Raw genomic sequence first — 54,489 nt, 5'->3', positions numbered from 1 at the left:
TGCGCTGCCCGGGCAAGGTGCGCGTGCCTTCGGGATAGATGATCAGCTGGCCCAGCCCCTCGCCCGACATGCGCTGGTTGATGGTGGCGCTGATCGCGGCCATCGCGTCGCGCCCGCGCGCGCGGTCGATGGGGATGCAGCCGGTCTTCCACGCATACCAGCCCATGATCGGCACGCGCATGACCTCGCGCTTCATGATGAAGGCGCGGCGGGGCACGGCATGGGCGATGACCATGATGTCCCAGAACGATTGGTGTTTCGCCGCGACGATGCAGTCGTCGGTGGGCGGCGTGCCGCGGATCTCGCAGGTCAGTCGCAGATGGATGCGCGCGGCCCAGACCATGTAGGCGATCCAGCGTGTGGCAATGCGGTTCGCGCCCGCGCGCCCGTGGCGCAGCGCGGGCAGGCCCAGCAGGCCGATGACCAGCGTGGCCAGCCCCACATGCAGATAGAACAGGATGTTCTGAAGGTATTGCCAGCGGGTCAGGGCACCCGGACGCGGGTCGTTCATCGCACGGCCTCCAGCATGTTCAGCGCGGCCCACCGCGTCGCGGCAAAGCCCACCACCGCCGCGATCAGCGGAATGGTCAGCGGCAGCAGCCAGTCCCAGCCCTGAAAGCCCAAGCCCGTCATGAAGCCACCCGCCGCGCTGGTATCGGGCAGGATGGCGATGCCCGCCATGCCCGCCAGCGTCCCCACCGCAGACCCCATCGCCGCGCGCCGGGTGAACCGGCGCACGAAGGCCGTGGCAATGGTCAGGTCGCGCGCCCCGATCAGGCGCAGCACGCGGATCACCTGGACATTCGCGGCCAGCGCCGCCTTGGCCGCCAGCGTGATCATCGCGGCCGAGGCCGCCCCGATCAGCAGCAGCGACACGATCCCCAGCATCCGCAGCCGGTTCGCGGCGGTGACCAGCGGGCGGCGCCATTCGGTATGATCGTCCAGCACTGCGCCGGGCACCTCGGCCTCCAGGCGCAGGCGCAGGCCCTCGGTGTCGAAACCCGCATCGACGGGCAGGTCGATCAGCGCGGGCACCGGCAGTGCATCGACCGGCATGTCGGGGCCGAACCACGGCTCCAGCAGGGTGGCGACATCCTCGGGGGGCAAAAGGCGCGGCGTGCCGGTGCCCGGTGTCGTCTGCAGGATGGTCATCGCGGCCTGGGCCAGCGCGTCCTGATCGGCGGCGGGCGCGCTGACGCGCACCGTCACGCTGCCGGCCAGTTCGGACGACCAGCGGTCGGCCAGCCGCCCCGTGGCCAGCGCCAGCGCCAGCGCAAAGACCGCCAGGAACGCCATCGCGCCCGCCGAGAACAGCGTCAGCTGCGCGGTGAACCCGGTCGGCGGCACGATCCGGTCGCCCGCGCCCCCCTTGTCGCCCATCAGGCCCTGCCACAGCGATCCGATGTTCATGCGCGCGCTCATAGATCCGCCCCCGCCAGATGCAGGCTGCCGCCGGTGATCCGCAGGACGCGCGCCGTGACCTGCGCCTTGGTCGCGCGGATCAGGTTCAGGTCATGGGTGGCCACCAGCACGGTCTTGCCCGACTTGTTCAGCTCGATCAGCAGTTGCATCAGCCGCATGGACATCTCCCAGTCCAGGTTGCCCGTCGGCTCATCCGCCAGCACCAGGTCGGGCGACAGGATCACCGCGCGGGCCAGCGCCGCCCGCTGGCGTTCGCCGCCCGACAGAGACGGCGGCAGGGCGCGGGCGTGGTGGGTCAGCTGGACCCAGCCCAGCAGATCGCGCAGCGCCTCCATGTCCACGGCCTCTCCGGCGATGGTCAGGGGCAGGGCCACGTTCTCGGCCACGGGCAGGTGGTCCAGGAATTGCGGGTCCTGATGAACCACGCCCACGCGGCGGCGCAGATCGGCGATATCGTCGCGCGACAGGGCGCGCATGTCCTGGCCGAATGCGGTCATCTGGCCCGAACTGGGCAGCAGATCCGCAAAGCACAGGCGCAAGAGCGTCGTCTTGCCCGAACCCGACGGCCCGGTCAGGAAATGGAACATGCCCGGCTGCAGGGTCAGCGTCATGCCCGACAACAGCTCGTCCTGGCCGTGATAGCCAAAGCCGACATCCCGCATCTCGATCAAGCGCCACCTCTTTTCCGCTCTGGCCCGTCTGATGCGGGCCCTGCCTGCCGGCGCGTCTTGGAAGCCGGACCTGCGCTTGATAGAACAGCGCCACGACGAATGCGAGGGTGGCATGGCTGAATTCACGTTGATCTGTCCGGGTTGCGGTGCGGAATACGCCCTGCCCCGCGATGCCATCCCCCCCGTGGGCCGCGAGGTCGAATGCAGCGATTGCGGCCATGTCTGGCAGGCCCGCCCCCCAGCCCCGGAGGGCCGCCTGGATCTGGGCAGCTTCACCCGCCCGCGCGCGTCCGACGCCCTGCGGTTCGACGAGGACGACCCGCGCCCCGCCCCGCCCCTGCCCCCGGCCAGCAAGCGCCTGTCCCCCGATGTCCTGGACATCCTGCGCGACGAGGTCGAGCACGAACGCCGCCTGCGCGAGGCCGAGGCGCAGCCCGCCCCCGGGCACCCCTCCGATGAGATCGAGTGGCCCGCCACCACCGTCGTGCTGCCCGATCCGGGCAGGCCTGCGCCCGGCCCGGGCAGTCCGACCGTGATCCGCCATCCGGCCACCCGGCCCGCACTCGAACCCCGCCCCGCGCCATCGCCCAGCCCCGTGGCACAGCCGACGCCCAAGGCGGAACCCCAACCCGCATCCCGGGCCGCCACCGACGGGAATCCGGCGCCCCGGCCCGTGCCGAGCGCCCCGCAGCGCGACACCGCGTCCGAGCCGCAACGCGGCGGCTTTGCCTTTGGGTTCGGGCTGATGCTGGCGGTCGCGGGGGCGGTGGTCGCGGTCTATCTGCTGGCCCCGGCCCTGGCCGGGCGCGAGGACGCGCTGTCGCGCCAGCTGCTGTCCTGGCGCGCCGATCTGGATGCGTTGCGCCTGTGGCTGGCGCAGATGGTGGGGCGATAGGCCCTCAGAACCGGTCCAGCAGGCGGCCCAGATAGTCACGCTCGTCCTGGGGGCGGTCGGGCTGACCGCTGCGGCGGCGAATCTCGTCCAGCAGATCGCGAGCGCGGCGCGCAGGGTCGGCGCCTTCGGCCAGCGGATCGCCATTCGTGATCACATTCCCCCCGCCCGAGCTTTCGCGCCCCAGAGGGTCCAGCATCGGCTGCCCCTGATAGGGCTGCTGCCCCGGCCCGCCTTGGGCGGTCTGGCCGGGCTGCTGTCCCGGCTGCTGGCCGTCCTGACCCTGTTCGCTCTGCTGACCCTCCTGCCCCTGCTGGGCCAGCATGTCGCCCAGGGCGCGCATCCCCTCGCGCATGGACTGGATCGCGTCGGCCTGCCGCTGCAGGGCCTGCCCCGGATCGCCGTCGCGCAGCGCCTGTTCGGCCTCCTCCATGGCGCGGCCCGCCTCATCCAGCTGGCGGCGCGCCGCATCCCCTTCGGGAGAGCCCTGCCCCGGCATCAGCCCCTGCTGCTGGCCCAGATCCTCGCGCAAGCTCCGCTGGCGGTCGGCCAGACTGTCGCCGCCCTCGCCGGGCTGTTCGCCCTGACCGAACTGGCGCTGCATGTCGCGAAACGCCTCGTCCGACAGCTGCTGCTGCTCGCGCAGGGTGTCGGCCAGGCGGTTCATCGGCTGGCTACCCTGCTGGCCCTCTCCCTGGCCCTGGCCCTGGCTCTGCTGGACCTGCAGGTTCTCCATCATGCGGTTGAACTGCTCCAGCAGGGCCTCGGCCTCGGCCATGCGGCCCTCGTTCATCAGGCGCTGGATCTCGTCCATCATCTGCTGGATCTGGTCGCCGGTGATCGTCTGGCCCTGCTGGCCGCCCCGGTCGGGGCTGTCGGTCTGATCCTGTTGCTGGCTCTGCTGGGCCAGCATGTCGGTATAGGCCTCGGTCGCCTCGCGCAGTTCGTCCATCAGGCGCTGGATCTCATCGGGGCTGGCGCCGTTGCGGATCGCCTCGGACAGGCGCTCCTGCGCGGCACGCATGCGCTGCAGCGCATCGGCCAGCCCGCCATCCTCCAGCTGCACGGCCGCCTCCCACAGGGCCTCGGCCAGGCGGTCGCGATCGTCGGGGGCCAGCGCGCCGCCCTCCAGCAGGCCGACCGCGCCGCGCAGTTCGGCGTAAAGGTCGTCCGCGACGAACCCGTCGGGCTGCCAGGTGACGGCGCGCAGGATCTCGGCAGTGCGGCCCGCATTGTCGCGCGACCACAGCAGATCGCGGCGCATCTCGATCAGCGTCGCGGCAAAGGGGTTGAAGAACCGCCGCCCCGGCAGGGCCAGCGCCATCGGATCGGACTGGCCCACCTGCTCGATCCCGTCCACGGCGCGCAGCGTGATGCGCACGGGCAGGTTCGCCCAGGGGTGGCGCGACAGATCCTCGGCCAGCTGGCCCTGCACGGCCCGCCGGTCGCCGCGCGGCAGGGGCAGGTCCAGCGCCACCGCCTCGCGCGGTTCCGGCGCGATGGCCAGGCCGAACCGGCGATCCACGGCCTCCAGGTCCAGCGCGATCTGCGCCTGCGCCAGGACGATACCGTGATCGTCCTCGGCCTCGAAATCCTGGATCATGCGGCCATCGGCGCGGCGCGTGGGGGCGGCGCCCGCGCGGATCACCGGCACCGCGTCGGGCAGGACGGTCACGTCCAGCCGCCAGCCCGCGACCGTGATGCTGCCCGATTGTTCGGCGCGAAAGGCGGGCGCAGTCGGGTCGTCGCCCACAGGGGGTCCGATATCCTGCACGACCTCGGCCCCGCCGCCATAGAGGCGAAAGCTGACCGCGCTGCCCTTGGGCAGGTCCAGCGGCTGGCCCTCGGCCCATGCGTTCAGATAGATCGTCGGGCGGCGGGTATAGGCGGGCGGCTCGGCCCAGCCCTCCCACAGGGGGCCGGTCGGCAGGGCGGTCCCGGCCACGGGCGGGTTCACCGTCGCGGCAATCGCGCGCAGCCCCTGCCCCACCTGGCCGCCGCCGCCAAAGATCAGCGCCATGACCAGCGCGACCATCCCCGCCAGCCGCAGCGCATAGGGGTCGCGCGGGGCCAGATCGGCATCGGGCCGCACCGCGCGGGCGGCCATCGCGGCATCGCGCATCTGCGCCAGATGCGCCTGCCACAGCGGCCCGTCGCCGCCGATCGCGGGGCGATCCGTCAGCGCGGTCAGCGGTCGTCCGGGCAAGGTCCCGTCCAGCCGGGCCACGGCCTCGGCCCGGCGCACGCGGCGAAACAGCCACCCCCCGCGCCCCGCCGCCGCGATCACCGCCAGCAGCCACAGACCGACCAGCCAAGGCAGCACCGCATCCGGCAGCGCCGCCACCGCCCCAAGCGCCAGCGCCGCGACCCCAAAGGCCATCAGCGTGGCCAGCGGCCAGAAGGCGCGCGCGCCCCGTTCCCAGACCATGCCATAGCGTGTCAGGCGCAGGGCGCGGGCCACCGGGCCCTGCGCCATGGCCGGGATGTCGTGGGGGCTCCGGGGGCTGTCCGCCCCCGGGCTTTCGGTTCCGCGATGTCGCCGGATCAAAGCCATGCCGGGATGCTATCGCGCCCCAGCATCTCGTCATATGTCGGTCGCGCCCGGATGACGGCGAAGTGATCGCCCTGCACCAGAACCTCGGGGACCAGCGGGCGCGAATTGTATTCCGACGCCATCACCGCGCCATAGGCCCCGGCAGACCGGAACGCGATCAGCGCCCCTGCCGTCAGCGCGGGCAGATCGGCGCCCTTCTGGAAGGTGTCGCCCGATTCGCAGACCGGACCCACCACGTCATAGGGGCGCACCGGCGCGCCGACCGCGGCCTCCATCACCGGGACGATGTCGTGATGCGCGCCATACATGGCCGGGCGCAGCAGGTCGTTCATCGCCGCATCGACGATCAGGAAATCGCGATCCTCGCCGTTCTTCACATAGATCACGCGCGACAGCAGGATGCCCGCATTGCCGACGATATTGCGGCCCGGCTCGATCTCGATCTCGCAGCCCAGATCGCCCACAGTCTCACGGATCACCTGGCCGTATTCAATGGGCAGGGGCGGCGCGGAATTGTCGCGGCGATAGGGGATGCCCAGGCCGCCGCCCAGATCCAGCCGGGTGATGGCATGGCCTTCGGCACGCAGCGCGCGGGTCAGTTCCGCCACCTTCTGATAGGCGGCGCGGAACGGGGCCAGATCGGTCAGCTGGCTGCCGATATGGACGTCCACGCCCACGACGCGCAGCCCCGGCAGGGACGCGGCCTCGGCATAGACGGCCATCGCGCGGCTGATCGGGATGCCGAACTTGTTGTCGGACTTGCCGGTGGCGATCTTCTCATGCGTCTTGGCATCGACGTCGGGGTTCACGCGGATGGCGACGGGCACTGTCGCGCCCATGCTGGCGGCCAGGGCAGACAGGGCGTGCATCTCGGGCTCGGACTCGATGTTGAACTGGCGGATGCCGCCATCGATCGCCATGCGCATCTCGGGGATGGTCTTGCCCACGCCCGAAAAGACGATCCGCTCGCCCGGCACGCCGGCGGCCTTGGCGCGGGCATATTCCCCGCCCGAGACCACGTCCATGCCCGCGCCCAGATCGCCCATCAGCTTCAGCACGGCCAGGTTGCTGTTCGACTTGACCGCAAAGCAGACCAGATGGTCGGTCCAGTCCAGCGCCTGCCGGAACAGGCCAAAATGCCGCGTCAGCGTCGCCGCGGAATAGACATAGACCGGCGTGCCGACCTGGCTTGCGATGCAGGACAGGGGCACGTCCTCGGCGTGCAACTCTCCGTTGCGATAGAGGAAATGGTCCATCTACAGATTGGCCGACACGCCGAACCGCGCGTCACCGCTGACCGAGACGCCCATCTGCTGCTGCAGGGGCTTTTCGACCGGGCGCTGCGGGGCGCCGTCCACGCCGCAGCCCGACAGGACCACAGCCGCGACAACCAGCACGACGACGATGATGACAATGTTTCTCATGCCAGTTTCTCCTTCCAGCGGGCGATCTGCGCGCGCACCTGCGCGGGCGCCGTGCCGCCATAGCTTTGGCGCGAGGCGACCGAATTGTGCACGCCCAGCACATTGAACACATCCTGCGTGATCTGACCATGCACCGATTGCATCTGCGCCAGCGACAGATCGGGCAGATCGACGCCGCCCTGTTCGGCCAGCGCCACCAGCGATCCGGTCACGTGATGGGCGTCGCGGAAGGGCAGGCCCAGCTCGCGCACCAGCCAGTCGGCCAGGTCGGTCGCGGTCGAGAACCCCGCCCCCGCCGCAGCCTCCAGCCGGTCGCGGTTGGCAGTCAGGTCCGACAGCATCCCGGTCATCGCAGCCAGCGCCAGCATCAGCGTGTCGGCGGCGTCAAAGACCTGTTCCTTGTCCTCCTGCATGTCCTTGGAATAGGCCAAGGGCAGGCCCTTCATCACCGTGAACAGCGCGACCGTGGCGCCCAGGATGCGGCCGATCTTGGCGCGGATCAGTTCCGCCGCGTCGGGGTTGCGCTTTTGCGGCATGATCGACGACCCGGTCGACCACTTGTCCGACATCGACACAAAGCGGAACTGCGCCGACGACCAGATCACCAGCTCCTCGGCCAATCGCGACATGTGGACGGCGCAGATGCTGCTGGCCGCCAGGAATTCCAGCGCAAAGTCCCGGTCGCTGACCGCATCCAGCGAATTGGCCATCGGGCGGTCGAAATCCAGCGCCGCGGCGGTCATGTCGCGGTCGATGGGATAGCCCGTGCCCGCCAGTGCCGCGGCCCCCAAGGGCGATTCGTTCATGCGCCGGCGCGCGTCCTGGAACCGCGACAGATCGCGGCCGAACATTTCGACATAGGCCATCATGTGATGGCCCCAGGTCACGGGCTGCGCGGTCTGCAGGTGGGTGAAACCGGGCATGACCCAATCGGCGCCCGCCTCGGCCTGCGACAAAGCCGCGCGGATCAGCGCGGTGAGGCCATCAATCGCCGCGTCGCATTGATCGCGCACCCACAGCCGGAAATCGGTCGCCACCTGGTCGTTGCGCGACCGGCCCGTGTGCAGGCGGCCTGCGGGCTCGCCGATGATCTCCTTCAGGCGGGCCTCCACGTTCATGTGGATGTCCTCCAGGTCGGTGCGGAAGGCGAACTGGCCCGCCTCGATCTCTGACAAGACGGTGAGCAGGCCTTTCCCGATGGCCTCGGCATCGCTACCCTCGATGATGCCCGTGGCCGCCAGCATGGCGGCATGGGCGCGGCTGCCCCGGATGTCCTGTGCATAAAGCCGCCGGTCGAACCCGATCGAGGCGTTGATCGCCTCCATGATCGCGTCCGGCCCGGCGGCAAAGCGCCCGCCCCACATGCTGTTGGCGGAGGTCTGGGGCCGGTCGGTCATGAATTCGTCCTTCGGAGGTCACATGCTGCGTTCCGCCCTGCTTTATACGGCCCTTGTTTTCGGTGCAAACACCGCCTTCGCGGCAGAGCCCGACTGGCAGGCCGCCCGCGACGGGGGCTTGGACAAGCTGGTCGTGGCGGAAACCCCGGCCCCTGTGGCCCAGACCGAATTCTCCGACCGCGACGGGGGCACGCATACGCTGGCCGACTGGCAAGGCAAGGTGGTGATGCTGAACTTCTGGGCCACCTGGTGCGCGCCCTGCCGCGAGGAGATGCCCGCCCTGGACCGCCTGCAGGCCGAGCTGGGCGGCGATGATTTCGAGGTGGTGACCATCGCCACGGGTCGCAACGCCGTGGACCGCATCGACGCCTTCTTCGAGGAGGTCGGCGTCGAGAACCTGCCCGTGCTGCTGGACCCGCGCCAGCAGGTCGCGCGCGAGATGGGCGTGGTCGGCCTGCCCGTCACCGTGCTGATCGACCGCGAGGGCCGCGAGGTGGCCCGCTATCTGGGCGATGCGGAATGGGATTCGGACGCCGCCAAGACGCTGGTCACCCAGCTGACAGCGCCCTGACGGGCGCATGCCTGTGGCAGGTCACGACATGGTCGTTCACCATGCCCGTGGCCTGCATGAAGGCATAGGTGATCACCGGCCCGCAGAACCCGAAGCCGCGCGATTTCAGCGCCTTGGACATGGCACGCGATTCGGGGGTGTCGGTGGGGACGTGGCTCAGGTCCGGCCAGTCGTTCTGGATCGGGGCACCGCCGACGAAGGACCACAACCAGGGGGCGAACCCCTCCTGCGCCTCGATGTCCAGAAAGGCGCGGGCGCCGCGGACGGTGGCCTCGATCTTGCCGCGATGGCGGATGATGCCGGGGTTGCTCAGCGCGCGGTCGATGCGCGCCGCGTCCCAGCCCGCCACGCGCTCGGGGTCGAACCCGTCGAATTCCGCACGAAAGGCGTCGCGTTTCCTCAGGATGGTGATCCAGGACAGCCCGGCCTGGAACCCGTCCAGCACCAGTTTCTCCCACAGGGCGCGGGGATCACGCTCGGGCACGCCCCATTCGGTGTCGTGATAGGCGACATAGACCGGCTGGTCCCCGCACCACCCACAGCGGTCCATCATCTGTTAACCCAAAAGTGAATTACCCGTCACATTTCACGCCAGCTTAAGCCAATATGGGCAGACTGCAAGCAGACCCGACTCGGTAAGAGGCCGCCCGTGAGCGACAGAATAATGGATAACAGCTCGCCCCTTGAGGACGCGATCCGCCATCAGGACCGCATCACCCTGGCGGCCGTCTCGGCGGCCGTCGAAAAGGGCAGCGCGACCCTGGCGTTTCAACCCATCGTGCAGGCGCAGAGAACCAAGACCCCCGCCTTCTACGAAGGGCTGATCCGCATCATCGACGACAGTGGCCGCCTGGTGCCCCTGCGCGATTTCATGCCCCAGGCCGAGGTGACCGAGCTGGGGCGCAAGATCGACTGCCTGTCGCTGTCCCTGGGCCTGCAGACCCTGGCCGAGGACCCTGGCCTGCGCCTGTCGATCAACATGTCGGCCCGGTCGATCCTGTATCCCGAATGGATCAACACGCTGCGGCGCGGCGTCTCTGACGATGTCACGTTGGGCGAGCGTCTGATCCTGGAGATCACCGAAAGCTCGGCCATGGGGATGCCGAACGAGGTTCAGGCCTTCATGGCCGAGGTGCAGGCCTATGGCATCAGCCTGGCGCTGGACGATTTCGGGGCGGGCTATACCTCGTTCCGCTATCTGCGCGACTTCTGCTTTGACATGATCAAGATCGACGGCCAGTTCATCCGCGAGATCGCGGCCAAGCCCGACAACCAGGTGCTGACCCGCGCGCTGCAATCCATCGCGCATCATTTCGACATGTTCACCGTGGCGGAATCGGTCGAGACCGCGGATGAGGCGGCATTCCTGATCGATATCGGCATTGATTGCCTTCAGGGCTACTACTTCGGCGCGCCGACCATCGCGCCGCCCTGGAAAAAGCCGCCCTCCCTCGCAAGCCGCTGATCGGGCCTCTCCGTCGAAAGTCTCAGGCTTGTGCTTGACCTTGGGTGACGAAACAGCATCCTGACCGCAGGCCGGTTCGTCCGGCAATGATGGGAAGGAGTCTGTCGTGACCAAAGCCGTAATCGTTTCCGCCGCCCGTACCCCGGTCGGGAGTTTTCTGGGGGCCTTTGCTAATGTTCCTGCGCACGATCTGGGCGCGGCCGTCCTGGCCGAGGTCGTCCGGCGCGCCGGCATCGACCCCGCCGAGGTCGACGAGACGATCCTGGGCCAGGTCCTGACCGCAGCCCAAGGGCAGAACCCCGCCCGTCAGGCCCATATCAAGGCCGGCCTTCCGCAGGAATCCTCGGCCTGGGGCATCAACCAGGTCTGCGGCTCGGGTCTGCGCGCCGTGGCGCTGGCCGCCCAGCAGGTGATCCTGGGCGATGCCCGCGTCGTGCTGGCCGGTGGCCAGGAAAGCATGTCGCTGTCCGCACATGCCGCCTATCTCCGTGCCGGTCAGAAGATGGGCGACATGCAGTTCATCGACACGATGATCCGCGATGGGCTGTGGGACGCGTTCAACAACTATCACATGGGCCAGACGGCCGAGAACGTCGCGAACAAGTGGCAGATCAGCCGCGACCAGCAGGACGAATTCGCGCTGGCCTCACAGAACAAGGCCGAGGCCGCCCAGAAGGAAGGCCGTTTCGACGACGAGATCGTCGGCTATACCGTCAAGACCCGCAAGGGCGACACGGTCGTGGACAAGGACGAATACATTCGCCACGGCGCGACCATCGAGGCGATGCAGAAGCTGCGCCCCGCCTTTGCCAAGGACGGATCGGTCACCGCGGCCAATGCATCGGGCCTGAACGATGGCGCGGCCGCGGTCATGGTGATGACCGAGGACGAGGCCGCGCGCCGCGGCCTGACGCCCCTTGCCCGCATCGCCAGCTATGCGACCGCCGGTCTGGACCCCGCGATCATGGGCACCGGCCCGATCCCGGCCAGCCGCAAGGCGCTGGAGAAGGCCGGCTGGTCGGTCGGCGACCTGGATCTGGTCGAGGCGAACGAGGCCTTTGCCGCCCAGGCTTGCGCGGTGAACAATGACATGGGGTGGGACCCGTCCATCGTGAACGTGAACGGTGGCGCCATCGCCATCGGTCACCCGATCGGCGCTTCGGGCGCGCGGGTGCTGAACACGCTGCTGTTCGAGATGCGCCGCCGCGACGCGAAGAAGGGCCTCGCCACATTGTGCATCGGCGGCGGCATGGGCGTTGCCATGTGCCTGGAGCGCTGACGCCACTTCCCGCGCGCAATGATCTTGCGCGCGGGAACGCCATTGATTAGCAATATTTCAAGTACCAAAGTAGGAGGGGGAAACATGTCCAAAGTCGCACTTGTCACCGGGGGATCACGGGGAATCGGCGCCGCCATCTCGAAGGCGCTGAAGGATGCGGGCTATACCGTCGCGACCAATTACGCCGGCAATGACGACGCCGCGCGCGCCTTTACCGAGGAAACCGGCATCAAGACCTACAAATGGTCGGTCGCCGATTACGACGCCTGCGCCGAAGGCATCAAGCAGGTGGAGGCCGAGCTGGGCCCCGTCGCCGTGCTGGTCAACAACGCGGGCATCACCCGCGACGCGATGTTCCACAAGATGACCCCGCAGCAGTGGAAAGAGGTCATCGACACCAACCTGACCGGGGTCTTCAACATGACCCACGGCGTCTGGAACAGCATGCGCAACGCCAAGTTCGGCCGCGTGGTCAACATCAGCTCGATCAACGGGCAGAAGGGTCAGGCCGGTCAGGCCAACTATTCCGCCGCCAAGGCAGGCGATCTGGGATTCACCAAGGCGCTGGCCCAGGAGGGGGCACGCGCGGGCATCACCGTCAACGCGATCTGCCCCGGCTATATCGGAACCGAGATGGTGCGCGCCATCGACGAAAAGGTGCTGAACGAGCGCATCATCCCGCAGATCCCCGTCGGCCGCCTTGGCGAACCCGAGGAGATCGCGCGCGCCGTGGTGTTCTTGGCCGCGGACGATGCCGGTTTCATCACCGGGTCGACGATCAGCGCGAATGGCGGCCAGTACTTCGTCTGACGCTTGCGAAACAGGCAAGGCCCGCGCGATCCGCGCGGGCCTTTTTGGTGGAGTCGCCGTTCATCGACGGGTCAGTGGCCAAGGCGGCTGATCTGCTCCTTGAGGCGAAGTTTCTTGCGCTTCATCTCGGTGATTTCGAGGTCGCTGGCACCGGGGCTCCTCTGCGCCCTCTCCACAGCAACCGACAGGTTCTGATGCTTCTTGCGAAGCTCCTCGACATGGGAAGCAACCGTCATCGCGTACTCCTCTGTAGTTGTCTCGAACAACTCCAATGCACCACGGTTTTTCGATTCTGTCACGAGACTTTCGCAATTCCCATGTCGATCGGCGCGCCCCCGCGCAACACGCGGGCAGCCAGCGGGGTCAGATCCTCGGCGTCGCGGTCGTGGCGGGGCGCGGCATGGGTGATCAGCGGCGCCAGAAGGCGCAGCGGGCTGCGCGCGCCCTTGCGTGCCGCGACCAGCACGCGCCCGGCAGGCACCCCCGCGCGGGCGGCCACGGGCAGCACCGTCACGGCCCCCGCCCTGCCCCACAGTGCGGCCATGACCCCGTCCAGCCGGTCGGCACGCTGGATCACCGTCAGCCACCCCCCCGGCGCCAAGCGCCTGAGGCCCGCGTCGATCCAGGCGGCCAGCGGGGTCTGCTCCGACCGGGCGGTCGCGCGGCCCGCGTCGGGCGCGGGCGTGCCGCCCAGGAAATAGGGCGGGTTCATCATCACCAAGTCGAACATCGCGCCCCGCAGCGCCTCGGGCGGGGCCGCCAGATCGCCGGTCAGCACATTCAGGGCCACGCCGTTCGCCGCCGCGTTGGCCCGCGCCAGGTCGGCGTAATCGGCCTGCCGCTCCAGCCCGGTGATCGCAAGGCCCGGCACCCGCCAGCCCAGGCACAGGCTGGCCACCCCCGCCCCGCAGCCCAGCTCCAGCACCGCCTGCCCCGGCCGCGCAGGACAGGCGGCGGCCAGCATCACCGCATCCGCGCCCGCGCGATAGCCGCGCGCGGGCTGACTGATCCGCAGCCGCCCGTCCAGAAATCCGTCGATGCGGGTGTCAGTCATCCAGCCCGTTGTCGCGCAGGATGGCGCGGGCCATGAATTCGTCGCGATCCGCGACCATCAGCCGCGCGGGCAGGATGCCGATGGACCCCTCCAGCACGCTCATGTGCTGATCCATGGGGAATGTCATGATCCCCTCCGATTCCAGCAGGCTGGTGGCGGCGGACATGCGGACGGGATCGTTGCTGCGGAAAAGCTCTTTCATGGCCGGGACGTTAAGCGGCGGTTGCGCATTTGTCGATGCCGTGGCAATGCGTGGGGCGCAGACACGGGGTATGCTATGACTGTGCAGGACAACGTCCGCAAACCGCTGGACCGGCTGACCGAGGCCCTGACCGACGACATGGCGGCGGTCAACGCGCTGATCCGCGACCGCATGGCCAGCCGTCATGCCCCCCGCATCCCCGAGGTGACCGCCCATCTGATCGAGGCCGGCGGTAAGCGCCTGCGCCCGATGCTGACCTTGGCGGCCGCGCGGCTGCTGGGCTATGCGGGGCCGTGGCACATCCATCTGGCCGCGACGGTCGAGTTCATCCACACCGCCACGCTGCTGCATGACGATGTCGTGGACGAAAGCCGCCAACGGCGCGGCAGGCCCACGGCCAATCTGCTGTGGGACAACAAGTCCAGCGTGCTGGTCGGCGACTATCTGTTCGCCCGCAGCTTTCAGCTGATGGTCGAACCCGGCAACCTGCGCACGCTGGAAATTCTCGCCAATGCCAGCGCCACCATCGCCGAGGGCGAGGTGCTGCAGCTGACCGCCGCGCAGGATCTGGCGACGGATGAAAGCGTCTATCTTCAGGTGGTTCGTGGCAAGACGGCGGCGCTGTTTTCCGCCGCGACCGAAGTGGGCGGCGTCATCGCCGGTGCCCCTGACGATCAGGTGCAGGCGCTGTTCGATTACGGCGACGCCCTGGGCATCAGCTTTCAGATCGTCGACGACCTGCTGGATTACGGCGGCGCGACCGAGACCATCGGCAAGAACGTCGGCGACGACTTCCGCGAGCGCAAGCTGACCCTGCCTGTGATCAAGGCCATCGCCAAGGCCACCCCGGAGGAGCGCGTCTTCTGGACGCGCACCATCGAGGCGGGCGACCAGCGCGAGGGCGATCTGGACCAGGCGCTGGCCCTGCTGGCGCGTCACGGCGCGATGGAGGCCGCCCGCGCCGATGCGCTGGCCCATGCCGCCCGCGCGCGGACCGCGCTGCAGGTGCTGCCCGCCCATCCGATCCGCGACATGCTGTCGGACCTGGCCGATTTCGTGGTCAGCCGCGTCGCCTGAAACACCCCCTTATTGACCGGTCATGGCGCGTGCACAGGATGTGCACAGCCTGTGCACAGGCTTGACCGCAAACGGCTTTCCCGAACGCGGAAGGGGCGAGCCGCTTGCGCGACCCGCCCCCTCTCCGGGAAGAGACCGGTGTTACTTGGCCTGCACGAAGTCGGGATAGGCCTCCATGCCCATCTCGCTGATGTCCAGACCGCTGATCTCGGCTTCCTTGCTGACGCGGATGCCCATGGTGACCTTGAGGATGGTCCAGACCGCCAAGCTGAGCAGGAAGACGAAGGCGCCGATGGACAGCACGCCGATGGCCTGCGTGACATAGCTGGTATCGGGGTTGGTGGCCGGGACGATCATCGTGCCCCAGATGCCCGCGACCAGGTGCACCGGGATGGCGCCGACCACGTCGTCGATCTTCAGCCGGTCCAGCAGCGGGACCACAAAGACCGCGATCGCGCCGCCCGTGCCGCCGATCAGGATCGAAGCGAAGATGGTGGGCGTCAGCGGCTCTGCCGTGATCGACACCAGGCCGGCCAGCGCGCCGTTCAGCACCATGGTCAGGTCGATCTTGCCGTACAGAAGCTGCGTCACGATGATCGCCGCGACCGCGCCGCCCGAGGCCGCCATGTTGGTGTTCACGAAGATCCGGCTGACATCGGCCGCGTCATTGATGGAGCCGATGGCCAGTTGCGAGGCGCCGTTGAACCCGAACCAGCCCAGCCACAGGATGAACGTGCCTAGGGTGGCCAGCGCCAGGTTCGAACCCGGCATGGGCTGCTGGCGGCCGTCGGCGCGGTACTTGCCGGTCCGTGCGCCCAGCACGATGGCACCGGCCAGCGCCGCGAAACCACCCGCCGCATGGACCAGGGTCGAGCCTGCGAAGTCCGAGAAGCCGATTTCCGACAGCCAGCCGCCGCCCCACTGCCAGCTGGCTTCGATGGGATAGATCAGGCCGGTCAGAACGACGGTGAAGATCAGGAAGGGCCACAGCTTGACCCGCTCGGCGAGGGTGCCCGACACGATGGACGCGGTGGTCGCGCAGAACATCAGCTGGAAGAAGAAGTCCGATCCGGCGGAATAGTCGTCGCCCGCGACGGCGCCCGCGACGGGATCGATGGATTTCGGGCTGAAGATCTCTCCGATCCAGCCGGCGACGGTCCAGTCGCCCGGATACATCAGGTTATAGCCGATCAGCCAGTACATGATGCCCGCAATGGCAAAGAGCGAGATGTTCTTGAACAGCTGCGTGGTCACGTTCTTGGAGCGGACCAGGCCCGCCTCCAGCATGGCAAAGCCCGCGGCCATCCACATGACCAGGAAACCGCCGATCAGGAACAGCAGCGTGTTGAAGATGTAAGCGACATCCGCGCTGACGGCGACCGCCGCCTCCACGGGCGCCGCGGCCTCCTGGGCTGTGGCGGGGAAGGCCGCCAGCGCGCCAAGGCTCGCGATGAGCGGGAGGGTCTTGTTCATGTCCTGTAACCTCGCTTGGTGCCGCAGCCGCCGGTCCGGCTGCCTGTCGACACTTTCATCTGCAATTCCGTCCCGTCGGCAAAGGTGCGCCGCCCCGACCGGGTGCCGGAATCCTGAACTGCCCATGGAACAGGCGGAAATGGGCGGCACCGCCTTCTGTTTACGCAGCACCTGTTCGGGCATCGGGCAGGATGCCCCTTCGTTGGGCACCCTGCCCGATGCCGGATCAGCGCCGCATCGCTCTGCGCCCATCACGGATTGGTCAGCCCAATTCCCCTTGCGGCCATCTTGCTGTAGGCTGCCCGTCAATCGGGCCGGACCAACCGGCATCGCAGTCACGCAGGCATCCGACGCATGAAACGACCCTCCGGCACCCCGCCCCGCTCGGGCAAGAGCCCTATTGCCGACAAGCGCAAGGCCCCCGAGCCGACCCCGCGCGCGACCCGCAAGGTCAAGCGGCATCGCAGACCGCGGCGCGGCGGCATCCTGGGCTGGATCGCGGGTTTCGTCACGCTGATCTGGCGAATCGTCTGGGGATCGGTCTGGCGGCTTGGCATGGTGGTCGCGCTGATCATCGGTGCGGCCAGCGCCTATTTCTATGTCGGCCTGCCCGAGGCAGAGGATCTGTTCGACGGCCGCGCGCGCGGCAGCGTCACCATGCTGGACCGCGACGGGCGCGTCTTTGCCTGGCGCGGAGAGACCTATGGCGCGGTCGACAGCAGCCAGATCGCCCCGGTCCTGCGCGAGGCGGTGATCTCGGCCGAGGACCGGCGGTTCTATCGCCACCTGGGCGTCAGCCCGCGCGGCATCGCCAGCGCCATCCGCATCAACCTGGCCGCGGGCCGCGGCCCGCTGGAGGGGAATGGCGGGTCCACCATCACGCAGCAGGTCGCCAAGCTCTTGTGCCTGGGCGACACCTTTGATCCGACGCAATTCGCCAACGAGGCCGAGTTCGAGGCCGAATGCCGCTCGGGCGGGGTGTGGCGCAAGATCAAGGAGATCCCCTTCGCCTTTGCCATGGAGGCCAAGTATTCCAAGGACGAGATCCTCAGCATTTACATGAACCGCTCCTATCTGGGCGGCGGCGCGCGGGGTTTCGAGGCCGCATCCCAGGTCTATTTCAACAAGCCGGCTAGCCAGGTCAGCACCCCCGAGGCCGCCATGCTGGCGGGCCTGCTGCCCGCGCCAAGCCGATTCGCCCCCACCGCCAGCCTGGAGCGGGCGCAGAACCGCGCCAGCGTCGTGCTGGGCCTGATGCATGAGGAAGGCTATCTGACCGATCAGGAACTGACCCAGGCCCGCGCCAACCCCGCCACCCTGTCGCAGGCCGCGACCGCGCGGGCGGGCGGCTATTTCGCGGATTGGCTGATGGAATCGGGCCCCGGCTTCCTGACCAGCGAGACCACCGAGGACGTGACCATCACCACGACCTTTGACCAGCGCATTCAGCGCGCCGCCGAACGCGCATTGCAGCGGGTGTTCGACGAAAAGGTCCGCGACGGCTCTGCCTCCGAGGCGGCGGTGGTGGTGATGTCGGCGGATGGCGCGGTGCGCGCCATGATCGGCGGGCGCGACACGCGCGTGAACGGCGTGTTCAACCGCGCGACCCAAGCCAAGCGGCAGACCGGCTCCAGCTTCAAACCCTTCGTCTATGGCGCGGCACTGGAGGCGGGCTATTCGCCGGGCGACCGGGTCGAGGACGGGCCACTGACCATCCGCATTCCCGGCGGGCGCAACTGGTCGCCCCAGAACTATACCCGCAACTATCGCGGCATGGTCACGCTGACGCAGTCGCTGGCGCAGTCGCTGAACACCTCGACCATCCGCCTGCAGGAGGTCGTGGGCCGCGACCAGGTGATCCGCGTCGCGCGCGATTTCGGCATCGTCAGCAACCTGACCACCAGCCCGTCCTTGGGCCTGGGCGCGTCCGAGGCCACGCTGCTGGAGCTGACCGGCGCCTATGCGGGCATCCGCAACGGCGGCACCTCGGTCGCGCCCTATGGCGTGGTCGAGGTCACGATGCAGGGCGACGACCGCCCGCTGATGGGCCAGACCGGCGGTTTCGGCGAACGCGTCATCAGCCAGCGCGCGGCGGGCCAGCTGATCTACATGATGCAGCAGGTCATCAGTTCGGGGACCGGCACGCGAGCCCAGTTGGGCTCGCGCCCGGTCGCGGGCAAGACCGGCACCACCAGCAGCTATCGCGACGCCTGGTTCGTGGGCTTTACCGAGCAATACGTGACCGGCGTCTGGATGGGCTATGACGACAACACGCCGCTGTCCGGCGTCACCGGCGGCGGCCTGCCCGCCGAGATCTGGCAGGCCGTGATGTCCGAGATCCATGACGGCCTACCGGAACTGCCACTGTCGACCGTGTCGCCGGATGGCAGCGGGATCATCATGTCCTCGGGGGGATCGACGCCGCAGGTGGTGACCAGCGGATCGGCGGACGACCCGCTGGCGGCGGCGCTTGCCGGGGTGATGAACAGCGTCGAGGCGCAGAGCAGCGGCCGCGTCATCGGTGGCCCCGGCGATGGGGCGGGCGGCCCGCCCGTGACGCCGGGCAGCAGCGTGGGCGCCGATTCGGACGATGCGCTGTCCCGCGCGCTGCAGGGAATCCTGGGCGGGAACTGACCGTCCCTCAGCGCCAGCAAGGAAAAGCCCCGCCACGATCGCTCGTGGCGGGGCTTTTTATGGCCTGGGGGTGACGGTCGCGGCCCGCTCAGCCCGCCTGCTGCAAGGCGGCGGTCAGGGCGGGCATGCTACCGCGTTCGCGCGCCAGCATGGCGCCGATCTCGGCACGTTCGCTGGCCAGCATGTTCACGCCCTCGATGATGATGTTGAAATACAGATCCTGCCCCGAGCGGTTCGAGACATGCCACTCCACCTCCATCGGCGCGCGCCCGTTCAGATGCGCGACCGAGGTCACTGCGAAAAAGCTCTTCAGCGGCCGCGCGCCCGTTACCTCGATGCGCGAGCCGATGAACTCGCGGAACCGCGCCCCGTACTTGCGCCCGACATAGCCCTGGAACGCCTGGCGATAGGCGGCGAACTCGGCCGCATCGGCCTGACGCGCCGCAGGCCCCAGGGCCGAGCGCGCGATCACGTCCACATCGGCATAGCGGGCAAAGATCGCCTCGAACTGCTGATACATCTGGGCAGCGGGCTGGCCCGAGTTGATGACCTGATACACCTCCTCCAGCGACCGGTCGATCAGGGCATGCGCGCCATTGGCGTCCAGCGCATAAGCCGGGCGCCAGGGCAGCACCGCCGCCACGCCCACGCAGGCGATCAGGCCCAGAAAGCCGCGCCGGTCAGTCCTCATAGGGGTCCAGGACGTGCGCATCGTCATAGGGGTCATAGTCGTCACCGGATTCTCCCAGGTCGTGGCGTCGGTTCATCAGCCAGATCAGCCGTGTCTGCGCATAGCTATCCGCACTGCCCCGCAGAATGCCATCCACGGTATCGCCGAAGCGCGCCCGATCACCGGCTTTTGACGCCACCCGCAGCGCGAAGACCGCCCCCGCCTCGCGCCCGTCCAGCAGATGATACAGCGGATCGATCAGCAGATCGACCACCTGCCCCACCGCGTCGCGCTGTGTCGAGGGGCCCAGGACCGGCAGCTCCAGATAGGGGCCCTCGGGGACGCCCCAGACCGCCAGGGTCTCTCCGAAATCGGTATCGCGTTCGGACAGGCCAAAGCTGTCGGTGGCCGGGTCGAAGATACCGCCCAGACCCACCGTGCTGTTGACCGCAAAACGCGTCAGGTTGGCACCCGCATCGCGCGGGCGCCCCTGCAGCAGCCCGTTCACCGATTTCACCGGCAGCGACAGGTTGCGCCCGGCATTGATCACCATCTGCAGCGGGCCGATGGGCGCATCCGGGTCGCGCGGCGCGCGCTCGCCGCTGCCCCGCAGGCGGTTGGCCACGGGGGCGATCACGCGCGCATCCAGCCCCTTGTTGAAGGCGTGGACGCGGCGGTTCTGCGCCTCGAACGGGTCGTTGATGGCGATGCCCTGCGCAGGGGGGTCCTGAGGCGCGGAGGCCGGGCTGCACCCGGCGACCAGCGCGCAGGCCAGCAGGGCGGACAGGACGGGGCGGCGATGGGGGACGGTCAAGGAAATCCTAACCTTTCTGTGCAAGGATCGAGGCGGGCTGGCATAAGTCTGGCGCGGTGATATGGTCGCGACAACAGTGAGACAACCCCCGCCTTGCGGGCGGCATCAAGGGACATGACGCATGGCAAGGGGTGCCGCGCCCGGCGATGGCGCCAAGGAACTGCGCCAGGCCCGCGCAACGGGCTGGCCGTTATTCATGGCGGTGGGCGTTTTTTCGGCGGTGGTGAACCTGCTGATGCTGACCGGGCCGATGTTCATGCTGCAGGTCTATGACCGCGTGCTGGCCTCGCGCAGCGTCGAGACCCTGGCCGCGCTGTTCGTGCTGGTCGTGTTCCTGTTCCTGCTGATGGGGGTGATCGACCTGATCCGCAGCCGCGTCATGGGGCGCGTCGCCGCGCGGTTCCAGGACCGGATGGAGGGTCGGGTCTTTGACGCCGCACTGCGCGAGGGCGCGCTGCGCGGGGACGAGGCCGGGTCCGCCGCCGGGGGCATGCGCGATCTGGACGCAGTGCAGCGGCTGATCGGGTCGCCGGTGATGCTGGCCTTTTTTGACCTGCCCTGGGCGCCGCTGTTTCTGGCGGCGATCTTCGTGTTCCACCCGGTGCTGGGGATCGTGGCGACCGTGGGCGGGGCGATTCTGGTGGCCACGACGATCCTGAACCGCGTGCTGACGCGGGCGCCCCTGCAGGGGTCCGTGCAGGCCGGGGGCCAGGCGCAGCGCATGTCCGACCTCTATCGCGACGAGGGCGAGGTGATCGGCGCGCTTGGCATGCGGGGGGCGACCTTCGCGCGGTGGCGCGTGGCGCGATCCGAGGCGCAGGACAACACCGTCCGCGCCGCCGACGTGACCGCAGGCTTTACCGTCTTTTCGCGCACCTTCCGGCTGTTCCTGCAAAGCGCGATGCTGGCCGCGGGCGCCTGGCTGGTCCTGCGCCAGGAGCTGACACCGGGCGCGATGATCGCCAGTTCGATCGTCATGGGCCGCGCGCTGGCGCCGGTCGATCAGCTGGTGGCCGGCTGGCCCGCCGTGCAGGCAGCCCAGGATGGCTGGGCGCGGCTGGCGGGCCTGCTGTCGCGCCAGCCGGCCGATGCGCCGCGCACCGCCCTGCCCCGCCCCGAGGCCCGGCTGGAGGTGCGCAACCTGACCGTCGCCCCGCCCGGAGAGGGGCAGGCGACGCTGCGCGCTGTCAGCTTCGGCGTGGCGCCGGGCACCGCCCTGGGCGTCATCGGCCCGTCGGGGGCGGGCAAATCCACGCTGGCCCGCGCGCTGATCGGCGCCTGGCCGGTGGGCGGGGGCTCGATCCGGCTTGGCGGGGCGACGCTGGATCAGTACCACCCCGACGTGCTGGGCGCCCTGATCGGCTATCTGCCCCAGCAGGTCACCCTGTTCGACGGCACGATCGCGGAAAACATCGCGCGTCTGTCGACCAGCCCCGACCCGGATCGCGTGGTGCAGGCCGCCCGCGCGGCGGCGGCGCATCAGATGATCCTGGACCTGCCGCAGGGCTATGACACGCGCATCAGCCAGACGGCCGGGCGCTTGTCGGGCGGCCAGATCCAGCGGATCGGGCTGGCGCGCGCCTTGTATCCCGACCCCGTGCTGCTGGTCCTGGACGAGCCGAACTCCAACCTGGACAACCAGGGGTCGGAGGCGCTGAACCAGGCGATCCGGCGGCTCAAGGCGCAGGGCGGCGCGGTCATCATCATGGCCCACCGCCCCGCCGCGATCAGCGAATGCGACACCCTGCTGGTGCTGGAGGGCGGCATGCGCCGCGCCCTGGGCCCCCGCGACCAGGTGCTGGAACAGATGGTGCAGAATTCGGCGCAGATCAGGCAGGCGCAAAGCGCGGGCCAGGCCGGGGGTGTCGCATGACCCGGCCCCCGTCCGGCGACGGCCGCTGGCCCGTGCGCGGCCCGATCATCGCGGGCATCATCGGCGTGGTGGTGCTGGTCGGGGGCTTTGCGCTGTGGGCCACGACCACGCGCATTTCCGGCGCCGTGGTCGCCAGCGGCCAGGTCGAGGTCGAGAGCAACCGCCAGATCGTGCAGCATCCCGATGGCGGCGTGGTCCAGCAGATCGCCGTGTCCGAGGGCGCGCAGGTCGCCGCGGGCGAGCTGCTGCTGTCGCTGGACGGCACGCTGCTGCGCACCGAGCACACCATCGTCGAGGGTCAATATTTCGAAATTCTGGCCCGCCGCGGCCGCCTGGAGGCCGAGCGCGCCGACGCGCCCCAGATCGGGTTCGCCGACGAACTGCTGACCGCCGCCACCCACGACCCCGCCCTGGCAGAGCTGATCGAGGGGCAGTCCAGCCTGTTCCTGACGCGGCTGGACACGCTGCGCCAGTCGCTGGACCAGCTGGCCCAGCAATCGGGTCAGATCGATTCCGAGGTGGACGGCATCGACGCGCAGATCGCAGCCCTGGCCCGCCAGCGCGACCTGATCGGCCGCGAGCTGACCGATCAGCAGACCCTGCTTGCGCGGGGGCTGGCGCAGGCCAGCCGCGTCCTGGCGCTGGAACGCGAGGCGGCGCGCATGGACGGAGAGCTGGGATCGCTGCAGGCGGCCCGCGCCTCGGCCGCGATCCGCCAGACCCAGCTGGAGATCCAGCGCCTGCGCCTGGCCGCCGAACGCCGCGAGGAGGCCGAGACGCAGCTGCGCGACCTGGGCTATCGCCAGCTGGAGCTGGCCGAACGCCGTCGCAGCCTGATCGAACAGCTGGACCGGCTGGAGATCCGCGCGCCGGTATCGGGCATCGTCTACAACATGCAGGTGACCACGCCGCGATCGGTGATCCGGCCCGCCGATCCGCTGCTGTATATCATCCCGCAGGACCGGCCGCTGGTGATCGGCGCGCGTGTCGCCACGATCAACATCGACGAGATCCAGCTGGGCCAGCCGGTCGTGCTGCGCTTTTCGGCATTCTCGTCGCGCACCACGCCCGAGATCGACGGGCGGCTGGACCGCATCTCGGCGGATGCGCTGATGGATGAGGCGACGCGCACACCCTATTACCGGGCCGAGGTCTCGATCCCGCCCGATCAGCTGGACAAGCTGGGCGGGCTGGCGCTGGTGCCCGGCATGCCGGTCGAGGTCTATATCCAGACCGGCGACCGCAGTCCGATGGCCTATCTGATGAAGCCGCTGACCGATTACTTCAACCGCGCCTTCCGCGAGAGCTGACGCGCGGTTGTGATTTCCTCCCCACTGTCGCAGCCTGAGCGCCGCACATGGAGGAGGAACCCGATGCTGAGATTTCTGGCCAGGCCCGCGACGCGGCTGATGGAACGATGGCTGCCCGACGCCTTCATCTTTGTCATCGTGCTGACGCTGCTGGCGGCGGCGGCGGCGATGCTGACCCAAGGGACCGATCCGGTCGATCTGGTGCGGATGTGGGGAAACGGGTTCTGGGAGCTGCTGTCCTTTGCCATGCAGATGCTGCTGGTGCTGGTGACCGGGTTCATCCTGGCCTCGTCGCCGCCGGTGCGGCGGGTGCTGCGGCGGCTGGCGGGGCTGGCCCGCAGCCGCGGCGGGGCGATCGTGCTGGTCAGCCTGGTGTCGCTGGCGGCCAGCTGGATCAATTGGGGCTTTGGCCTGGTCGTGGGCGCGATCTTCGCGCGCGAGGTCGCGCGGCTGGTGCGTGTCGACTATCGGCTGCTGGTCGCGGCGGCCTATTCGGGTTTCGTGATCTGGCATGGCGGGCTGTCGGGGTCGATCCCGCTGACCGTGGCCACACCGGGGCATTTCACCGAGGACCAGATCGGGGTCATCGCGACCTCTGGCACGATCTTTGCGGGCTGGAACCTGCTGATCGTTCTGGCGGTGGTGATCGCGGTGCCGCTGGTTAACCGCCTGATGCTGCCGCTGGAGCATGAGCAGGTGCTGATCGATCCGGACAAGCTGCGCGACCCCGAACCCGCGCCCCGTGCCGCCACCCCCACCCCCGCCGAATGGTTGGAGACCAGTCCCCTGCTGATGTATCTGATCGGCATTCCGGGGCTGGCCTGGCTGATGCTGCATTTCCTGGGCGGCGGGGCGCTGAACCTGAACGTGGTGAATTTCCTGTTCCTGTTCCTGGGCATCGTCTGCCACGGGACGCCGCGCAGCCTGCTGGCCGCGCTGGACGAGGCGGTGCGCGGGGGCGCGGGCATCGTGATCCAGTTCCCGTTCTATGCCGGGATCATGGCGATCATGGTCCAGAGCGGCCTGGCGGCCAGCCTGTCGGAGTGGTTCGTGTCGATCTCGACCGCCGAGACGCTGCCCTTCTGGAGCTTTATCGCGGCGGGGATCGTGAACATCTTTGTGCCGTCGGGGGGCGGGCAATGGGCGGTGCAGGCGCCGGTCATGCTGCCCGCGGCCGAGGCGCTTGGCGCGGATGTGGCCAGGGTGGTGATGGGGGTTGCCTGGGGCGATGCCTGGACGAACCTGCTGCAGCCGTTCTGGGCGCTGCCGATGCTGGGCATTGCCGGGCTGAAGGCGCGCGACATCATGGGGTTCTGCGTGATCCACCTGGTCGTCGTGGGCGCAGTCGTGGGCGGCATCCTGTATGTCATCTGACGGCGCCGTGGGGGGCCAGCCCCCCACACCCCCCGGGATATTTGCCTGAAGAAGAAGGGTTATTTCTTGCGGCGGCGTTTGGTGGCGCGCTTGATCTCGGCCAGGCGGGACTTGACCGCCATGCGGCCGGGGCCGCCGCGGCGGGGTTTGGCGGGGCCGCGCGGCAGTGTCGCGCCCTCCAGTTCCAGCAGGTCCAGGGTCAGGCCGCCGGTCAGGGGCAGCGCCTCGGCCAGGCGGACCAGCACGCGTTGGCCGATGCCGATCTCCAGCCCGGTGTCGCTGCCGACCAGGGTGCGGGCGTCGGGGTCGAAGTGGAAGTACTCCTGGCCGATGGCGCGGATGGGCAGCAGGCCGTCGGCGCCGGTCTCGTCCAGCTTGACGAAGGCGCCGAATTTCTGCACGCCGCTGATGCGGCCCGACATCTCGGTGCCGACGCGGTCGGCCAGGAAGGCCGCCAGATAGCGGTCGGTCGTGTCGCGTTCGGCGGCCATGGAGCGCCGTTCGGTTTCGCTGATATGGATCGCGGTTTCGGGCAGACGCTCCAGCGCGTCATCGGTCAGGCCGTCCTTGCCCCAGCCATGCGCGCTGATCAGGGCGCGGTGCGCGACCAGATCCGCATAGCGGCGGATGGGCGAGGTGAAATGTGCGTAGCTTTTCAGTGACAGGCCGAAATGGCCATAGTTTTCCGGGTGGTAATAGGCCTGGGTCATCGACCGCAGCGTGCTGAGGTTGATCAGTTCGTCGAAATCGCTGCCCTCGGCCTGGGCAAGCAGGCGGTTGAGGTGGCTGGTATGCAGCACCTGCCCCTTGGCCAGCGTAAAGCCCGAGGCCTGGGCCACCTCGCGCAGCGCGTCCATCTTGTCCAGGCTGGGTTCCTCGTGAACGCGGAACAGCAGGGGGCGCTTGCGGCGGATCAGCTCCTCGGCGGCGGCCACGTTGGCCAGGACCATGAACTCCTCGATCAGGCGATGCGCGTCCAGGCGTTCGCGAAAGGCCACGGCCTTGACGCGGCCCTCGGGGGTCAGCTCGATCCGGCGTTCGGGCAGGTCCAGTTCCAGCGGCTGGCGGCGCTCGCGGGCCGCCTTCAGCAGGCCGTAGGCATGCCACAGCGGACGGATGACCTCCTCCATCAGCGGCTCGGTCTGGGCGTCGGGTTGCCCGTCCGCCCCGGCCTGGGCCTGTTCATAGGCCAGGCTGGCGCGGCTGTTCATCACGCCGCGATGAAAGCGGTGGCCGGTCTTGTTGCCCTGTGCGTCCAGGCGCATCTCGACCGCGATGACGGCGCGGTCCACGCCCTCGTGCAGCGAACAGAGGTCCGCCGACAGCGCCTCGGGCAGCATCGGCACCACGCGATCGGGGAAATAGGTCGAGTTGCCACGATTCCACGCCTCGCGGTCCAGCGCGGAACCGGGGCGGACGTAATGGGCGACATCGGCGATGGCGACCCAGATGGTCGCGCCGCCATCCTCCTCCACGAAGGCCGCGACGGCGTCGTCGTGGTCGCGCGCATCCGAGGGGTCGATGGTCACCAACGGCAGCGGGCGCAGGTCGTCGCGGCCCTTGAGGGGCGCGGGCGTCGCGGCCTCGGCCTCGTCGATGGCCTTTTGGGGGAATTCGTCGGGAATGCCGTGCTGGTGGATGGCGATCAGGCTGACCGCGCGCGGGGCCGAGGGGTCGCCAAGCCGTTCGATCACGCGGGCCTGCGGCAGGCCCATGCGGTGGCGGGGGCCGATCTGTTCGGCCTGGACCAACTCTCCGTTCTGGGCATCCAGCGTCGCGTCGGCGCGGACGCGCCATTCCTTGTCCTGGCCCTTGTCGATGGGCAGGATGCGTCCGCCCTCGCTGTCCTTGCGGAAGATGCCGGTGATGCGGTTCGCCTGCGCCGTGATGCGGCGGATCAGGCGGGCCTGATACTGGTGATCCTCGCCCACGACCGGGATCAGGCGGCCCAGAAAGCGGTCGCCCCGCTCCAGCGCCGGATCGGCCTTGAGGGGGGCATAGAGGATGCGCGGCATCGGCCCGGTGCCCGACCATTCCAGCGGCCGCGCGAACAGGTCGCCCGAGCCGTCGGGGGCCAGCAGCTCCAACACGGTGACCGGAGGCAGCGCCTCGGCGTCCAGATAGTGGCGACGGCGGCGTTCCAGATGGCCCTCGGATTCCAGCTCCTTGAGCAGGCGTTTCAGCTCGATCCGGGCGGCGCCCTTGATGCCGAAGGCCTTGGCGATGTCGCGCTTGGAATTGGCGTCCGGGTTGTCGGACACCCATTCGAGGATCTGGGCCTTGCTGGGAATCTGGGTCATCGGGTCACTTCAGGTTCAGGGCCATGTCGCGATGCGGGATGCCGGCGTCGTCATAGACCGGCCCCTCGGCGACGAAACCCAGTTTTTCATAGAAACCCATCGCATGGGTCTGCGATCCAAGCCGCGCCTGTCGGACGCCGCGCGCGGCCAGCGCGTCCAGCGCGGCCCGCATCAGGGTCGCGCCAAGGCCCGTGCCGCGATGGCTGGCCAGCACGCAGACGCGGCCGATCTTGCCGATGTCATCCTTGATCAGCAGGCGGGCGGTGGCCACGGGGCGGCCATCGTCGCGGGCCAGCAGGTGGATGGCGTGGGCGTCCTGGTCGTCCATCTCGTCGGCCTCGGGGACCGCCTGTTCCTCGATGAAGACCGTGCGGCGCAGCGCGTGGCAGGCGGCCAGGTCGGTCGTCTCCTCGATCGTCATGCAAAGAACCTTTCCAGGATGCGTTGATAGATCACCTTGAGCTGGCGGACCTGCTGGGCGGGGACGCGTTCGTCCACCTGGTGCATGTGGGCACCGACCAGCCCGAATTCCACCACCGGGCAGTGATCCTTGACAAAGCGCGCGTCCGACGTGCCGCCCGAGGTCGACAGCACCGGCTGGCGATTGGTCTCTTGCTGGACCACGCCGCGGACCATGTCGACGAAGGGGCCGGGCGCGGTCAGGAAGGCCTCGCCCGAGATCTGGGCCTCGATTTCCAGCGCCACGCCGGTTTCGGCGGTGACGGCCGCCGCCCGGTCGCGCAGGCGGTCCAGCAGCCCCGCGCCGGTATGCAGGTCGTTGAAGCGGATGTTGACCACCGCCGTCGCGCGTTCCGGGATGACGTTGGACGCCGGGTTGCCGCAGTCGATCGTGGTGACCTGCAGGCCGGACGGGTCGAAATGGTCGGTCCCCCCGTCCAGCGGCTCAGTGGTCAGGTCGGCCAGATAGCGGGTCAGCGCATGCAAGGGGTTCAGCGCCTTGTGCGGATAGGCGGCGTGACCCTGACGGCCCTTGGCGGCGATGGTGTAGGTCGCCGATCCGCGGCGGCCGATCTTAATCATCTCGCCCATGACCTCGGGGTTCGAGGGCTCGCCCACGATGCAGGCCTCCATGACCTCGCCTTGGGCGGCCATCCAATCCAGGATCGCGATGGTGCCGTCGCGGGACGGGCCTTCCTCATCACCGGTGATGGTCAGGATCACCGCGCCGTCGGGGGGCGTGTCCCGGACAAAGTCGATCGCCGCGCAGACAAAGGCCGCGACGCCCGATTTCATGTCGGTCGCGCCGCGCCCCCAGATCACGTCGTCGGCGTCCCAATGCCCCGAAAACGGCGGATGCGTCCATGACGCCGGATCACCCGGCGGCACCACGTCGGTATGCCCGTTGAAGCCGATGGCCCGCGCGCCCTTGGCGCCCCACCGCGCGAACAGGTTCGACGTGCCGTTGCGGTCGACGCGGTGGCACTCGAACCCCGCCTCCTCCAGCAGGCCCTGCAGCAGGACCAGCGCGCCGCCCTCCTCGGGGGTGACCGAGGGGCAGCGGATCAGGCGGGCGGTCAGGTCGGCGGCATCCATCACAGGCTCCAGAGTTCAAAGGCACGGCGGACCAGGTTCAACCCGGTCAGGATCAGCAGGATCAGCGTCCAGCGGCGGAACTGCGCGACGTCCAGCCGGTCCTGCAACGCGAACCCCGCCATCATTCCGCCAAAGGCCGGGATGCACAGCAACGCCGACAGCGGCAGCGTCTGCGCATTCAGCAGCCCCGAGACCAGATGCGCCACGAACAGCACCACCGCCCCGATCAGAAAGACCACGCCCTGGACGCGGACCTGTTCCTTTTTATCGGTGCCGATGGACAGCAGATAGACGATCAGCGGCGGCCCCCAGATCCCCGAGATGCCGCCGTAAAGCCCGCCGATGACGCCCGACCAGCCCTCGGCCCGCCGCCTGTGGCGCAGGTTCAGGACCAGCGGGCGGCCCGACAGCTGCCACAGCGAGAACAGCGTGATCGGCACGCCCAGCAGGCCGTACATGATCCATTGCGGGATCAGCACCGCGAACCCCGCCGACACGCAGATGAAGATGCAGACCATCACGATGTGCAGACGGAACTTGCGGGCGCTGGCCAGGGCCGGTTCCCGCCCGTCGCGCACCGCCTGCTGGATGTTGGTAAACAGCGTCGGCAGGATCATCGCCGGCAGCGCCACGGCGGCCGGCATGATCGAGCCAAAGGCCGACATCATGATCATGGGCATGGCAAAGCCCAGGGCCCCCTTCACGAAGCCCGCGAAGGCGGTGATCCCGAAGGCCGCCACGAATTGCCAGGGCTCCAGTCCGAACATGGCCGCACGCTAACCGCCGCGCCGGGAAAGGAAAAGGCCGCTTGTTCGCCGCGCAAAGGATGAATTTCAGTGCGACATATTAGGTCGCAGGAAACGCCCCTTGCGCATATTTGTTGCGCTGCACCTGCGAAGGCCTTATCCATGCTGCAATGCCGAAAGAGGACGAATCGATGAAAGACATGCCGCACCGGTCCGAAACCGTCCTGTCCGAGCTGGACGCCCTGCTGGCCCGCGCGACCGACGGCCTGCGCGCCCGCGTCAGCGCCGGGGGCCGCATCGACGCGCCGCTTCTGGAACAGCATCAGCATGCCGCCCATGCGCTGTCCTGGCTTGCGACCTATGTCTTCTCGCTGCGCCAGCTGCAGGCCTGGTCCGCGCGCGTGGACGGCCCCATCGAGGCGCTGATCACGCAGATCGGCTGGGGCGAGTACCTGACCCAGATCATGGGCGGCATCCCCATGAGCCAGACCGAATTCGCCCGCCTGTCCGATCTGGACGTCGACTGGCAGCCCTCGGACGAGGCCCGCGCGCTGATGGCGGGCAACACGCCCGAGGCCCGCGCCGAGCTGGCCCGGCTGATGGCGCAGAACAAGGGCGCCGCGACCTTTGGCGCATCGGGTCTGGACGAGGATCTGGAGATGATCCGCGACCAGTTCCGCCGCTGGACCGACGACAAGGTCGTCCCCCACGCCCATGAGTGGCACCTCAAGGACCAGCTGATCCCGATGGAGATCATCGAGGAGCTGGCCGAACTGGGCGTCTTTGGCCTGACCATTCCCGAGGAATTCGGCGGCCTGGGCATGTCCAAGGCCGCGATGGTCGTGGTGTCAGAGGAGCTGTCGCGCGGCTATATCGGCGTGGGCTCCCTTGGCACGCGCAGCGAGATCGCGGCCGAACTGATCCTGTGCGGCGGCACCGATGCGCAAAAGGCGCAGTGGCTGCCCCGGCTGGCCAGCGGAGAGACGCTGCCCACGGCGGTCTTTACCGAACCCAATACCGGCAGCGATCTGGGCGCGCTGCGCACCCGCGCGGTGCGCGATGGCGACGATTGGGTGGTGACCGGCAACAAGACCTGGATCACCCATGCCGCACGCACCCATATCATGACGCTGCTGGCGCGCACGGACCCCGACACGACCGATTATCGCGGCCTGTCGATGTTCATCGCCGAAAAGACGCCCGGCACAGATGCCGACCCCTTCCCCACCCCCGGCATGACCGGCGGCGAGATCGAGGTCCTGGGCTATCGCGGCATGAAGGAATACGAGCTGGCCTTTGACGGGTTCCGCGTGAATGGCGCGAACCTTCTGGGCGGAGAGACAGGCCGCGGCTTCAAGCAGCTGATGGAGACGTTCGAATCCGCCCGCATCCAGACCGCGGCCCGCGCGATCGGCGTGGCGCAGAACGCGCTGGAGCTGGGGCTGCAATACGCGCTGGACCGCAAGCAGTTCGGCAAGCCTTTGGCCGCGTTCCCGCGCGTGGCTGACAAATTGGCGATGATGGCTGTCGAAATCCTGATCGCGCGGCAGCTGACTTATTTCAGCGCGTGGGAAAAAGATCACGGTCACCGCTGCGACGTGGAGGCCGGGATGGCCAAGCTGCTGGGCGCCCGCGTCGCCTGGTCGGCGGCGGACAATGCGCTGCAGATCCACGGTGGCAACGGTTTCGCGCTGGAATACCAGATCAGCCGCGTGCTGTGCGACGCCCGCATCCTGAACATCTTCGAGGGCGCGGCCGAGATCCAGGCCCAGGTGATCGCGCGTCGTCTGCTGGGATGATGCGCGGGCGGGCTGGATCGATCGGCGGAATGGCGCTAGACCACCTCAGCCCTGCTTGTCTGCGCCCATAGGAGCCTGCCCATGTCCTTCACGATCCGACCCGCCCTTGCCCTGGCCGCCATCGCCACACTGACCCTGGCCGCGTGCGAGACGACGCCCGCCGGCGATCCGATGGGCGGCATTCCCGCCAATGATTACGTGCTGGTGGGCATCGGCAACGGCACCGTGCCGCTGCGCAACATCACCCTGACCACCCGCCCCGAAGGCGTGTCGGGCCGCGGCCCCTGCAACGGCTATGCCGCCAGGAACACCGTGCCCCTGCCCGCCGTGGCCTTTGAGCCGCTGCAGACCAGCGGCGTGTCCGGCTGCGCCGACGAGGCCGTCGAACAGCGGTTCTTCCAGGCGCTGCAGCAGGCGACCGAGATGGAGTATTACGGCGGCGTCCTGCGCATCAAGGGCCCGACCTGGCTGATCTTTGAAAGCGGCCGCCCGGCGGAATCCGCGACCGACGCCCTGTCGGCGGCACGCGGCAACCAGTAAGGCCCTCAGCGGTCCAGCAACCGCCGCATCAGCCGGCCCCGCGCGGCCGGCAAAGGGCGCCCGACCAGATCGGGCGCCAGCCGATGTTCCAGAAAATGCCCGGTGATGGCCAGCCCCTCGGCCAGATCGCGCCCCCGGTTGTCGCCCGCCCCGCCCAGCAGCGCAGGCAGCGGCAGCAGCCGGTCGGCCCAGTCCCCCGCCCCTTCGCGGCTGACCGCCCGGCCCGTGCGCGGGCTGACATAGGCCAGCCCCTCGGTCGCGCCGGTCACCGCGCAGGCCGACAGATCAAGGCCGTATCCCATCTCGTCCAGCAGCAGCATCTCCCAGGCCAGATAGGTCTGCGGCCAGTCCGCACCCGCCTCGATCAGGTCCAGCAGCGCCTCGGTCCGGGCCACCAGAAGGGGGTGCGGATCGCGTTCCGGCAGGGCAAAGACCAGCAGCGCGCAGATCGCGTTCAGCCCCGCCAGCGCGGTCTGATCGCCCATCAGCCCGGCGCGCATCCGCACCGGTTCGGCGGCAAAGCTGCCCAGCTGATCGGCCTGCCGCGCCCGCCAGCGCAGGGACAGCCGCGCGCCCGGTTGCAGCATCGCGGCGCGTTTCTGCGAGGCGCCGCCCGGCACGACGCCCGCATGGCGCCCGTGTTCCAGGGTCAGCACGTCGATGATGACCGCCGTCTCGCCATGCGGGCGGCGGGCGATCACGGTGCCGTCTGCCTGCCATTCCATTGGGCGCCCCCGCCTGTTGTGCCTATTGCATGCGCCGCGCGGCCAGATCGCGGCGGTCGCGGCGGCGCTGTCCCGCCTGACGCAGCAGCGTCACCGAATAGATCGCCAGCGCCGCCCAGATCAGCGGAAAGGCCACCAGCCGCGCCCCGTCAAAGGGTTCGCCGAAGATCAGCACCGCGCACAGGAAGATCATCGTCGGCGCAATATATTGCAGGATGCCGATGGTGGACAGGCGGATCAGCTTGGCCCCGTTGGCATAGAACAGCAGCGGAATGGCCGTGACCGGCCCGCAGCCCAGCAACAGCAGGGTCTGCGCCCAGCCCCCGCTGGTGAAATGCGACTGGCCCTGGACGGCCTGCCAGATCAGGAACCCGCCGGCCAGCGGCGCCAGCAGCAGCACCTCCAGCGTGAAGCCTTGGTTGGGGCCAAGCGGCAGGCTTTTCTTGCAATAGGCATAGAACCCCCAGGACAGGGTCAGCCCCCCGCCTGCGCGGTCAGGATGATGACCGCCGTGGCCGCCAGCGCGATGGCCGCGAACTGGCCGCGCGACAGCCGTTCACCCAACAGCGTGGCACCCAGAAGCACGCTGAACAGCGGGTTGATATAATAGCCCAGGGCCGCGTCCATCGCCTGATCGTTGGCGATGGCCCAGACATAGATCAGCCAGTTGACCGAGATCAGCATCGCCGTCAGCGCCCCCATCGCCAGCAGGCGCGGCTGGCGCAGGGCCTGGCCGACCTCGGCCGCGCGGCCCTGCCACAACAGGACGGCGGCGGCGATGGGCAGCGACCAGATGATGCGATGGGCGATGATCTCGGCGGCGGGCAGATGGGCCAGCGCCTTCATGTAGATGGGCAGAAACCCCCACAGCCCATAGGCCGCGATGGCATAGACGAGGCCCTTGGGCGAATCACTCTGCGGGATGCTCATGGCAGATGCATATTCTGCAACGTCCCCCCCCGCCAGAGGTCAGAACAACCCGTCCTGATCCAGCAGGGTGCGCCCGTCGCGCGCCTCGATCTCCAGCACCCACAGATCGCGGTCGCGGGACCGCTGGCGGGCGATGGCGGCGTCGATGTCGCGTTCGGGACCGGTCTGCACCGCAACCCAGGGGCGCGTGTCGCTGTCCATGTCCCATTCGCGCATCCACAGCGCGGCGTTGCCGTCCAGATGCGCGCATTTCACCGCGATGGCGCCCGCCGTGTCGTCGCCGCGCGCCAGCACATAGGCGGGGATGCTGACCTGGGCCAGCCGCGCCAGATAGGCGGCGACCCACAGGGACGCAGCCAGACGCGCCTCAGCCATCGCCGTCGCGGAAGTTCAGGCCGATCTCGTCATAGCGCTCGGCCTCGTTCTCCCAGTTCTCGCGGACGCGGACCTGCAGGAACAGGTGGACGCGGCGGCCCATGAACTCCTCCAGCTCGACCCGGGCGGCCTGGCCCACGGCCTTGATCGTCTCTCCGCCCTTGCCCAGCACGATGCCCTTGTGGCCCTGGCGGGCGACATAAACGACCTGTTCGACGCGGGCGCTGCCGTCGTCTTTCTCCTCCCAGGCCTCGGTTTCCACCGTCAGCTGATAGGGGATCTCCTCGTGCAGGCGCAGGGTCAGCTTTTCGCGGGTGATCTCGGCGGCGATCATGCGCATGGGCAGGTCGGCGATCTGATCCTCGGGGTAGAGCCACGGGCTTTCGGGCAGGCTGCGGGCCAGCCAGCCGCGGAGCTGCTGGCAGCCGTGACCCCGCATGGCCGAGATCATGAAGGTCTCGGCAAAGGGATAGGCCTCGTTCAGCTGTTGGGACAGGGCCAGCAGGGTCTCGGCCTTGACGCGGTCGATCTTGTTGATGATCAGCGCGACGGGGGTGCCCTTGCCCAGGTTCACCAGCTGATCCAGGATCGCCTGCGTGCCGTCGGTCAGGCCGCGATGCGCCTCGATCAGGACCAGCACGATGTCGGCATCCGACGCCCCGCCCCAAGCGGCGGCGACCATGCTGCGGTCCAGGCGGCGGCGCGGGCGAAAGATGCCCGGCGTGTCCACGAAGACGATCTGCGCAGGGCCGTGCATGGCGATGCCGCGGATGCGGGCGCGGGTCGTCTGGACCTTGTGGGTCACGATGCTGACCTTGGCGCCGACCATCTGGTTCAACAGCGTCGATTTCCCGGCATTGGGTTCGCCGATCAGGGCCACGAAACCGGCGCGGGTCGGGCCGTCATCGGGCGGCGAGGAGGGCTCGGGGGGCAGGTCGGGGGTGATGTCGTCGGTCATGTCTGTCCTTCCAGCCGATCCAGCAGCGATTGCGCGGCGGCCTGTTCGATGCTGCGCTTGGTGCCCGTGCCGCGGGCCTGCGCGTGGCGGCCATCCTTCAGCCGGACGGTGATCAGAAAGACCGGCGCATGGTCGGGACCGCTGCGGTCGGTCTGCTCGTATACGGGGGGCGGCATGCCCTGGGCCTGGGCCCATTCCTGCAGGGCGGTCTTGGCGTCGCGGCTGTCGGCATCGACGCGGGCCAGCCGCGGCGCCCAGTGGCGCAGCACGACCCGGCGCGCGGCATCAAAACCCGCATCCAGATAGACGGCGGCCAGCACGGCCTCCATCGCATCGGCCAGCAGCGCATCCTTGCGGCGGCCGCCCGACAGCATCTCGGACCGGCCCAGTTTCAGCACCTCGCCCAAGGACAGGTCGCGGGCGACGGCGGCGCAGGTCTCTCCGCGCACCAACGCGTTATAGCGGGGCGCCAGCTGGCCTTCGGTGGCGGCGGTGTCGGCGCTGAACAGCGCCTCGGCCATGACCAGGCCCAGGACGCGGTCGCCCAGGAATTCCAGCCGCTGGTTGTCGGGCCGCGTGACGCTGGCGATCGAGCCATGCGTCAGCGCGCGGATCAGCAGCTCGGGTCGCGCGAAATCGTGCCCCAGACGGGCCATGAAGGCCCGGATGTCCGACGAGGGCGTCACTCCACCGCCTTGAAGAAGCGGTCGGACCGCCAGGTCCAGAAATACAGCAGCGAGCGCCCCGCCGACGAGAACATGATCCGGTCCGCGCGCCCGATCAGGAATTCGGACGGAACGAAGCCCAGGCCGCCGATCTCTGCGGGAAAGCGGCTGTCCTCGGAATTGTCGCGGTTGTCGCCCATGAAGAAATACTGGCCCGCAGGCACGGTGAAGGTCGGCGTGTCGTCGGCCACCCAGCCATCCATGATGTTCAGGACGTCATGGCTGTTGCCGCCGGGCAGGGTCTCGGTGAAGCGTTCCTTGATGCACTGGCCGCCCTCGGGGACCGGGTCGTTGATGCAGCGCGGGATCAGGCCCTGCGGGCCCTGCTGTTCCTTGATCTCGATGAAATCGCCGGCGGGGGCGGTGGGGGCGGGTTCGCCATTGATCCACAGCCGGCCGCCGCGCATCTGGATCGTGTCGCCGGGCAGGCCGATCACGCGCTTGATGAAATCGACGTTGCGGGTGGGGTGACGGAACACCGCGACCTCTCCGCGCTGCGGCTCGCGCTCCAGGATGCGGCCGCTGATGGGGCACATCGAGAACGGGCAGCTATGCGCGGAATAGCCATAGGCCATCTTGTTCACGAACAGGAAGTCGCCGATCAGCAGCGTGTCCTTCATGCTGCCCGAGGGAATCCAGAACGGCTGAAAGAACAGCGTGCGGAAGATGCCGGCGATCACCAGCGCCCAGAAGATGGTCTTGACCGTCTCCCAGATGCCGTCTTTCTTCTTGGGTGCCGCTGTGGCCATTCCGCGTGGTCCTTTTTGTCCCGGGGCCGCGCCCCTGCATCCGGGCGTTCATGGTCCGGGGGGCGGTCAAAAGTCAAGCAGGCGCAGGGCCCGGACGCGCCTCGATCACCACGAAGGCCTGCGCCCAGGGGTGGTCGTCGGTCAGGGTGACATGCACGATGGCGTGATGGCCGGGCGGTGTCATCGCCGCCAGCCGGTCCGCGGCCCATCCGGTCAGCGCCATGACCGGCTGTCCGCTGGTCAGGTTCGTCACCGCCATGTCGCGCCAGCTGATGCCCATGGCCAGCCCCGTGCCAAGCGCCTTGGAGCAGGCCTCCTTGGCGGCCCATCGTTTGGCCAGCGTGCCCGCCTCATCGGCGCGGCGGGCGGCCTTGGCCAATTCGGTGTCGGTAAAGACGCGGGTGCGGAACCGGTCGCCGAACCGGTCCAGCGTGCCCTGGATGCGGTCGATATTGGCCAGATCCGTGCCGATCCCCAGGATCATGGGCGTGCGGCATCCATGCGGGCGCGCATCTCGCGGATGGCACCGTCCAGCCCCATAAACACCGATTCCGAGATCAGGAAATGCCCGATGTTCAGCTCCGCGATCTGGGGAATTGCGGCGATGGGGCCGACGGTGTCGAAGGTCAGGCCGTGGCCCGCATGAACCTCCAACCCCAGGCTGTGGGCCAGCGCGGCCCCCTCGCGCAGGGCGTCCAGTTCGGCGTCGCGTTCGGCGTGGCGGCCCTCGGTGTCTAGGTCGCAATAGGCCCCGGTATGCAGCTCGACCACCGCGGCGCCGATGCGGGCGCTGGCGCGGATCTGGTCGGGCTGGTGGCCGATGAACAGCGACACCCGGCAGCCCGCCTCGCGCAGCGGCGCGATATAGGCGGCCAGCGCATCCGCGTTACCCGCGACGTCCAGGCCGCCTTCGGTCGTGCGCTCCTCGCGCTTTTCGGGGACGATGCAGACGGCATGCGGGCGGTGGCGCAGGGCGATTGCCTGCATCTCGGGCGTGGCGGCCATCTCGAAGTTCAGCGGCAGGGTCAGGCCCGCCATCAGCGCGTCGATATCGGCGTCGCTGATATGGCGGCGATCCTCGCGCAGATGCGCGGTGATGCCGTCCGCGCCCGCGGCCTCGGCCAGCAGGGCGGCGCGCAGCGGGTCGGGCCACGGAGAGCCGCGCGCGTTGCGGATGGTGGCGACGTGGTCGATGTTGACGCCAAGGCGCAGCATGGGGTCCTCCGGATTGCTGGCGGCAGTCTAGCGGGGGGCGGGGGCGGATGCCAGTTCGGTCGGCACCGCCCACCAGCCGTTGCGCGCAAGCGCCGCAGCGGCCCGCGACGCGGCCGCCGCATCCGCGAACAGCCCAAAACAGGTCGCCCCCGACCCCGACATGCGCGCCAGCCGCGCGCCCTGCCCCGACAGCGCGTCCAGCACCTGGGCGATGACGGGGGCCGCGGCGATGGCCGGGGCCTGCAGGTCGTTGCGCGTGCCCGCCAGCCAGCCGATCAGCGCATCCGCATCGGCAAAGGCCGGGATGGGCGGCAGGGGCGGGTTGTCGCGCTGCGCCAGCCCGGCAAAGATCGCGGGCGTGGGCACGGCGACGCGCGGATTGACCAGCACCAGATGCAGCGCGGGCAAGGGTGGCAGCGGGGTCACGACCTCTCCGATGCCCTGCATCCGCGCGGGGCGGCTGGCCAGGCAGACCGGCACATCCGCGCCAAGACGTTCGGTCCGGTCGGGCAGCGGGTGCCCCATCCGCGCCATCCCGCGCAGCACCGCCGCCGCATCGGCGGACCCGCCCCCGATCCCCGAGGCGACGGGCAGCGCCTTGGTCAGCCGGATCGCGGCCTGCCCCCCCGCCAGACGCGCGGCGCGCAGGCACAGGTTGTCGTCCCCGGCCTCCAGCCCCGCAGCAAAGGGGCCGTCGATGGTCAGGGACAGCGGGCCGGGGGTCAGCGTGACGACATCGCCGACGGTGGCGAAACAGACCAGCGAATCCAGCAGGTGATAGCCGTCGCCGCGCCGCCCCGTCACATGCAGCGCCAGGTTCAGCTTGGCCGGTGCGCCTTCGGTCAGGGTCATTCGGTCGCGTCGGCCTCGGTCTGCGGCGATTGGCTGGGGGCGCTGGCCACGGGGCCGTCCTCCTCGGCCATGACGGCCTCCAGCCCGCGATCCAGCTTGGCGCGGATGCGGTCGGCATCGACCTCGCCGCTTTCGGCGGGTTCCAGCGACAGGGCGCGGCGCCACTGGATCTGCGCCTCGCGATAGCGGCCCACCATCCAGTAGATGTCGCCCAGATGATCGTTGACCAGCGGGTCGGAAGCCATCGTGGCGATCGACTGCTCCATCGGGGCCACCGCGTCCTGATAGCGGCCAAGCCGGAAATAGGCCCAGGCCAGGCTGTCCAGGATATAGCCGTCGCCGGGCGACAGCTCGACCGCGCGCTTGATCATCTCCAGGGCGCGGTCCAGATTCTGGTTCCGGTCGATCCAGGAATAACCCAGATAGTTCAGCAGGCTGGCCTGATCGGGGCGGATCTCCAGCGCGGCCAGCAGATCGGCCTCGGCACGCTCGAACTGGCCCGACCGCTCCAGCGCGATGCCGCGCGCGTAAAGCGGGAACCAGCGCGCCTGAGGCGGCGCATCGGCCAACAGGTCCAGCGCCCGGTCATAGCTGGGCACGGCCTCGGCGTATTTCTCCTGCTGGCGCATCACGTCGCCAAGCGCGACCCAGGACTGCGCCAGCCCGGGATAGGCCGAGGACAGCGCCAGCGCGGCCTTTTCGGCCTCCTCGCGGCGGTCGGCGCGCGACAGGGCGTCGATGCGCGACAGCTCGGCCTGGGGGCGCATCTGGCCCATGCGGCGCACGGCGTCGAATTCGGCCTCGGCCAGGTCGAACTGCTGGCGGTCCTGCAGCAGCTGCGCGGACATCAGCCGCGCCTCGGGGTTCTGGGGGGCGATCCAGGCCGCCAGGCGCGCGTGGATCAGCGCCAGCGGCTCGGGGTCGGGGCTGCTGGCCAGGGCCGAGGCAAAGGACAGCAGCAGATGCGCGATGCCGTCGCCCGGCCCCGCCACCACGTCAAAGGGCACGGGCTGGCCCTGCTCCAGCCGCTGGCGCAGGGCCAGCAGCTGCGGCTCGGCCTCCAGCCCCTCGATGTCGGCCAGCAGTGCCAGCGCCTCGTCCTGGCGATCCAGCTGCGACAGGATCTGCACGCGGGCGGTCAGGCCCATCAGATGTCCGCTGGCCTCGGATTGCAGGATCAGGCGGTCGGCGGCCTCATAGTCGCCGGCCAGCGCCCGGGCCAGCGCCAAATGATAGTTCACGATGGGGGCCAGCGCCTCGCCCGCCGTCATCGCCTCGAAGGCGGCGACGGCATCGGTGGCGCGCCCCGCGCCCAGCAGGGCCCAGGCCCGGATGGTGCCGTCCATCAGGTCCTGCTCCAGCGGCAGGTCGGGGCTGCGATTGGCCTCGATCAGGTCGATGACGCCCTGCCAGTCCTCGGCCCGGATCAGCTGGGCGCGGCGCAGCAGGCCCGCCAGCTCGGTCGGGCGCTCCTCCAGGAACAGGCGTTCGGCCATGACCGCCGCCCGCTCGACCTCGCCGGACGAGGCCAGCGCCACCAGCGCGCTGTCCTGCAGATAGACGTCTTGGGGATCATGCGCCGAAGCCTGCACGAAATAGCGTGCGGCGGCGCGGAAATCGTTCTCGACTGTGGCCATGCGGGCGGCCAGATAGGGTCCGGCCAGGCCGCGGATCGGCGGCGCGGCGTCGGTGTCCTGCGCCAGGACCGGCAGCGCGGTGGCCCCCATCAGCCCGGCGATCAGGGCCAGGCGCAGCAGGGTGGGACGGGGGCGGATCTGGGTCACGAGGCACTTCCGGACGTTCACGTTTGCGTTGCGTCCAGCGTAACGGGCCGGGCGGGGGCAAGCAACGCCCCCGCCCCGCGGTTTCATCACATGTTCGGGTAGTTCGGCCCGTCGCCACCCTGCGGTGTGGTCCAGACGATGTTCTGGCTGGGGTCCTTGATATCGCAGGTCTTGCAATGCACGCAGTTCTGGAAATTGATCACGAAACGCGGGCCCTGCGCATCCTCGACCACCTCATAGACGCCCGCGGGGCAATAGCGCTGCGCGGGTTCGGCATAGACCGGCAGGTTGACCGCGATGGGCACCGACGCGTCGCGCAGCCGCAGGTGACAGGGCTGATGCTCCTCGTGGTTGGTAAAGCTGAAGGCCACGTTGGTCAGCCGGTCAAAGGACAGCTTGCCGTCCGGGCGGGGATAGTCGATCGGCTTGTGATCGGCGGCCTTGCCGGTGGCGGCGGCATCCGATTTGCCGTGACTCCAGGTGCCAAGCGGGTTCCAGCCGGTCAGGTTCGCGGTCCACATGTCCACCGCGCCCAGCATCAGGCTGGCCGACAGGCCCATGCGCGACCAGATCGGTTTCACGTTGCGGACCTTCTTCAGGTCCTTGCCGATATCGCCGGACCGAACGGCCTGATCGTAATCGGTCAGCCGGTCGCCCTCGCGGCCCGCCTTGATGGCGGCAGCGGCGGCATCGGCGGCCTCGATCCCCGAGATCATCGCGTTGTGGTTGCCCTTGATGCGCGGCACGTTGACCATGCCCGCCGAACAGCCCAGCAGCACGCCGCCGTCAAAGGACAGCTGCGGCAGCGACTGCCAGCCGCCCTCGCTGATGGCGCGGGCGCCATAGCTGATGCGCTTGCCCCCCTCCAGCAGCTCGGCCACCATCGGATGGTGCTTGAAGCGCTGGAACTCCATATAGGGATACAGGTGCGGGTTCTCATAGTTCAGGTGGACGACGAAACCGACCAGCACCTGGTTGTTCTCGAAGTGATAGATGAAGCTGCCGCCGCCCGCGTTCTTGCCCAGGGGCCAGCCCATCGTGTGAATGACGCGGCCCTGCTTGAACTTCTCCGGGGAAACCTCCCAGATCTCCTTCATGCCCAGGCCGTATTTCTGCGGATCGCCAGTGGCCGACAGGTTCAGCCGCGCGTCGATCTGCTTGGCCAGGCTGCCGCGCACGCCCTCGGCGATGAAGACATATTTGCCGTGCAGCTCCATCCCCGGCTCATAGCCGTCGCCGGGCGTGCCGTCGGGATTGCGGCCGAATTCGCCCGCGACGACACCCTTGACCCGGTCGCCCTCCCAGACCACGGCGCTGGCGGCCATGCCGGGAAAGATCTCGACGCCCAGGGCCTCGGCCTGTTCGGCCAGCCAGCGGCAGACATTGCCCATGCTGACGATGTAGTTGCCGTGGTTCGACATCAGGGGCGGCATCGGCCAGTTCGGCACGCGGACCTGCCCCGCCTCGCCCAGGACATAGAAGTTGTCCTCGGTGACCGGGGTGGTCAGCGGCGCGCCGCGCTCCTTCCAGTCGGGGATCAGCCGGTCCAGCCCGCAGGGGTCCAGCACCGCGCCCGACAGGATGTGGGCACCGACCTCGGACCCCTTTTCCAGCACGACGACGGACAGGTCGGGATCGACCTGCTTCAGCCGGATCGCGGCGGACAGGCCCGCAGGCCCGGCGCCCACGATCACGACGTCGTATTCCATCGATTCGCGGCTGATGTCCGTCTGATCGGTCATGTGCTGGGGCCCCCTCCGTGGCAATCTGGCGTTGTCCACAGATAACCAGACCGGGCGACGGGGGCAATCGTGACGCGGCGGTGGATTGCGCGCGACAGGCGTCGGCGCCGGATGCAGGCTTGCATTGGGCGGCATTTTGGGCACCATGTCCCCCGATCAGCTTCGCGCCCCTGCNACCATGTCCCCCGATCAGCTTCGCGCCCCTGCCATATCGCTATGGCAGGGGCGTTGGCTTGGCACACGCAGGACGAACGCATCCCGGAAGGACAGGGCAGCGATGGAAAAGATACCGATGACCCCGACAGGCGTCCAGAACCTGGAGCGAGAGCTGGGCGTTCTGAAATCCAAGGAACGGCCCGCCATCATCCGCGCCATCGCCGAGGCGCGCGAACATGGCGATCTGTCGGAAAACGCCGAATACCACGCCGCCCGCGAAAAGCAGGGCTTTGTCGAGGGCCGCATCAAGGAGCTGGAGGCCCTGCTGTCGCGGGCCGAGGTCATCGACCCCTCCAAGCTGTCGGGCAGCATCAAGTTCGGCGCCCGCGTCAAGCTGATCGACGAGAATACCGAGGAAGAGCGCAACTATCAGATCGTCGGAGAGGCCGAGGCCGATATTGAACGCGGCCTGCTGAACATCCGCTCTCCTCTGGCGCGCGCGCTGATCGGCAAGGATGAGGGCGACAGCGTCGAGGTCACCACCCCCGGTGGCCAGCGCAGCTACGAGATCGTCGAGATCCGTTACGGATGACCCCATGTCCCTGATCGCACGCATCGCCAGCCTTTCGAACCGCGACCGCATCACCACGGTCGGCATGACCCTGACCGGCATCTGGCTGTTCCTGATGGCGCTGTTCTGGCTGCTGGGGCCCGCGGCGCCATCCGACAGCCCGGGCGGCGTCGCGCGCCTGGTCCTGACCATGGGGATGGTGCTGCCCGTGGCGCTGATCTGGCTGGGCGTGTCGCTGGCCCGCCAGCTGGCCGAGCTGCGCGCCGAGGCGCAGGACCTGCGCGCCCGCCTGGCCCAAATGCGCGGCGACACGTCCCTGGACGAGGACCTGCCCCTCTCCGAGCTGCCCCCGCAGGACCCGGCCATGCCCGATGACGCCCGGGCCGAGCCTGCGCAATCCAGGGCAGAACCCGCATCGCGCGGCGATGCGCCCCGCCCCCGCGCGCCTCTGCCCAAGGCCCGCCCCACCGCCGATCAGCGTCAGGCCGCCCTGCGCCTGGATCCGCAGGGCGAATCGGTCGATCCGGTGACCCTGATCCGGGCGCTGAACTTTCCCGACGGGCCGGACGATCACGACGCCATCGACGCGCTGCGCCACGCGCTGCAGGACCCGGCCCATTCCCGCGTCCTGCGGGCCGCGCAGGATGTCGTCACGCTGATGGCCGGGCGTGACGTCTATATGGACGACCTGCCGCCGGAATCCGCGCGCCCCGATGTCTGGCGCCGCTTTGCCGCGGGCGAACGCGGCAGCGCGGTGGCGGCACTTGGCGGCATCCACAACCCCGACGCGCTGGAGATCGCCGCCGCCATGCTGGCCGAGGACGAGATATTCCGCGACACGGCGCATCATTTCCTGCGCCATTTCGACGGGTTGCTGGCCGGGCTGGTCCCCGCGCTGGACGACATGCAGATCGCGGTGCTGGCCGACAGCCGGTCGGCGCGGGCCTTCATGCTGTTGGGGCGGGTATCGGGGGTCTTCGGCTAGGCCGCAAGGCGCAGTACATGGACCTGCCCCCACCAGGGCAGGCCATAGCGCCCGACCGCCTGCGCCTCGAACCCGATATCGGCATAGAACGCCAACGCGCCCCGGTTGCGGGCGCGCACCTCGGCCCGCAGGCCCGGCCGCGCCGTACCCTGCGCCAGATGGCGGGCATGGTCCACCAGAGCGCGCCCGACACCCTGTCGCGGCAGGCACACCGCCAGCCCGTCGATCACCAGATCCCCCGTCGCGGGGGCAGCGCGAAACAGCCAGCCGGGCCAGCCCGCGCCCCCGTCGGCAAACCCGCCCGCCGCATCGCGCAGCCCCATCACGCCCAGCACCACCCCCGCCGCATCCACGGCCACCAGCCCATGCCCCGCATGGACCCGCTGCGGCCAGCCACGGCGCCCGAAATGCGCCCGCCACAGCGCCGCCGCGGCAGGCAGCAGGGGCGCGGGAATGGGGTGCAGGATCTGCATCGGCTGGCCTTGTCTTGCCTTGCGCGTCGTGCAAGCAAGGTGGCGCGAAACGCAGCCAGACGAAAGCGCCATGTCCCCCGCCCCCGAACCCCGCCCCCGGAACCGGCAGGCCGCCGCCGACGAGGCCTCGGCCCGCGCGCTGATGCGCAGCCCGGCCGCCGCCTTTCGGCACGGCATCGTGCAATCGCTGCCGTTTCTGGTGGTCATCATCCCCTTTGCGGTCCTGTTCGGCGTCGTCGCGACCGAGGCCGGGCTGAACCTGGCCGAGGTGATGGGCTTTTCCGTGCTGGTGCTGGCGGGGGCGTCGCAATTCACCGCCGTGCAGCTGTTGTCGGACAACGCCCCCGCGATCATCGTGATCCTGTCGGGGCTGGCCGTGAACCTGCGCATGGCGATGTATTCGGCGTCGCTGCTGCCTTGGCTGCGCGGCGCGTCGGGGCGGCACAAGGCCTGGGTCGCCTATGCCCTGATCGACCAAAGCTATGCGCTGTCGATCCAGCATTACGAGCGCCACCCGCGGCTGAGCGTCCCGCAGCGGCTGGCCTATTTCGGCGGCACGGCGGTCGCGCTTTGCGTGCCCTGGATGATCGCCACCTGGGTCGGCGCGACCGTGGGCCAGGCCATCCCCGATGAGATCGCGCTGGATTTCGCCATGCCGATCACCTTTCTGGCGATGATCGCGCCGATGCTGCGCACGCCCGCGCATCTGGCGGCCTGTTTCGTGGCGATCGTGCTGGCGCTGGTGCTGGCGGGGCTGCCCTCGGGGCTGGGCCTGCTGATCGCGGCGCCGGCGGGCATGGCCACGGGCGCGCTGGTCGAGTGGCGGACCGAACGCAAGGAGGCGCGCGATGCAGGCATCCCCGGCTGAGATCTGGACCGTCATCCTGGTGCTGGGAGTCGGCACCTATCTGATCCGCTGGTCCTTTCTGGGCGCCCTGGGCGACCGGGACCTGCCGGGCTGGGTGATGCGGATGCTGCGATACACGCCAGTGGCGGTGCTGCCCGCGCTGGTCGCGCCGCTGGTCGTGTGGCCCGCGGCGACGGGCGGGGCGGCGGACCCCGCGCGCATGGCCGCCGCGGCGGCCACGGTGGCGGTGGGGGTCCTGACCCGCAACGTGATGCTGGCCATCCTGGCCGGGGGCATCACGCTGGCGGGTCTGCTTTACCTGTTATAGCCGACGATCCGGCCATCCTTCTGGCGCAGCAGCACGTCGTGGTTGTTGGCCGGGTCGCCATCCTGATGCCGCTTGGAGATCACCCCCGGCTGGCGCAGGAACCATTCGCGCAGCTTCAGCGGAGAGAACCCCTGCGGCACCGTCTCGAACCCTGGCACGCCCGACAGGACCCGCGCCGATTCCCGCGCGCAAAAGCTCTTGGCACCGGGGCCGTTCTGCTCTGCCCGACGGATGGCGAAATCAGCGACGTCCAGCGGCACGCGGATCGTATCCTCGGCCACCCAATAGGTCTCGCGCGCGTGGTAATCGATGTAGAAGTTCTTGAAGTTGTCGGTGATGCCATACAGCACGTCCCCGCGTTCGGGGATATTGGGGTGCTGCCAGCTGCCCGCCGGGTCATAGATCACCCGCTGGCTGCCATTGATCATCAGCGCCGAATGGCCGCCCTCGCCCCGGGGAATCCCGATGACGGTGAACAGCGTGATCGACGGCGGCTCGGGCGAGACATAGCGCGCCGCGCGGACGCGCTCATCGCTGGCCCAGATGTTCTCCGCCCCGCAGGCGGCCAGGGCGACGGGCAGGGCCGCCGCCAGAAAGACGCGTCTTTTCATGCCGGGTGCCGGTCCGGTCAGCCGTTGACCAGGGCCAGGAACACCAGCACGCCCAGGGACAGGCCGGTGATCCAGACCGAGGCGCGGATGAAACCCGAAAAGGTCTTCTTGTGGTCGGACAGATCCATGCTGCCCTGCGTCGCTTCGGGTTTGTTGTCGTAATCGGCCATGCCTGCCCCCAGTGATTGCGTTTGTCCTGCGTTACCCCATGATGGCGGACCTGTCACGCCCCCCACAGCACCGCACCGTCGGTTTCGCCCGCAGGTCGGATCACGCCCGCGCGATGCAGATGGTTCAGATGCGCCACCGCCTCGACCAGGGCCAGGCCGAACTCTCCCTCGCCGATGCGGCGGCGGAACAGGATGTCGAAACAGCCGACCGCCGTGCGCGGGGCCTGGGCCAGCGCCTGCGCCAACCGCTCCAGCGCGGTGTGGTGGTTCGCGATCAGCTGGTCCAGCCGAAAGGGCAGCCCTGTAAAGGGCAACTTGTGCCCCGGCAGGACCAGCTGGTCGGGCCGCGCCAGTGCGCGCAGCCGGGTGCAGCTGTCGATCCATTCGCCCACCGGATCGGCCAGCGGCTCGGTCGGATAGACGCCCAGATTGGGCGATATCGCGGGCAGCAGCTGGTCGCCGCCGATCACCAGATCGTCGTCCTGCGACCAGAACGTCGCGTGACAGGGCGCATGCCCATGCCCCATCGCGACCCGCCAGCGCCTGCGACCAAAGCTGACCATGTCGCCCTCGGCCAGCCGGGTGAACCCCAGGGGCAGCGGATGCACCACATCGGCAAAGTTGAAGGGCCGCTCAGTTGCCCGCCGCTCCAGCAAATCGCCGGGCATGCCCGCGCGCCGCCAAAAGGCCAGCGCCTGCGGGCTGGCGCGGTCCTGCACGTCCAGGACCAGCATCCGCGCCATCAGCCAGGCGGTCCGCGACATCCACAGATCGGCGCCGCGCTCCATGAACCAGCCCGCCAGCCCGATATGGTCGGGATGGTGATGCGTGCCGATCACCCGCACGACCGGCCGCCCGGCCAGCGGACCGTCCAGCAGCCCCTGCCAGATCTGGCGGGCGCGGGCCGTGTCAAAGCCGGTATCGACGATGGTCCAGCCGTCGTCATCCTCCAGCGCATAGACGTTGACGTGGTCCAGCTTCATCGGCAGCGGCAGGCGCATCCACAGCACGCCGGGCGCGACGGTGACGGCCTGCCCTTCGGCGGGCGGGGTGTCGTGCGGCGTGCGGATCACGCCGCGAAGTCGCCCGCCAGCGCCGCGTCGCTGATGCCGGTCAGATCGTCCAGCCCGGCCAGCGCCTCGGCCAGATCGCCCGCGTGATGGGGCAGGACGCGCGCCATGAAGACCGCCGCCAGCGCCCGGTGACCATCGCCCCCGGCCATCGCCGCGCGCAGGTGGTAATGCCCGCCCAGCACCCGCGCGAATGCGGTCAGATAGGGCACCGCCCCCGCGAACCGTTCGGGCATGGCGCGGTCCAGCAGGCCTTGCGTCGCCTCGCGCAGCGTCTCGGCCGCCTGCCACAGCTGATGGGCCAGCGCCGGATGGGCGCCCTGCGCGGCCTTGGCGCCGTCCAGAACCTCGTCCAGCAGGCGCATCGCGGCCTCGCCGCCATCGGACAGCTTGCGGCCGACCAGGTCCATCGCCTGGATGCCGTTCGTGCCCTCATAGATCGAGGTGATGCGCACGTCGCGCAGGTATTGTGCGGCACCCGTCTCCTCGACATAGCCCATGCCGCCATGCACCTGCACGCCCATATCGGCGACGCGGATGCCGACATCGGTGCCATAGGCCTTGGCGATTGGCGTCAGGAAGGCCGCGCGGGCCGCCTGATCGGCGTCGCCGGTGGCGCGGTCCATGTCGATGGCGGTGGCGCAGGCCAGGCCGATGGCGCGGGCGGCAAAGACCTCGGCCCGCGCGGTGGCCAGCATGCGGCGCACATCGGGGTGCTGGATGATCGGTCCCATCTGGTTGCGGTCCACCGCATAGGCCACGGCCTTCTGCAGCGCCGCCTCGGCCACGCCGACGCCCTGCATGCCGACGCCAAGGCGGGCGCAGTTCATCATGGTGAACATGGCGGCCATACCCTTGTTCTCCTCGCCGACCAGCCAGCCGGTGGCGCCCTCATAGGACATCACGCAGGTCGGGCTGCCATGGATGCCCAGCTTGTGCTCTAGGCTAACCACCTTGAGGCTGTTGGCCACGCCCGGATCGCCGGCCTCATCGGGGATGAACTTGGGCACCATGAACAGGCTGATGCCGCGCGTGCCCTTGGGCGCACCGGGCAGACGCGCCAGCACCAGATGGCACACGTTCGCGGTCACGTCGCTGTCGCCCCAGGTGATGTAGATCTTCTGGCCCGACACGCGATAGGTGCCGTCGCCCGCATCCTCGGCCCGGGTGGTCAGCGCGCCCACGTCACTGCCCGCGCCGGGCTCCGTCAGGTTCATCGTGCCCGACCATTCGCCGCTGATCAGCTTGGGCAGATAGCGCGCCTTGAGATCGTCGCTGGCGTGATGCTCAAGCGCCTCGATCTGGCCCTGGGTCAGCATCGGGTTCAGCTGCAGCGCCAGGTTCGCGCCCGACATCATCTCGGCCACGGCCATGTTCAGCGCCTGCGGCAGGCCCATTCCGCCGTATTCCGGATCGGCCGACACCCCGACCCAGCCCCCCTCCGCGATGGCCCGGAACGCCTCGGCAAAGCCTGGCGAGGACCGCACCACCCCGTTCTCCAGCCGCGCGGGCGTCTGGTCGCCCCCCCAGTTCAGCGGCGCCATCACGTTCTGGGCCAGCTTGCCGGCCTCGGACAGGATGGCGGTCGCGGTTTCGGGTGTGGCCTCGGCAAAGCGGTCGGTGCGGGCCAGCTCGCCAAAGGGCACGACATGGGACAGGATGAAGTCGATCTGGGCTGTGGGGGCCTTGTAGCTCATGGGCGTCTCCTCCTCGCGCCTTGGCATCGGGGCCGGGCGCGTCTATCTACGGGCGTCAGGCGGCATCTTGGGCCGCGATCCCCTCAGGCTCAACAGAAACCCCGCGTCACGAATGCAGACCCTGCGACTGTCCCCCAATGCCGCCGGACTGGCCCGCGCCGCAGACCTGCTGGCGCAGGGCGAAAGCGTCGCCATTCCGACCGAAACGGTCTACGGCCTGGCCGCCGATGCCCGCGACGGGGCGGCGGTGGCGCGCATCTATCAGGCCAAGGGCCGGCCCAGCTTCAACCCGCTGATCGTGCATGTCGCGGATCTGGCGGCGGCCCAACGGCTGGCGCATCTGCCGCCGCAGGCGCTGGCGCTGGCGCGCGCCTTCTGGCCCGGCGCGCTGACGCTGGTCGTGCCCCTGCGCGCCGATGCGGGCATCGCGGGGCTGGTGACGGCGGGGCTGGACACGATCGGCATCCGCGTGCCGGCCCATCCGGTGGCGCAATCGCTGCTGCGCCTGTCGGGGCTGCCGCTGGCCGCGCCCTCGGCCAATAGCTCGGGGCGGATCAGCCCGACCAACGCCGATCACGTGCTGGACCCTGACGGCGGGCTGGACGGACGCATCGCCGCGGTGCTGGACGGCGGCCCCTGCCCGGTCGGCGTCGAATCGACGATCATCGGCTGGCCCGAGGGCCGCGCCACCATGCTGCGCCCTGGCGGCATCCCGGCCGAGGCGATCACCGCCGCCCTCGGCGAACCCCTGGCCACGCATCAGGCCGACCCCGCCGCTCCGAACGCGCCAGGCCAACTGTCCAGCCACTACGCCCCCCGCGCCGCCCTGCGCCTGAACGCTACCCCGGAACCCGGCGAAACGCACATCACCTTCGGCAGCCCCGGCCCGTTCAGCCTGTCCGACAGCGGCGACCTGACCCAGGCCGCAGCCCGCCTCTTCGATCTGCTCAGACGCGCCGATGTCTTGGGCCGCCCGATCTCGGTCGCGCCGATCCCCGATCACGGCCTGGGCCAGGCGATCAACGACCGCCTGCGCCGCGCCGCCGCCCCCCGCCCCTGAAACTTCTTCTTCAGAAAAATATCCCGGGGGGAGGCCGCAGGCCGGGGGGCAGCGCCCCCCTTATCTACAGCCCCAACGAATTATAGACGTTGGAAATCCGCCGGATCGCCACGACATAGGCGGCCGTCCGCATGTCGCGCACCTTGGGATTGGCGGTCCAGACCTCCTTCATCTTCTGGAACGAGGTCCGCATCGTGTCGTCCAGACCCGACCGCACCAGCTCCAGCTCGTCCGCGCCGGTCAGGAAGCTCTCCTTGAAGCCCTTGGACAGGGTCCAGTTCAGGCCGGTATCGGCCGACAGCCGCTCCAGCTCCTCGACGATCATGCGCGCACGGGCCTCCTCGTGGCGACGCTCCAGCCGGCCCAGGCTGATCTGGGACAGGTTCTTGACCCATTCGAAATAGGACACGGTCACGCCACCCGCGTTGGCATACATGTCGGGGATGACGACGATGCCCTTCTCGCGCAGGATCTCGTCGCCGTCGGCGGTGACGGGACCGTTGGCGGCCTCGATGATCAGCTTGCAGCGGATGCGGGGGGCGTTCTCGGCATCGATCACGCTCTCGACCGCGGCCGGGATCAGGATGTCGCACTCATCCTCCAGCGCGCGCAACCCGTCCTCGGAAAAATCGCCGCCCGCAAAGCCCTTGACCCCGCCCGTCGCGCGGATATGGCCGCGCAGCGCGTCGATGTTGATGCCCTGCGGATTGCGGATCACCCCGTCGCGCTCGATCACGCAGGTGACCAGGCACTGATCCTCGGCCGACAGGAACTGGGCCGCGTGATAGCCCACATTGCCCAAGCCCTGCACCACGACCCGCTTGCCCGCCAGAGTACCCGTCAGACCCGCCTTGGTCATCACGTCGTCATGGCGAAAGAATTCGCGCAGCGCATATTGCACGCCCCGCCCCGTCGCCTCGACCCGCCCGTCGATGCCGCCCGCGGTGCGCGGCTTGCCGGTGACGCAAGCCTTGGCGTTGATGTCATCGGGGTGCAGCCGCTTATAGGCATCGGCCATCCACGCCATCTCGCGCTCCCCGGTGCCCATGTCGGGCGCGGGCACGTTCTGCGACGGAGAGATCAGGTTCCTGCGCGACAGCTCATAGGTAAAGCGGCGGGTGATCCGCTCCAGCTCGTCCTCGTTCCAGGCGCGGGGGTCGATGCACAGGCCCCCCTTCGATCCGCCGAACGGCACCTCGACCAGCGCGCATTTGTAGGTCATCAGGGCGGCCAGCGCCTCGACCTCGTCCTGGTTCACGTCCAGCGAATAGCGGATGCCGCCCTTGACCGGCTCCATATGTTCGGAATGGACGGACCGGTATCCGGTGAACGTGTGGATCGACCCGCGCAGCCGCACCCCGAAGCGCACCGTATAGGTCGAGTTGCAGACGCGGATCTTCTCCTCCAACCCGGGCGCAAGGCTCATCAGGCCCGCGGCATGGGTGAACATGCGATCCACCGAATCCCGGAACGAGGTCGTATTGACGGACATTGGCTGCTTCCTCCTGATCACGGCGCAAGGTCGATTGAGGGCACGCTAGGCCAATCAGCGGCGCCCCGCCACAGGCGATCGGACGGAAAAGTGACCGACATACGATGGTCGGGCTGTGCGATTGCTTGCCTCTGCCTCATACTGTCGCCTACCTTACACACGATTAGTTACGCTACGATTGAACCGTTCGGATAGCGCGCGGGTTCGGACGGAAACGAGGATGGTAACGATGAACATGTCAATGCACCCAAACCCCGCCGTGATCACGCGGGGACGCAAGTTCGACCAGGTGCGTGACGGCGCGGCTGCGATCTTTCTGCGCGATGGCTATGCGGGGGCCAGCGTGGATGACATCGCCCGGGCCGCGCGCGTCTCCAAGGCGACCCTTTACAGCTATTTTCCCGAAAAGTCGCTGATGTTCCGCGAGGTGCTGCGGGCCACCTCGGACAACGCGTTCCGCCAGGCGCCCTTTGACACGGACCGCACCGGCCCCGTGGCCGAGGCCCTGCCCGCGATCCTGACCCAACTGGCGCAATGGGCGCTGTCCGCGCCCCGGCTGGAACTGCTGCGCAGCGTCACCGCCGAGGCCACGCGCTTTCCGCAAGAGGCCGCCAGCTTTGACGCGATGATGACCGACCGCGTGGTTGCCCCCCTGGCCCGCGTGATCGCCGGCTGGATCGAGACCGGCCAGCTCGCCGCCCATGACCATGGGCAATCGGCACGCCAGCTGGTGACCCTGGTCACGACCCAGGTCCAGCAGCCCGCCCTGCTGACCGGCAAGGCACCCCCTGCAGACCGCATCGCCGCCGAAGCGGCCCAGCTGTTCCTGTCCGCCCATGCCGAAGGCCGCCGCTGATTCCCCCGTGGCAGGGGCCGCTGTGGCATTCCTGCGATGATCGAAACGTGATTGAAATGCCGGGTTCTCAAGGGCCCGGCGCGGGCCTATGGTGACTGCGACAAGGTCCGGGACAGGACCGGCAGGGGTGACAGGCGATGATCCGCACGGGATGGATGTTTCGGGCCGCGACGGCCGCAGGACTGGTGATGCTGGCGCAGGGATGCGCCTCATCGGCCAGCCGGATGCCGCCGGGCGGCGGATATTACGCGGCCCCGGCCTATGCCCCCGTGCCACAGGTCGCCCCCGCGCCCCAGATGGCGTCCGTGGCCTATCCCGCAGCCGCGCCGATTGCCTATCCCTCCCCCGTGCCCGTTCCGGCGGCCATGCCCGTGGGCATGGACATGCCCGCCCCCGCCACCGGCATCAGCGGGCTGACCGAACGCCAGCCCGACCTGTGCAAGGCCAGCACCTATGCCTCCAGCGTGGGACAGCCGGGCAGCAGCATCCCGACGCTCGGCCTCAGCCGGACCTATCGCGTGGTCGAGTATCGCGGGATCGAACCCCAGGACTATGACCCCAACCGGATCGTCTTCCGCCTGGATGCGGCAGGCACCATCACCAAGATCGATTGCGGATGACCCCGATGCACAAGACCACGCTTGCCCTGATCCTTGCCGTCACCGCCCTGGCCGCCTGCGAGCCCGTCGCGGTCGAACCCGTGACCCCGCCCGTGGCCGCCGACGAATGCGGCGCGGCGGGATACCAGGGCCTGATCGGCCAGCCGCGCACCGCGCTGTCGACGATGAACTTTCCCCTGGGCACCCGCGTCATCGGCCCCGAGGACATGGTCACCGCCGATTTCCGCCCCGACCGGCTGAACATCGAATACGGCCCCAACGGCCGCATCACCAAGGTCAGCTGCTTCTGATCCGTTTCGCGTTGCGCAGGCCGCGGCGGGGTGTCACCATTCTGACATGATGCACGCCCCTCCGCCCGATGCCGACCGCGTGGTGTTCGACCGCAAGGAACTGGACCTGATCCTGTCGACCTATGGCCGCTTCGTGGCCGCGGGGGAATGGCGCGATTACGGGATGTCCTTCCTGCGCGACGCGGCGGTGTTCAGCGTGTTTCGCCGCGCCGCCGAAAACCCCCTCTACCGGATCGAGAAACGCCCCCGGCTGCGCGCGGCCCAGGGCGCCTATGCCGTGATCGCGATGGACGGGCGCGTCCTCAAGCGCGGCCATGATCTGGCGCAGGTGCTGCGCGTGCTGGACGCCAAGCTGATCCGCCCGGTGGACTAGATCCCGTCGCCTAGGTCCCGCGCGGCTTGGCCCGCACGGTCGGATCGGCGGCGGTCGGGTCCTCGGGCCAAGGGTGGCGCGGATAGCGGCCGCGCATGTCCTTCCTGACATCGGCATAGGAACTGGCCCAGAACCCCGGCAGGTCCATCGTCACCTGCACCGGCTTGCCCCCCGGCGACAGCAGCGTGATCCGCAGGGGCCGCCCGCCCACGGCCGGGTGACGGGTGACGCCGAACAGCTCTTGCAGGCGCAGCTCGATCGACGGGTCCTCGCCCCCGTAATCGATCGGCACCCGGCGTCCCAGGGGCGTCGTGAACTGCCCCGGCGCCTCGCGGTCCAGACGCTGCTGGCCGTCCCACCCGATGCGGGCCTTCAACGGCTCGACCAGATCCAGCCCGCGCAGGTCGGACAAGCTGCGCACCCGGCCCAGCCAAGGCAGCAGCCAGGCCCCATCCACCAGCAGATCCGCATCCGAGACCGGCCCCAGCCCGGGCACCAGCGCGATCCGCGCCCGCAGGCGCGCGGCGGCAGGGGTCCAGGACAGCCCGTCCAGGCGCAACCCCTCCAGCGCGGCGGCGGCCATCGCCTGGGGCGGGGCGTCGGGCCAGGGCCGGTCCGACAGCACCAGCGCGCCAAGCCGCTCCTGCAGGCGCGCCACGATCCGGCCTTCGCGGCGCGACCATGCGCAGACCGCCTGCTGGCCGATCCGCGCGCCATGCAGCGCCCGCAGATCGCCCTCGTCCAGCCGCGCGGCCAGCCTGATGCGGGCCTCGCGCTGATCGCCATCCAGGTCCAGCGCCACGATCAGCCTCTGCGCGGCCAGCCCGTCATCGGCCGGCAGCACGGCCCCCTTGCCGCCCGACAGCACGAACCGCGCATCAACGCCCTTACGGCGCAGCCCGATCCGGTCGTGGGACTCGAGGGCGTACG

Annotated in this window: 56 protein-coding genes and 1 pseudogene (1 of these 57 only partly in view); 21 read left to right on the top strand and 36 right to left on the bottom strand. The window is 69.1% G+C overall.

Features of this window, described 5'->3' with window-relative positions; translation table 11 throughout:
- The 3 genes in view from ABS73_RS08825 to ABS73_RS08815 are tightly spaced (at most 8 nt apart) and all read right to left on the bottom strand, a layout consistent with a single transcriptional unit that may run on beyond the window.
- Positions 1-511, bottom strand: the 5' portion of a protein-coding gene (locus tag ABS73_RS08825) for a lysophospholipid acyltransferase family protein (RefSeq protein ID WP_277024439.1). 299 nt of this gene lie to the left of the window's left edge; only the first 511 of its 810 coding nucleotides appear in the window; it begins with the start codon at positions 509-511; its stop codon lies off the left edge, out of view.
- A complete protein-coding gene (locus ABS73_RS08820) occupies positions 508-1,410 on the bottom strand; it encodes a cell division protein FtsX (RefSeq protein WP_136855484.1) in 903 nt (300 codons plus the stop codon). The genes ABS73_RS08825 and ABS73_RS08820 overlap by 4 nt, the downstream gene beginning before the upstream one ends.
- Before the next feature lie 8 nt (positions 1,411-1,418).
- Positions 1,419-2,093 carry a cell division ATP-binding protein FtsE gene (locus ABS73_RS08815; RefSeq protein ID WP_136855328.1) on the bottom strand — a complete coding sequence of 225 codons (675 nt, stop codon included), beginning with the start codon at positions 2,091-2,093 and terminating at the stop codon, positions 1,419-1,421.
- Positions 2,094-2,205: 112 nt separating this feature from the next.
- Here ABS73_RS08815 and ABS73_RS08810 point away from each other — a divergent pair, with 112 nt between their 5' ends.
- Complete coding sequence (locus ABS73_RS08810) at positions 2,206-2,988, top strand: zinc-ribbon domain-containing protein (protein WP_277024445.1); 783 nt, start codon at positions 2,206-2,208, stop codon at positions 2,986-2,988.
- 4 nt (positions 2,989-2,992) lie between these two features.
- On the opposite strand, the gene ABS73_RS08805 is transcribed toward ABS73_RS08810, so the two are convergent.
- The 4 genes from ABS73_RS08805 to argH all read right to left on the bottom strand — a co-directional run bounded on the left by ABS73_RS08805 (position 2,993) and on the right by argH (position 8,360).
- Positions 2,993-5,461 (bottom strand): DUF4175 domain-containing protein, encoded by a 2,469-nt coding sequence (locus tag ABS73_RS08805; protein ID WP_277024448.1) that lies wholly within the window; start codon positions 5,459-5,461, stop codon positions 2,993-2,995.
- 68 nt (positions 5,462-5,529) lie between these two features.
- Entirely contained in the window at positions 5,530-6,795 is a 1,266-nt protein-coding gene (gene lysA / locus ABS73_RS08800; protein WP_277024450.1) for a diaminopimelate decarboxylase, read from the bottom strand.
- Entirely contained in the window at positions 6,796-6,963 is a 168-nt protein-coding gene (locus ABS73_RS08795) for an argininosuccinate lyase (RefSeq protein ID WP_136855325.1), read from the bottom strand. It abuts the gene before it with no gap.
- A complete protein-coding gene (argH, locus tag ABS73_RS08790) occupies positions 6,960-8,360 on the bottom strand; it encodes an argininosuccinate lyase (protein WP_277024453.1) in 1,401 nt (466 codons plus the stop codon). The genes ABS73_RS08795 and argH overlap by 4 nt, the downstream gene beginning before the upstream one ends.
- A gap of 22 nt (positions 8,361-8,382) precedes the next feature.
- Between argH and ABS73_RS08785 the strand changes: the two genes are divergently transcribed.
- Positions 8,383-8,931, top strand: a complete 549-nt coding sequence (locus ABS73_RS08785; RefSeq protein ID WP_277024454.1) for a TlpA disulfide reductase family protein — start codon at positions 8,383-8,385, stop codon at positions 8,929-8,931.
- On the opposite strand, the gene ABS73_RS08780 is transcribed toward ABS73_RS08785, so the two are convergent.
- Positions 8,909-9,484 (bottom strand): DNA-3-methyladenine glycosylase I, encoded by a 576-nt coding sequence (locus tag ABS73_RS08780; protein ID WP_423805195.1) that lies wholly within the window; start codon positions 9,482-9,484, stop codon positions 8,909-8,911. The genes ABS73_RS08785 and ABS73_RS08780 overlap by 23 nt on opposite strands.
- 111 nt (positions 9,485-9,595) lie before the next feature.
- On the opposite strand from ABS73_RS08780, the gene ABS73_RS08775 reads away from it, so the two are divergent.
- The 3 genes from ABS73_RS08775 (at position 9,596) to phbB (ending at position 12,485) form a co-directional block, all read left to right on the top strand.
- The gene (locus tag ABS73_RS08775; RefSeq protein ID WP_136855482.1) at positions 9,596-10,396 is read left to right on the top strand and encodes an EAL domain-containing protein; all 801 of its coding nucleotides are present in this window, start codon (positions 9,596-9,598) and stop codon (positions 10,394-10,396) included.
- A gap of 106 nt (positions 10,397-10,502) precedes the next feature.
- On the top strand, positions 10,503-11,675 hold the full coding sequence (locus tag ABS73_RS08770) for an acetyl-CoA C-acetyltransferase (protein WP_277024457.1): 1,173 nt from the start codon (positions 10,503-10,505) through the stop codon (positions 11,673-11,675).
- Between the two features lie 84 nt (positions 11,676-11,759).
- Positions 11,760-12,485 (top strand): acetoacetyl-CoA reductase, encoded by a 726-nt coding sequence (phbB, locus tag ABS73_RS08765; RefSeq protein WP_277024460.1) that lies wholly within the window; start codon positions 11,760-11,762, stop codon positions 12,483-12,485.
- 71 nt (positions 12,486-12,556) lie between these two features.
- Here phbB and ABS73_RS08760 read toward each other — a convergent pair whose 3' ends face one another.
- From ABS73_RS08760 to ABS73_RS08750, 3 genes are read right to left on the bottom strand one after another with little or no spacing between them, the layout of a single operon-like run.
- Positions 12,557-12,721 carry a YdcH family protein gene (locus ABS73_RS08760; protein WP_136855319.1) on the bottom strand — a complete coding sequence of 55 codons (165 nt, stop codon included), beginning with the start codon at positions 12,719-12,721 and terminating at the stop codon, positions 12,557-12,559.
- A gap of 59 nt (positions 12,722-12,780) precedes the next feature.
- Positions 12,781-13,539, bottom strand: a complete 759-nt coding sequence (locus tag ABS73_RS08755) for a tRNA1(Val) (adenine(37)-N6)-methyltransferase (RefSeq protein WP_277024464.1) — start codon at positions 13,537-13,539, stop codon at positions 12,781-12,783.
- On the bottom strand, positions 13,532-13,741 hold the full coding sequence (locus tag ABS73_RS08750; protein ID WP_136855317.1) for a putative signal transducing protein: 210 nt from the start codon (positions 13,739-13,741) through the stop codon (positions 13,532-13,534). The genes ABS73_RS08755 and ABS73_RS08750 overlap by 8 nt, the downstream gene beginning before the upstream one ends.
- A gap of 75 nt (positions 13,742-13,816) precedes the next feature.
- Here ABS73_RS08750 and ABS73_RS08745 point away from each other — a divergent pair, with 75 nt between their 5' ends.
- Positions 13,817-14,818, top strand: coding sequence for a polyprenyl synthetase family protein (locus ABS73_RS08745; RefSeq protein WP_277024467.1), 1,002 nt, complete (start codon positions 13,817-13,819; stop codon positions 14,816-14,818).
- Positions 14,819-14,959: 141 nt separating this feature from the next.
- Here the strand turns inward: ABS73_RS08745 and ABS73_RS08740 are convergent, their stop codons facing one another.
- The gene (locus ABS73_RS08740; protein ID WP_277024468.1) at positions 14,960-16,291 is read right to left on the bottom strand and encodes an ammonium transporter AmtB; all 1,332 of its coding nucleotides are present in this window, start codon (positions 16,289-16,291) and stop codon (positions 14,960-14,962) included.
- Between the two features lie 354 nt (positions 16,292-16,645).
- Between ABS73_RS08740 and ABS73_RS08735 the strand changes: the two genes are divergently transcribed.
- Positions 16,646-18,925 (top strand): transglycosylase domain-containing protein, encoded by a 2,280-nt coding sequence (locus ABS73_RS08735; RefSeq protein ID WP_277024470.1) that lies wholly within the window; start codon positions 16,646-16,648, stop codon positions 18,923-18,925.
- A gap of 88 nt (positions 18,926-19,013) precedes the next feature.
- Here the strand turns inward: ABS73_RS08735 and ABS73_RS08730 are convergent, their stop codons facing one another.
- The gene (locus ABS73_RS08730) at positions 19,014-19,616 is read right to left on the bottom strand and encodes an MlaC/ttg2D family ABC transporter substrate-binding protein (RefSeq protein ID WP_277024471.1); all 603 of its coding nucleotides are present in this window, start codon (positions 19,614-19,616) and stop codon (positions 19,014-19,016) included.
- Positions 19,606-20,409 carry an MlaA family lipoprotein gene (locus tag ABS73_RS08725; protein WP_277024474.1) on the bottom strand — a complete coding sequence of 268 codons (804 nt, stop codon included), beginning with the start codon at positions 20,407-20,409 and terminating at the stop codon, positions 19,606-19,608. Before ABS73_RS08725 ends, ABS73_RS08730 begins: the two co-directional genes overlap by 11 nt.
- 121 nt (positions 20,410-20,530) lie before the next feature.
- Between ABS73_RS08725 and ABS73_RS08720 the strand changes: the two genes are divergently transcribed.
- The 3 genes from ABS73_RS08720 to ABS73_RS08710 all read left to right on the top strand — a co-directional run bounded on the left by ABS73_RS08720 (position 20,531) and on the right by ABS73_RS08710 (position 24,966).
- Positions 20,531-22,282, top strand: coding sequence for a type I secretion system permease/ATPase (locus ABS73_RS08720; RefSeq protein WP_277024477.1), 1,752 nt, complete (start codon positions 20,531-20,533; stop codon positions 22,280-22,282).
- A complete protein-coding gene (locus tag ABS73_RS08715) occupies positions 22,279-23,592 on the top strand; it encodes an HlyD family type I secretion periplasmic adaptor subunit (RefSeq protein ID WP_277024479.1) in 1,314 nt (437 codons plus the stop codon). The genes ABS73_RS08720 and ABS73_RS08715 overlap by 4 nt, the downstream gene beginning before the upstream one ends.
- Before the next feature lie 63 nt (positions 23,593-23,655).
- Entirely contained in the window at positions 23,656-24,966 is a 1,311-nt protein-coding gene (locus ABS73_RS08710) for a short-chain fatty acid transporter (RefSeq protein WP_277024483.1), read from the top strand.
- 59 nt (positions 24,967-25,025) lie between these two features.
- Here the strand turns inward: ABS73_RS08710 and rnr are convergent, their stop codons facing one another.
- Genes rnr through ABS73_RS08690 form a run of 4 tightly spaced genes read right to left on the bottom strand, consistent with a single transcriptional unit; the run spans position 25,026 to position 29,587 of the window.
- Positions 25,026-27,266: a ribonuclease R gene (rnr, locus tag ABS73_RS08705; protein ID WP_277024486.1), complete on the bottom strand. Its 2,241-nt coding sequence runs from the start codon at positions 27,264-27,266 to the stop codon at positions 25,026-25,028.
- A 4-nt stretch (positions 27,267-27,270) separates the two neighbouring features.
- On the bottom strand, positions 27,271-27,687 hold the full coding sequence (locus tag ABS73_RS08700; RefSeq protein WP_136855308.1) for a GNAT family N-acetyltransferase: 417 nt from the start codon (positions 27,685-27,687) through the stop codon (positions 27,271-27,273).
- Positions 27,684-28,820, bottom strand: coding sequence for a succinyl-diaminopimelate desuccinylase (gene dapE / locus ABS73_RS08695; RefSeq protein ID WP_277024490.1), 1,137 nt, complete (start codon positions 28,818-28,820; stop codon positions 27,684-27,686). The genes ABS73_RS08700 and dapE overlap by 4 nt, the downstream gene beginning before the upstream one ends.
- Positions 28,820-29,587, bottom strand: a complete 768-nt coding sequence (locus ABS73_RS08690) for a sulfite exporter TauE/SafE family protein (protein ID WP_277024492.1) — start codon at positions 29,585-29,587, stop codon at positions 28,820-28,822. Before ABS73_RS08690 ends, dapE begins: the two co-directional genes overlap by 1 nt.
- A gap of 149 nt (positions 29,588-29,736) precedes the next feature.
- Between ABS73_RS08690 and ABS73_RS08685 the strand changes: the two genes are divergently transcribed.
- Both ABS73_RS08685 and ABS73_RS08680 read left to right on the top strand, forming a co-directional pair.
- On the top strand, positions 29,737-31,365 hold the full coding sequence (locus ABS73_RS08685) for an acyl-CoA dehydrogenase family protein (RefSeq protein WP_277024494.1): 1,629 nt from the start codon (positions 29,737-29,739) through the stop codon (positions 31,363-31,365).
- 81 nt (positions 31,366-31,446) lie between these two features.
- Entirely contained in the window at positions 31,447-31,905 is a 459-nt protein-coding gene (locus tag ABS73_RS08680) for an META domain-containing protein (protein ID WP_136855304.1), read from the top strand.
- Between the two features lie 5 nt (positions 31,906-31,910).
- Here ABS73_RS08680 and recO read toward each other — a convergent pair whose 3' ends face one another.
- The 11 genes and pseudogenes from recO to ABS73_RS08625 form a co-directional block, all read right to left on the bottom strand.
- Positions 31,911-32,630, bottom strand: coding sequence for a DNA repair protein RecO (recO, locus tag ABS73_RS08675; RefSeq protein WP_277024495.1), 720 nt, complete (start codon positions 32,628-32,630; stop codon positions 31,911-31,913).
- A gap of 22 nt (positions 32,631-32,652) precedes the next feature.
- Positions 32,653-33,560: pseudogene (gene rarD, locus ABS73_RS08670) on the bottom strand (EamA family transporter RarD).
- Positions 33,561-33,599: 39 nt separating this feature from the next.
- Entirely contained in the window at positions 33,600-33,935 is a 336-nt protein-coding gene (locus ABS73_RS08665) for a DUF1491 family protein (protein ID WP_277024499.1), read from the bottom strand.
- A complete protein-coding gene (gene era, locus ABS73_RS08660; protein WP_277024501.1) occupies positions 33,928-34,893 on the bottom strand; it encodes a GTPase Era in 966 nt (321 codons plus the stop codon). The genes ABS73_RS08665 and era overlap by 8 nt, the downstream gene beginning before the upstream one ends.
- Positions 34,890-35,549 carry a ribonuclease III gene (gene rnc / locus ABS73_RS08655; protein WP_423805197.1) on the bottom strand — a complete coding sequence of 220 codons (660 nt, stop codon included), beginning with the start codon at positions 35,547-35,549 and terminating at the stop codon, positions 34,890-34,892. The genes era and rnc overlap by 4 nt, the downstream gene beginning before the upstream one ends.
- A gap of 26 nt (positions 35,550-35,575) precedes the next feature.
- A complete protein-coding gene (gene lepB / locus ABS73_RS08650) occupies positions 35,576-36,367 on the bottom strand; it encodes a signal peptidase I (RefSeq protein WP_277024504.1) in 792 nt (263 codons plus the stop codon).
- A gap of 73 nt (positions 36,368-36,440) precedes the next feature.
- The gene (acpS, locus tag ABS73_RS08645; protein WP_136855297.1) at positions 36,441-36,851 is read right to left on the bottom strand and encodes a holo-ACP synthase; all 411 of its coding nucleotides are present in this window, start codon (positions 36,849-36,851) and stop codon (positions 36,441-36,443) included.
- Positions 36,848-37,582 carry a pyridoxine 5'-phosphate synthase gene (locus ABS73_RS08640; protein WP_136855296.1) on the bottom strand — a complete coding sequence of 245 codons (735 nt, stop codon included), beginning with the start codon at positions 37,580-37,582 and terminating at the stop codon, positions 36,848-36,850. The genes acpS and ABS73_RS08640 overlap by 4 nt, the downstream gene beginning before the upstream one ends.
- Before the next feature lie 27 nt (positions 37,583-37,609).
- Positions 37,610-38,434 carry a 4-(cytidine 5'-diphospho)-2-C-methyl-D-erythritol kinase gene (locus ABS73_RS08635; protein ID WP_277024507.1) on the bottom strand — a complete coding sequence of 275 codons (825 nt, stop codon included), beginning with the start codon at positions 38,432-38,434 and terminating at the stop codon, positions 37,610-37,612.
- A complete protein-coding gene (locus tag ABS73_RS08630) occupies positions 38,431-40,218 on the bottom strand; it encodes a tetratricopeptide repeat protein (protein ID WP_277024508.1) in 1,788 nt (595 codons plus the stop codon). Before ABS73_RS08630 ends, ABS73_RS08635 begins: the two co-directional genes overlap by 4 nt.
- A gap of 86 nt (positions 40,219-40,304) precedes the next feature.
- A complete protein-coding gene (locus ABS73_RS08625) occupies positions 40,305-41,960 on the bottom strand; it encodes an electron transfer flavoprotein-ubiquinone oxidoreductase (RefSeq protein WP_277024510.1) in 1,656 nt (551 codons plus the stop codon).
- Positions 41,961-42,237: 277 nt separating this feature from the next.
- Here ABS73_RS08625 and greA point away from each other — a divergent pair, with 277 nt between their 5' ends.
- Both greA and ABS73_RS08615 read left to right on the top strand, forming a co-directional pair.
- Positions 42,238-42,708, top strand: a complete 471-nt coding sequence (gene greA, locus ABS73_RS08620) for a transcription elongation factor GreA (protein ID WP_277024511.1) — start codon at positions 42,238-42,240, stop codon at positions 42,706-42,708.
- Between the two features lie 4 nt (positions 42,709-42,712).
- A complete protein-coding gene (locus ABS73_RS08615; RefSeq protein WP_277024513.1) occupies positions 42,713-43,672 on the top strand; it encodes a hypothetical protein in 960 nt (319 codons plus the stop codon).
- On the opposite strand, the gene ABS73_RS08610 is transcribed toward ABS73_RS08615, so the two are convergent.
- The gene (locus ABS73_RS08610) at positions 43,669-44,145 is read right to left on the bottom strand and encodes a GNAT family N-acetyltransferase (protein ID WP_277024514.1); all 477 of its coding nucleotides are present in this window, start codon (positions 44,143-44,145) and stop codon (positions 43,669-43,671) included. The genes ABS73_RS08615 and ABS73_RS08610 overlap by 4 nt on opposite strands.
- Positions 44,146-44,287: 142 nt before the next feature.
- Between ABS73_RS08610 and ABS73_RS08605 the strand changes: the two genes are divergently transcribed.
- Positions 44,288-45,013, top strand: a complete 726-nt coding sequence (locus tag ABS73_RS08605; protein WP_277024543.1) for an AzlC family ABC transporter permease — start codon at positions 44,288-44,290, stop codon at positions 45,011-45,013.
- On the top strand, positions 44,994-45,320 hold the full coding sequence (locus ABS73_RS08600; RefSeq protein ID WP_136855288.1) for an AzlD domain-containing protein: 327 nt from the start codon (positions 44,994-44,996) through the stop codon (positions 45,318-45,320). Before ABS73_RS08605 ends, ABS73_RS08600 begins: the two co-directional genes overlap by 20 nt.
- Here ABS73_RS08600 and ABS73_RS08595 read toward each other — a convergent pair.
- The 4 genes from ABS73_RS08595 to ABS73_RS08580 are packed head-to-tail and all read right to left on the bottom strand — an operon-like array spanning position 45,308 to position 48,868.
- A complete protein-coding gene (locus ABS73_RS08595) occupies positions 45,308-45,931 on the bottom strand; it encodes a hypothetical protein (RefSeq protein ID WP_136855287.1) in 624 nt (207 codons plus the stop codon). The genes ABS73_RS08600 and ABS73_RS08595 overlap by 13 nt on opposite strands.
- Positions 45,932-45,948: 17 nt before the next feature.
- On the bottom strand, positions 45,949-46,101 hold the full coding sequence (locus ABS73_RS08590) for an aa3-type cytochrome c oxidase subunit IV (protein ID WP_277024517.1): 153 nt from the start codon (positions 46,099-46,101) through the stop codon (positions 45,949-45,951).
- Between the two features lie 53 nt (positions 46,102-46,154).
- A complete protein-coding gene (locus ABS73_RS08585; RefSeq protein ID WP_277024518.1) occupies positions 46,155-47,174 on the bottom strand; it encodes an MBL fold metallo-hydrolase in 1,020 nt (339 codons plus the stop codon).
- A complete protein-coding gene (locus tag ABS73_RS08580; protein WP_277024520.1) occupies positions 47,171-48,868 on the bottom strand; it encodes an acyl-CoA dehydrogenase in 1,698 nt (565 codons plus the stop codon). The genes ABS73_RS08585 and ABS73_RS08580 overlap by 4 nt, the downstream gene beginning before the upstream one ends.
- 112 nt (positions 48,869-48,980) lie before the next feature.
- On the opposite strand from ABS73_RS08580, the gene ABS73_RS08575 reads away from it, so the two are divergent.
- Complete coding sequence (locus tag ABS73_RS08575; protein WP_277024521.1) at positions 48,981-49,928, top strand: L-threonylcarbamoyladenylate synthase; 948 nt, start codon at positions 48,981-48,983, stop codon at positions 49,926-49,928.
- Positions 49,929-49,992: 64 nt separating this feature from the next.
- Here the strand turns inward: ABS73_RS08575 and ABS73_RS08570 are convergent, their stop codons facing one another.
- Positions 49,993-51,420 carry a Glu/Leu/Phe/Val family dehydrogenase gene (locus ABS73_RS08570; RefSeq protein ID WP_277024522.1) on the bottom strand — a complete coding sequence of 476 codons (1,428 nt, stop codon included), beginning with the start codon at positions 51,418-51,420 and terminating at the stop codon, positions 49,993-49,995.
- Positions 51,421-51,649: 229 nt separating this feature from the next.
- Between ABS73_RS08570 and ABS73_RS08565 the strand changes: the two genes are divergently transcribed.
- The 4 genes from ABS73_RS08565 (at position 51,650) to ABS73_RS08550 (ending at position 53,559) form a co-directional block, all read left to right on the top strand.
- The gene (locus ABS73_RS08565) at positions 51,650-52,276 is read left to right on the top strand and encodes a TetR/AcrR family transcriptional regulator (protein WP_277024524.1); all 627 of its coding nucleotides are present in this window, start codon (positions 51,650-51,652) and stop codon (positions 52,274-52,276) included.
- Positions 52,277-52,413: 137 nt separating this feature from the next.
- Entirely contained in the window at positions 52,414-52,896 is a 483-nt protein-coding gene (locus ABS73_RS08560) for a hypothetical protein (RefSeq protein ID WP_277024526.1), read from the top strand.
- The gene (locus tag ABS73_RS08555; protein ID WP_286693432.1) at positions 52,893-53,186 is read left to right on the top strand and encodes an I78 family peptidase inhibitor; all 294 of its coding nucleotides are present in this window, start codon (positions 52,893-52,895) and stop codon (positions 53,184-53,186) included. Before ABS73_RS08560 ends, ABS73_RS08555 begins: the two co-directional genes overlap by 4 nt.
- Positions 53,187-53,232: 46 nt before the next feature.
- A complete protein-coding gene (locus ABS73_RS08550; protein WP_277024529.1) occupies positions 53,233-53,559 on the top strand; it encodes a DUF2794 domain-containing protein in 327 nt (108 codons plus the stop codon).
- A gap of 10 nt (positions 53,560-53,569) precedes the next feature.
- On the opposite strand, the gene ABS73_RS08545 is transcribed toward ABS73_RS08550, so the two are convergent.
- Positions 53,570-54,489: ATP-dependent helicase C-terminal domain-containing protein (locus ABS73_RS08545; RefSeq protein WP_286693431.1), on the bottom strand; the 920-nt coding region annotated here is incomplete at its 5' end.

The sequence above is a fragment of the Paracoccus sp. SCN 68-21 genome (assembly GCF_001724535.1).
GTDB lineage: Bacteria > Pseudomonadota > Alphaproteobacteria > Rhodobacterales > Rhodobacteraceae > Paracoccus > Paracoccus hibiscisoli.
This window is presented reverse-complemented; position numbering and strand designations above follow the sequence as displayed.

Excerpts from the sequence above, each read along its gene's own strand:
- ABS73_RS08820 (WP_136855484.1), bottom strand. The coding sequence starts at position 1,410 with ATGAACATCGGATCGCTGTGGCAGGGCCTGATGGGCGACAAGGGGGGC.
- ABS73_RS08810 (WP_277024445.1), top strand. The coding sequence starts at position 2,206 with ATGGCTGAATTCACGTTGATCTGTCCGGGTTGCGGTGCGGAATACGCC.
- ABS73_RS08805 (WP_277024448.1), bottom strand. The coding sequence starts at position 5,461 with ATGGCGCAGGGCCCGGTGGCCCGCGCCCTGCGCCTGACACGCTATGGC.
- lysA (WP_277024450.1), bottom strand. The coding sequence starts at position 6,795 with ATGGACCATTTCCTCTATCGCAACGGAGAGTTGCACGCCGAGGACGTG.
- ABS73_RS08795 (WP_136855325.1), bottom strand. The coding sequence starts at position 6,963 with ATGAGAAACATTGTCATCATCGTCGTCGTGCTGGTTGTCGCGGCTGTG.
- argH (WP_277024453.1), bottom strand. The coding sequence starts at position 8,360 with ATGACCGACCGGCCCCAGACCTCCGCCAACAGCATGTGGGGCGGGCGC.
- ABS73_RS08785 (WP_277024454.1), top strand. The coding sequence starts at position 8,383 with ATGCTGCGTTCCGCCCTGCTTTATACGGCCCTTGTTTTCGGTGCAAAC.
- ABS73_RS08780 (WP_423805195.1), bottom strand. The coding sequence starts at position 9,484 with ATGATGGACCGCTGTGGGTGGTGCGGGGACCAGCCGGTCTATGTCGCC.
- ABS73_RS08775 (WP_136855482.1), top strand. The coding sequence starts at position 9,596 with ATGGATAACAGCTCGCCCCTTGAGGACGCGATCCGCCATCAGGACCGC.
- phbB (WP_277024460.1), top strand. The coding sequence starts at position 11,760 with ATGTCCAAAGTCGCACTTGTCACCGGGGGATCACGGGGAATCGGCGCC.
- ABS73_RS08760 (WP_136855319.1), bottom strand. The coding sequence starts at position 12,721 with ATGACGGTTGCTTCCCATGTCGAGGAGCTTCGCAAGAAGCATCAGAAC.
- ABS73_RS08755 (WP_277024464.1), bottom strand. The coding sequence starts at position 13,539 with ATGACTGACACCCGCATCGACGGATTTCTGGACGGGCGGCTGCGGATC.
- ABS73_RS08750 (WP_136855317.1), bottom strand. The coding sequence starts at position 13,741 with ATGAAAGAGCTTTTCCGCAGCAACGATCCCGTCCGCATGTCCGCCGCC.
- ABS73_RS08745 (WP_277024467.1), top strand. The coding sequence starts at position 13,817 with ATGACTGTGCAGGACAACGTCCGCAAACCGCTGGACCGGCTGACCGAG.
- ABS73_RS08740 (WP_277024468.1), bottom strand. The coding sequence starts at position 16,291 with ATGAACAAGACCCTCCCGCTCATCGCGAGCCTTGGCGCGCTGGCGGCC.
- ABS73_RS08735 (WP_277024470.1), top strand. The coding sequence starts at position 16,646 with ATGAAACGACCCTCCGGCACCCCGCCCCGCTCGGGCAAGAGCCCTATT.
- ABS73_RS08730 (WP_277024471.1), bottom strand. The coding sequence starts at position 19,616 with ATGAGGACTGACCGGCGCGGCTTTCTGGGCCTGATCGCCTGCGTGGGC.
- ABS73_RS08720 (WP_277024477.1), top strand. The coding sequence starts at position 20,531 with ATGGCAAGGGGTGCCGCGCCCGGCGATGGCGCCAAGGAACTGCGCCAG.
- ABS73_RS08715 (WP_277024479.1), top strand. The coding sequence starts at position 22,279 with ATGACCCGGCCCCCGTCCGGCGACGGCCGCTGGCCCGTGCGCGGCCCG.
- ABS73_RS08710 (WP_277024483.1), top strand. The coding sequence starts at position 23,656 with ATGCTGAGATTTCTGGCCAGGCCCGCGACGCGGCTGATGGAACGATGG.
- rnr (WP_277024486.1), bottom strand. The coding sequence starts at position 27,266 with ATGACCCAGATTCCCAGCAAGGCCCAGATCCTCGAATGGGTGTCCGAC.
- ABS73_RS08700 (WP_136855308.1), bottom strand. The coding sequence starts at position 27,687 with ATGACGATCGAGGAGACGACCGACCTGGCCGCCTGCCACGCGCTGCGC.
- dapE (WP_277024490.1), bottom strand. The coding sequence starts at position 28,820 with ATGGATGCCGCCGACCTGACCGCCCGCCTGATCCGCTGCCCCTCGGTC.
- ABS73_RS08690 (WP_277024492.1), bottom strand. The coding sequence starts at position 29,587 with ATGTTCGGACTGGAGCCCTGGCAATTCGTGGCGGCCTTCGGGATCACC.
- ABS73_RS08685 (WP_277024494.1), top strand. The coding sequence starts at position 29,737 with ATGCCGAAAGAGGACGAATCGATGAAAGACATGCCGCACCGGTCCGAA.
- ABS73_RS08680 (WP_136855304.1), top strand. The coding sequence starts at position 31,447 with ATGTCCTTCACGATCCGACCCGCCCTTGCCCTGGCCGCCATCGCCACA.
- recO (WP_277024495.1), bottom strand. The coding sequence starts at position 32,630 with ATGGAATGGCAGGCAGACGGCACCGTGATCGCCCGCCGCCCGCATGGC.
- ABS73_RS08665 (WP_277024499.1), bottom strand. The coding sequence starts at position 33,935 with ATGGCTGAGGCGCGTCTGGCTGCGTCCCTGTGGGTCGCCGCCTATCTG.
- era (WP_277024501.1), bottom strand. The coding sequence starts at position 34,893 with ATGACCGACGACATCACCCCCGACCTGCCCCCCGAGCCCTCCTCGCCG.
- rnc (WP_423805197.1), bottom strand. The coding sequence starts at position 35,549 with ATGGCCCGTCTGGGGCACGATTTCGCGCGACCCGAGCTGCTGATCCGC.
- lepB (WP_277024504.1), bottom strand. The coding sequence starts at position 36,367 with ATGGCCACAGCGGCACCCAAGAAGAAAGACGGCATCTGGGAGACGGTC.
- acpS (WP_136855297.1), bottom strand. The coding sequence starts at position 36,851 with ATGATCCTGGGGATCGGCACGGATCTGGCCAATATCGACCGCATCCAG.
- ABS73_RS08640 (WP_136855296.1), bottom strand. The coding sequence starts at position 37,582 with ATGCTGCGCCTTGGCGTCAACATCGACCACGTCGCCACCATCCGCAAC.
- ABS73_RS08635 (WP_277024507.1), bottom strand. The coding sequence starts at position 38,434 with ATGACCCTGACCGAAGGCGCACCGGCCAAGCTGAACCTGGCGCTGCAT.
- ABS73_RS08625 (WP_277024510.1), bottom strand. The coding sequence starts at position 41,960 with ATGACCGATCAGACGGACATCAGCCGCGAATCGATGGAATACGACGTC.
- greA (WP_277024511.1), top strand. The coding sequence starts at position 42,238 with ATGGAAAAGATACCGATGACCCCGACAGGCGTCCAGAACCTGGAGCGA.
- ABS73_RS08615 (WP_277024513.1), top strand. The coding sequence starts at position 42,713 with ATGTCCCTGATCGCACGCATCGCCAGCCTTTCGAACCGCGACCGCATC.
- ABS73_RS08610 (WP_277024514.1), bottom strand. The coding sequence starts at position 44,145 with ATGCAGATCCTGCACCCCATTCCCGCGCCCCTGCTGCCTGCCGCGGCG.
- ABS73_RS08605 (WP_277024543.1), top strand. The coding sequence starts at position 44,288 with ATGCGCAGCCCGGCCGCCGCCTTTCGGCACGGCATCGTGCAATCGCTG.
- ABS73_RS08600 (WP_136855288.1), top strand. The coding sequence starts at position 44,994 with ATGCAGGCATCCCCGGCTGAGATCTGGACCGTCATCCTGGTGCTGGGA.
- ABS73_RS08595 (WP_136855287.1), bottom strand. The coding sequence starts at position 45,931 with ATGAAAAGACGCGTCTTTCTGGCGGCGGCCCTGCCCGTCGCCCTGGCC.
- ABS73_RS08590 (WP_277024517.1), bottom strand. The coding sequence starts at position 46,101 with ATGGCCGATTACGACAACAAACCCGAAGCGACGCAGGGCAGCATGGAT.
- ABS73_RS08580 (WP_277024520.1), bottom strand. The coding sequence starts at position 48,868 with ATGAGCTACAAGGCCCCCACAGCCCAGATCGACTTCATCCTGTCCCAT.
- ABS73_RS08575 (WP_277024521.1), top strand. The coding sequence starts at position 48,981 with ATGCAGACCCTGCGACTGTCCCCCAATGCCGCCGGACTGGCCCGCGCC.
- ABS73_RS08570 (WP_277024522.1), bottom strand. The coding sequence starts at position 51,420 with ATGTCCGTCAATACGACCTCGTTCCGGGATTCGGTGGATCGCATGTTC.
- ABS73_RS08565 (WP_277024524.1), top strand. The coding sequence starts at position 51,650 with ATGAACATGTCAATGCACCCAAACCCCGCCGTGATCACGCGGGGACGC.
- ABS73_RS08560 (WP_277024526.1), top strand. The coding sequence starts at position 52,414 with ATGATCCGCACGGGATGGATGTTTCGGGCCGCGACGGCCGCAGGACTG.
- ABS73_RS08555 (WP_286693432.1), top strand. The coding sequence starts at position 52,893 with ATGACCCCGATGCACAAGACCACGCTTGCCCTGATCCTTGCCGTCACC.
- ABS73_RS08550 (WP_277024529.1), top strand. The coding sequence starts at position 53,233 with ATGATGCACGCCCCTCCGCCCGATGCCGACCGCGTGGTGTTCGACCGC.